We start from the raw sequence: 57,671 nt of genomic DNA, 5'->3' as shown, positions 1-57,671 counted from the left end.
CTAATCAAGAATCCGGGAATAAAAAAGAAAACACCTGCAGCTTGACCAAGGAATAGTTGGGCAATAGGAACAGCCAGAAGAGAACCGATTATTCCCGTTCCAATAATTTCGCCAACAGCAGCCATCGACTTTTTCTTTGTCCAACGATAGGCGAGACCAGCTAATAAAGCACCGGCCATCCCACCTGGAAAAGCAAGAAGAGTTCCGAGACCAAGCATATTACGTATTAAACCAATAGCGAATGCAATGACTATGGCTGGTCCGGGACCCAGTAAAACGGCAGCAATTACATTGACTGCATGTTGGATAGGATAAGCTCTAGCTACACCTGCCGGAAACCAAATAAATGCGGCCCCTACGATTCCAATAGCGATGAGCATCGCCATTAATGTTAATTTGTGTGTGCGATTCATTGTGTTATTTCCCCCTTATAAAATATAAAAATGAATAAAGACATAAAAAAAGCCAAGTCCCCTCCATTTAATGAAAGGACCTGGCCTTGGTCACGAAGTTGATAAAGATACGATCTCATTTATCACTACTTTCCTCCGCTGGTTTAAACCAGGTCAGGTTCAAAAGAGTTAAAAGGTTTGATTCACCTTTCTCTCAGCCCACCTTATGGGCACCCCTAGTAGTATGTATTAATTTCCCTTGATTGTAACAAACCTTAAGCTGATGTCAACCGTCTGTGTTAACGAATGTCATCATTTTAGACCTTCATGGAGTCCTTTAATATAACAACTAACAACAACCATTTATTTTTAAACAAACGATCATTGTTAAATTATCTGAAAGTAAAAGAGATCAAAGTTCTACCGGAAGTTAAGATTGTCTATCTTCTGGACCAGAAAAAAATATTGCATTCTTTTCCCGTATGCTATAGAATAGATTCAATGACCTAATAAAAATTAAATATTCAGATACATTCTTATTGTGAGAGATGGAGGGAAAGGCCCTTTGAAGTCTCAGCAACCAGCTGCGAGTAATTGTCCGTGGTCAGGTGCTAATTCCTGCAAGCCAAGGTGCTTGCAAAGATAAGAAGAAGACCTTACATATACATCCAAAACCTTCTTCTTATTTAAAAATAAGAAGAAGGTTTTTTTGATTGCAGTAAGTATTAGTTTAGAGGAGGTATCGGTGTCCATGGACCGTAAAGAAATTGAAACAGCGCTCGTTCAGATCGGAAACAGAAGTGAAACAACAACAGGTGCAGTTAGCGCGCCTATTTATTTCTCAACAGCATACCGCCATGAAGGCATTGGACAGTCGACAGGATATGATTATTCTAGGACTGGCAACCCAACTAGACATATTTTAGAAGAGGCAATTGCCAAATTAGAAGGTGGAGACAGGGGTTTTGCCTGTTCCTCAGGAATGTCAGCAATTCAAATTGTTCTCTCCCTATTTGAAAGTGGAGATGAAATTATAGCATCAAGTGATTTATACGGGGGAACGTACCGACTGTTTGAAGGAAGCTGGCGTCGCTGGGGGCTGAGCTTTCAATATGGTGATGCAAGACACGTCGAGGAGTTCCGTTCTAAAATAACAGATAAAACGAAAGCTTTATACATTGAAACGCCGACAAACCCGCTTATGCAAGAAGCGGACTTAGCAGCGTTTAATAAACTTGCAAAGGAATTTAACCTTCTGCTCATTGTAGATAATACATTTTATACTCCGCTCATCCAGCGCCCTATTGAAGAAGGTGCGGACATAGTTATTCACAGTGCTTCAAAATACCTATCAGGTCATAATGATGTGATTGCCGGCTTGATCGTAGGAAAAGGAGAAAAACTGTGTGAAGATCTTTTCTATTACTTTAATAGCATTGGTCCGATTCTGTCACCTTTAGATTCCTGGCTCGTAATCAGAGGCATGAAAACATTGGCTCTTCGTATGGATAAACATGAGCAAAATGCAAAAGAGATCACTGAATTTTTACACGAGCACCCACTAGTGGATGATGTTATCTACCCAGGGCGCGGGGGCATGCTGTCTTTTCGGATTCAAGATGAATCTTATGTGAACCCATTCCTGCAAAACTTATCTTTGATTACCTTTGCAGAAAGCTTGGGTGGGGTTGAAAGCTTAATGACTTATCCGGCGACACAAACACATGCGGATGTGCCGGAAGAACTTCGCACCAAGCTCGGAGTTTGCAATCGACTTTTAAGATTCTCAGTAGGTGTTGAATCAGCTCGAGATTTAATTGCTGATTTAGAGCAAGCTTTTCAAGCAGTTACAGCTAGTCAGGGGGAGAAATAATGAAAAATGATTCTTTAGAATATAGTCTGCAAACACGAATTTTACATCATAAACATAAAACAGACCCTACAAACGGTGCTGTCAGTGTGCCGATTCAGCATGCATCGACATTCCATCAAGAGGGACTGGACTCGTTCGGTAAATACGATTATGCAAGATCGGGGAATCCGACTAGAGAGGCTTTGGAGGATACCATTGCTCAATTGGAAAATGGAACAGCTGGATTTGCTTTTGCCTCAGGAATGGCGGCGATCTCCACGACGTTTATGATGCTGTCTTCGGGCGACCATCTGGTCATCACGGAAGATGTTTATGGCGGGACATTCCGGTTTACGACAGAAGTACTTACAAAACTAGGTATTGAGCATACATTTGTAGACATGACAAAGGTTGAGGAAGTAAAACAAGCAATTCAACCGAATACAAAAATGATCTACATTGAGACACCATCAAATCCAACGATGAAAATTACACCAATCAAAGCGATTGTTGATCTTGCCAAGGAAAGTGGTAGTTTAACAGTTTTAGATAATACGTTTATGACGCCGGTTTTACAGCGTCCGTTAGATCTTGGTGTGGATGTAGTTGTTCATAGCGCTACGAAATTTATTGGCGGACACAGTGACGTTATTGCAGGTTTAGCAGTAGTGAAAGATTCCGCTTTAGCAGAAAAACTAGGCTTTTTACAAAACAGCTTTGGCGCAGTTTTAGGACCTCAGGATTGCTGGTTGATTCTTCGTGGAATGAAAACGATGCACACGAGAATGGAGGCTTCGACAAAAACAGCGGCAGAGATTGCGCAATGGTTGACGACTCATCCAGCAGTGAAACATGTGTATTATCCCGGTTTGAAAGATCACCCTGGCTTTGATCTTCACCAGGCTCAATCTGATAGTCCCGGTGCCGTTCTTTCGTTTGAATTAGTGGATAGAGAAGCAGTAAAAAAGGTTGTTGATGCGATTGAGATACCTGTTTTTGCAGTAAGTCTCGGTGCAGTCGAATCTATTCTTTCTTATCCTGCTCTTATGTCCCATGCCGCGATGCCAGCGCATGAAAGAGAAAAACGAGGAATCTCAGATGGCTTGCTCCGTCTTTCTGTCGGATTGGAAAAATCAGAAGATTTAATAAAAGACTTTGATCAAGCCTTTAATCAAACGCTATGAGAGGAGATGGTGACATGGAATTCCTAGAAAAAATAAAGAATAATATTCTTGTAGGTGATGGTGCAATGGGAACGTTGCTCTATCAACATGGAGCGGACGGTTGCTTTGAAGAGTTGAACATTAGTGCACCTGAAAAGGTCAGACATGTCCACCGTCTCTACGTTGAGGCAGGATCTGATTTGATTCAAACAAATACGTATGCCGCTAATTCGTTGAAGTTACGAAGATACCAATTGGACCATCGAGTAGAAGAGATTAACGTGGCCGCGGTAACCTTAGCTCGAAAAGAAGCGAAAGAGGAAACATTTGTCTTTGCTACGATTGGTGGTATTGGGAGCGTTCATTTAACAGAGTACGAACCTGACGAAATAAATCAGAGCTTAAAGCAACAAGTTGATATTCTATTGAAAACGGATGTGGATGGCTTTATATTAGAAACATTTTATGATTTTCAAGAATTGCTGGAGATCGTGAAGTACGTGCGAAAAAATACAAATAAACCTATCATTGCTCAAGTGACGTTAGGAGATATTGGTGTCTTACAAGGTGGGACTCCGCTCGCAGATGCTCTGCTATTATTGGAAGCGGAAGGCGTAGAAGTTGTCGGCTTAAATTGTCGAATGGGGCCATACCATATGTTACGTTCATTAGAAGAAGTGCCTCTCTTAACTGATTCTGTTCTATGTGTGTATCCAAATGCAAGTTTGCCGAATGTTAGGGACGGTAAGTTTTTCTACCAATCCAATCCTTCCTATTTTGCTGACATGACAGAGCCGTTAGTAAAAGAAGGCGTCCATCTTATCGGTGGTTGTTGCGGGACAACTCCAGAGCATGTCCAGGCAATTCGAGGTGCAATAAATAATCTTCATTTACAACCTGTTAAAGACAAATCGCATCGAGTAAAAGAGCCAAAAAGAAAAGAAGTCATTAAAGTAGCTTCTAATAGAGTGTTGGAAAGAATCCCGGAAATGCCCCTGAAACGACGGTCAGTTGTTGTAGAGTTAGACCCGCCGAAAGCTCTTTCCGCAACGGCGAAATTTCTTGAAGGAGCGGCAGCGATAAAAGATGCTGGGGCAGACGCGGTAACCCTTGCCGATAACTCCTTGGCCTCGGCCAGAATTGATAATCTGGCATTAGGTTCATTGATGAAACAGCATTCAGGAGCGCGCCCGTTGTTGCATGTAGCTTGTCGTGATCGTAATATGATCGGCTTGCAATCTCACTTGCTTGGATTACACACGTTGGGAATTCAAGATGTCCTTGCGATAACGGGAGATCCAGCAAAGGTTGGCGACTTCCCTGGAGCGTCTTCGGTTTACGATATGGCTTCGATGGATCTGATGCGGATGATGAAGCAGTTGAACGAAGGGCTATCGTTTTCTGGAAAAGACTTAGGCGAAAAAACATCGTTTACTGTTGCTGCAGCCTTTAATGCAAACGCTCGTCGTTTAGACAGAGAAGTAACTCGTCTCGAGAAAAAAATCGAAGCCGGGGCAGACTACTTTATGAGTCAGCCAGTTTACAGTGAAGAGCAATTCAAGGATATTTACGAAGCGACGAAGCATCTTCCTGTACCAATTTACGTGGGAATTATGCCTTTAGTGAGCAGTCGGAATGCAGAATTTTTGCATCATGAAGTTCCAGGCATCAAGTTAACGCAAGGAGTCAGGGACAGTATGGCGAAGCATGGAGGAGATCGGGAAGCCAGTCAGCGAGAGGGACTAGCCATTGCCCAAAGCTTAGTTGATGCAGCGGTAGAATATTTTCCGAGTATTTACTTAATTACTCCTTTTTTACGCTATGAAATGACGGTCGAATTGACTAAAAATATTATGAAAGCAAATAAAAGTTTCGATATAACTGCAAAATAATACAATGAAGCATTTTGGCTTGTGAATATCCTCTAAAATAGAGGGCAGGAAAGGACGATCAACATGGGAAAGTCGACATTTGAAAATGCATTAGAAAAACGAATATTAGTCCTTGATGGAGCCATGGGAACGATGCTGCAGGATGCAAATCTGGATGCAGATGATTTTGGTGGAGAAGAGTATGAAGGGTGTAATGAGTATTTAAATATTACTGCTCCTCATGTTATCACGGATATTTATCGTGCGTATTTAGAAGCGGGTTCAGACATTATTGAAACGAATACGTTTGGTGCGACAAACATAGTGTTGGCAGATTATGATTTGCAACATATCGCCTATGAAGTAAATAAGAAGTCTGCAGAATTAGCAGTTACAGAGGCAAGAGCTATTTCCAGTGAGGAAAAGCCACGGTTTGTAGCTGGAGCAATGGGACCAACCACCAAATCTCTCTCGGTTACGGGAGGAGCAACCTTCGAGCAATTAACGGAATCATACCGTGAGCAGGTAGAAGGGTTACTTGATGGCGGTGTGGATATCCTTCTTTTAGAGACAAGCCAGGACATGAGAAATGTAAAAGCAGCCTATGTGGCGATCGAGGAAGTGAAGGCGGAAAGAGACATAGAGGTACCGCTGATTATTTCTGGAACGATCGAGCCAATGGGAACGACGCTTGCTGGCCAAAATATAGAAGCATTTTATATTTCTTTAGAACACATGAAGCCGACTGTAGTTGGCTTAAATTGTGCTACTGGACCTGAGTTTATGCAGGACCATTTACGTTCGTTATCAGACCTGTCCTCGACATATGTGCATTGTTATCCAAATGCCGGGTTACCTGATGAAGAGGGACATTACCATGAATCTCCTCAGTCATTAGCGACCAAACTGGAAGGCTTTGCTGAAAAGGGATGGTTAAATATTGTAGGTGGTTGCTGCGGCACAACGCCTGAACATATCCGAGTGATTACAGAGAGGCTGTCAGGCTATAAGCCTCGTCAACCTCGCGTAGATCAAACCCATATGGTTTCAGGAATTGAACCACTTGTTTATGATGATTCCATGCGTCCTTTGCTCGTTGGGGAAAGAACAAATGTTATCGGATCCCGAAAGTTCAAACGTTTAATAGCAGAGGAAAAATTCGAGGAAGCTTCTGAAATAGCGAGAGCACAAGTGAAGCGTGGGGCTCATGTAATAGATGTTTGTGTAGCTGACCCTGACCGCGAAGAAATGGAAGACATGGAGAAATTCTTGGAGTTTGTTGTCAATAAAGTGAAGGTTCCTCTCATGATTGATTCAACGGATGAAGTAGTCATCGAAAAAGGACTTACGTATTCACAAGGAAAAGCAATTATAAACTCGATTAATCTGGAAGACGGCGAAGAGAGATTTGAAGCGGTAGCTCCATTGATAAGAAGGTTCGGAGCGGCAGTTGTTGTCGGAACGATTGATGAAATAGGGATGGGAGTTTCGGCAGAGCGGAAGCTTGAAATTGCGAAAAGATCCTATGATTTGTTAGTAAATAAATACGGGATTCCGCCACAGGACATCATTTTTGATCCTCTTGTCTTCCCGGTTGGTACTGGAGATGCGCAATATATTGGTTCTGCAGAAGCAACGATCGATGGGATACGATTAATCAAAGAAGCTATGCCTGAGTGTTTAACCATTCTGGGCGTCAGTAACGTGTCTTTTGGTTTACCTCCATTAGGTCGTGAAGTACTAAATGCTGCCTATATGTATCACTGTACAAAAGCAGGACTTGATTATGCAATTGTAAATACTGAAAAACTAGAACGGTATGGCTCGATCTCGAAGGAAGAGAAAGAATTGGCGGATAAGCTTCTGTACGAAACAACAGATGAAACTTTAGCTACCTTCACGGCTTTCTATCGGGAGAAAAAGCCTGCGGTAAAAATTGAAGCTTCGACGATGAGTTTAGAGGAACGTCTCGCTAGCTATATCGTAGAGGGAACAAAAGAAGGTTTATTCAAAGACTTGGATGAAGCCCTCGAGAAGTATGATGCCCCTTTATCTATTATTAATGGACCTTTAATGGCTGGAATGGATGAAGTAGGCAAGCTATTTAATAATAATGAACTAATTGTGGCTGAAGTGTTGCAAAGTGCCGAAGCAATGAAGGCAGCTGTAGCCCATTTAGAACCATTTATGGAGAAAAAAGAAGATGATCGAGGAAAAGGGAAATATCTTTTAGCTACGGTTAAAGGCGATGTCCATGATATTGGTAAAAACTTAGTGGAGATTATTTTGAAAAATAATGGCTTTAAAATTGTTAATCTAGGAATCAAAGTGACTTCCAATGAGCTGATTGAAGCGGTCGAACGAGAAACCCCTGATGCAATTGGGTTATCAGGACTGTTAGTTAAGTCGACACAGCAAATGGTCTTAACAGCAAACGATTTACGTGAAAGAGGTATTTCCATTCCTATATTAGTTGGTGGAGCAGCATTAACGCGACGATTCACGGAAAATAAAATATCAAAAGGGTATGAAGGGCTTGTTTTGTATGCGAAGGATGCTATGAATGGATTAGATCTAGCAAACAAGCTTGCCAGGCCGGCAGATCGTGAACAACTAACCATCGCGCATCAGGAGAAACAGCTAGCGATTAAAACGGCTAGTGAGGCAGAGGGGAATGCGTCGAAAGACAAGTCTCCTACAGCAACACTGGAATTACCACGCTCCAAAGTGGCAAAGGAAGCACCATTGTTTATTCCGGAGGATTATAGTTACCATGTTTTGAAAAATTACCGGTTATCACATTTACATCCGTATATAAACATGCAAACTTTGTTAGGTCAGCATCTTGGTATACAAGGAAATATTAAAAAAAATCTTGCTCGAAATGACCAAAAAACAATCGATCTTCAAGACAAGGCAAATGATTTAATCACTCGTGCGGGTAAGGAAGGCTTTCTATCGGCAGACGGATTGTATCGATTTTTTCCAGCTCAATCGGATGGAAAGAACGATGTCATTGTGTATGATCCAGAAGATCACACAAAAGTATTGGAGCGATTTAGTTTTCCTCGCCAGCAAAAAGAGCCATATTTATGTCTCGCCGACTTTTTACGTACGGTAGACAGCGGTGTAATGGATCATGTTGCTTTCATGACAGTTACGGCGGGGAAAGGTGTGCGTAACCTTGCTGAGCAAGCGAAGGAAGCAGGAGATTATTTAGAGAGTCATATGATTCAGGCAGTAGCCTTAGAAGTGGCCGAAGCGTTTGCTGAGAGAATTCATCAGTTAATACGTGACAAATGGGGATTCCCTGATTCACCTGACTTTACGATGAAAGAGCGCTTTTCAGCACGTTATCAAGGCGTTCGTGTCTCATTTGGGTATCCTGCCTGCCCGAACCTTGAAGACCAGGCGAAGCTGTTCAGACTTCTTAACCCATCCAAAATCGGTGTGGAGTTAACGGACGAATTCATGATGGAACCTGAAGCAAGTGTATCTGCGATGGTATTTGCCCATCCAGAAGGACGGTACTTTAGTGTGTAATAGGAAAGTGGCATAGTTTTCTTTGCTATTTTTTCAAGAAAAACATATACGAAAAACTACCACAGTGTTTAAAAGGTGTGTTCGTTAGGCTAAATGCTTACGGACACACCTTTTATTTGTGGTAATGTACTTCTAAAGGATGTTCAAAAAGGTAAAAAACACCTTTTTGAACATCCTCTTCTAAAAAACAGATAACTTAATTTTATTCTTAGAAGGGTCGTTCGTATAAAATTCATTATCTTTTTCCTCGATGGAAAAGTCTAGTTTTTCTAATCGTTCGATTGCTTTATGTCTTGCATCACTGCTCGGGAATACGACTTCAAACCAAGTGATTCCAACACTGTTTTCAGGTGGTGCTGATGCACCCACACCTGCCCATGTGTTTAGTCCGATGTGATGATGATATCCTTCAGAAGAGATAAATAACGCTTGATCACCAAACTTCGTGACTACCTCAAAACCTAAACCTGTGCAATAAAAATCTTCTATATCACGAAAGTCCGATACATGCATATGGATATGACCTAATACTGTTCCAGCCGGGAGTTGCTTCCATATTAAACTGGCTCCTTCTGCTAATAAGCTCTCAGCATCAAGAGGATCCGTTGTCATTTTTACTTCACCATTGGACCAGGTCCATTCAGATGATGGGCGGTCAATGTATAATTCAATCCCATTCCCATCCGGATCAGCTAAATATACGGCCTCACTCACCAGATGATCTGAAGCGCCTTGAAGTGGATATTTTTGTCTAACTAGATGTTGCAACAAAGCCCCCAGAGATACCCGGTCTGGTAACAAGATTGCAAAGTGATATAAACCGGTGGTTCTTGGTTGTTTTGGAAGGATATCGTCCGGCCTTGTTAATGTTATTAGTGTTTTTTTCCCATCGACTGTTAAACGAACGAGTTCACCGGTTTGATCTAAAATTCGAAATCCTAACATGTCTTGATAAAAAGTTAACGAACGTTCAAAATCAGTTACTTTTAATTGAATCTCGTTAACAAAAGTTGAAGGTGGCTGATGAAATCCCATTACTATTTCCTCCTTTTGGTTACTTACTTTAAGTAAGTTTAAATAATATATGGTGGGGGAGTCAAGTAAACATTCTTAGGGTGTTTATAAATACTTGACATGACTAAATATGAAATGGTAAATTGTAATTAGTTAATCGCTTACAATAAATTTCTCATATATATGGATTGTTACTGTTCGGCAGGCAAAACCTAAGTTTCTGGAGGAACTCACAAGTGTGGGATCTCTTAGTGAATTTAGGTTTTTTTATGTTCCAGAAAGCCTTAATAAGAAAGGAGGAGTGCAAATGGATATAAAAAAGGTTTTAAACAATAACGTCGTGTTAACAGAAAATGATAATCAAGAATTAGTAGTCATGGGTAAAGGGTTAGCATTTCAGAAAAAAGTGGGGGACTTGGTTGACTCGTCGAAAATAGAGAAAACATTTGTTCTTGAAAGCGATGATGTCTCCGATAAGCTAGCTGAGCTACTAAGTGATGTATCGGAAAAGTACTTGCAACTCTCTGACAAAATAATATCCTATGCAAAATCACGGCTTTCGACTAAATTAGACGATTTTTTATATGTTGCTTTAACTGATCACTTAAGTTTTGCTATTACGAGACATAAGCAAGGGATGCAATTAAAAAATCCTTTATTATGGGAAATACGTAAATTTTACAAGCAAGAGTATGAAGTTGCACGACATGCCTTAGACATCATCGAAGAAGATACGGGGTATCGACTGGAAAATGATGAAGCAGGATCCATTGCACTCCACCTTCTCAACAGTCAAATATCGGGTGAGGGATTAGAATCGATGGTTCTAGCAACAGAAATGGTTAATGATATTCTTAATATTGTTAAATACCATTTCGGCATGGAATTAGATGAGGGATCGATTAATTATGAAAGATTTCTGACACATCTACGTTTTTTCTCTTTTCGGTTAATGAAAGAAGAGGGACAAGAGGCAGACAATCCAGATGACTTTTTATATGACCAGGTGAAGTGGAAGTATAAGGAAGCATTTCAGTGCAGTGAAAAAATAGCGGTGTATATAGAAAAGGCACATAATTGGCGAGTTTCAAAGGATGAAAAGGTCTATTTAACACTCCATGTTCATCGCGTGGCAAATAGACATCAATTAAATAATAAAACATCCAACTAAGGATTGTTACTGTAAATCAGGCAAAACCTAAGTTACGAACCAATGGAGCTTTTACTGCGCTCTTTCATTGGCGTGATTTAGGTTTTTTTAAAATCTCGGAGATAAGATATTTAGAGCAAACAAATAAAAATTTGGTAGGAGAAATACTTAATATAATTGACTTGAAAGGTTGGGGATAGTATGAGTATAAAAGGATTTAGAGAAAATTTTATGTGGGGTGGAGCAATCGCTGCTAACCAAGTAGAAGGTTCGTACGACAAGGATGGGAAAGGACCAAATATTAGTGACGTTGTAAAAGTCGTTCGTCCAGAGGATCGTAAAAAAATGAAGCTGCCATTTCCTACTACTGAGGAAGTAAAAGAGGCATTAGCGAATAAAAATGATAAAGATTATCCGAAAAGATACGGCATTGATTTTTATAATCGCTATAAAGAAGATATAGCTCTATTTAAAGAAATGGGTTTTAAGACACTACGTGTATCTATTTCTTGGGGAAGAATTTTTCCAAACGGAGACGATTTGGAACCGAATGAAGCAGGCCTCAAATTTTATGATGATTTATTTAATGAATTGCATAAACAAGGAATTGAACCAGTTGTCACGTTGTCCCACTATGAAACACCAGTTCATTTAGCCTTGGAGTACGGAGGATGGACAAACCGAAAACTAGTTGATTTCTTTGAACGCTATGCGCAAACGGTGTTTACTCGTTTTAAAGATAAAGTGAAATACTGGATTACCTTTAATGAAATTAATGCCATTATGATGAGTCCATATATTGGTGGGGCATTTTTACGTGATCAAGTAAAGGATGAGGATATTTTACAAGCTAAGTTTCAGTCAGCTCATCATCAGTTTGTTGCGAGTGCAAAAGCTGTTAAAGCTTTACATGAAACTATTCCGGATGGTCAAATTGGTTGTATGGTGATTGGGATGCTTAACTATGCAAACACAACACACCCAGAAGATGTTCTAGAAGCACTTAATGATCAACGGAATACGTTCTTCTTCACCGATGTAATGGCAAGAGGACACTATCCTGCTTACATGACTCGCTTTTTTGATGATAATGGAATTGTTATCGAGAAGGATGAGTCGGATGAGAAAGTTCTGCAGGAGAATCTTGTGGACTACGTGGCATTAAGTTACTACATGTCATCTGTCTCTGCTCGTCCAGAAACGGAAGGAGAACGAGTAGCCGGAAATATAATGAGTAGCTTGAAGAATCCTTACCTTGAAGCTTCTGACTGGGGTTGGCAGATCGATCCGAAAGGCTTACGTACATTATTAAATATGTTCACTGATCGTTACGAGAAACCTTTGTTTGTCGTTGAAAATGGATTGGGTGCATTTGACAAAGTGGAGGAAGATGGCAGTATTCATGACGAGTACCGAATGGCATATTTACGTGAGCATATTCGTGAAATGAGAGAAGCGGTTGCAGATGGTGTGGACCTAATGGGATACACGGCATGGGGACCGATTGATTTAATCAGTTTTTCTACATCTGAAATGTCCAAGCGTTATGGATTTATCTATGTTGATCAGGATGACTATGGCAATGGAACATTGGACAGAAGCCGCAAAGACAGTTTTTACTGGTATCAAAAAGTAATTGAAACGAACGGAAGAGATTTAGACTAAGAAAAACGGCATTGCCGTCTTTTATTGAAGTTATTATTTAAGTCAAGTAACTGCCCACCTTTTGCATTTTCAAAAGGTGGGCGTTTTATTGAGATTATATTTAAATGGCCAATATCGTTTAATTTGCTGCCGCAGTTTTAACGCCGCGAACATGATACGTATCGTGTGATGAATCGACGATATGATCAGGTTTCGGTTTCCCACGATTTTGACGGTGCATATTAATATGTGCTTCGCTTTTTTCCCACTGTTTCCATGAAGCTTCAGACTCCCATCGAATAAGAACAACCACTTTATCGTTTCCTTATAAATCCTTCTGATTGTTCAATGATGCCTTCCCCACTAAATCGATCGACTACTTTATCGGCAGTACCCTGTTTCACTTCAATCGTCTTTGTTTCAATAAACAATCCGAACACTCCATTCACAGATAAGATATCATCATCATATTTGATAATGGGAATCATTGTCAAATAGTATTTTCGGTGTTTGTTTTCCGAGTATTGTAGGACGAATTGAATCCTCCTAACAATCGTATTTAGCCAAGCAAAACTTGAGGAAGCGACATATATTGATAAATAGATGTAATGAATGATCATAAGGAAGTTGAATATACATGGTTACCTGAGGATGGGAGGCGTTAAGAATGTCCAAATATATTCAAGAAGCTATTAAGAAAAAAAGAGAGTTTTTAATAAAGAGGTTGGACCAATTAGGAATAAGTAGAGGAGCAATAGAAAAACTGACGTTAACGGAATTAGAAGAATTGTATGCCTCAAAAAAAGAAAGTCGTGTATAGATGAAGAGGGGGGCTATTTCAGCAGCAAAAACTGGAATAGTCTTTTTGTTTACAGTATTTGTGTTCAAAAACTGTTACGACGAAAGACAGAAGTCTATAAGTGACACTCACACCGATGGCATCGGATTGAATGTTACTATAAGGAAGCGGATAGTGACATTCAGAAGCGTTTGATGCCCTAAGTGTCTTTATAGAAGATTATAACGACACTCAGCCTGCCGGGGCTCGTGTAAATGGCACCAGATTCACTCTAGCTCCATTAGCCTTTTTTAATACATTCATGCAATTCAATAAAATTCGCATCACTTTTGTCGGATATAGTGACATACACACCTTTAACATGATAAAATTACCCTTAATGAATGTTAGTTAAAGAAGGAGTGTCTTGTGCATGAGTAATGAAAATGTGTTAGTTTTTGGACATCAAAATCCGGATACAGATACTATCTGCTCCGCTATTGTGTATGCAGATTTGAAATCCAAGCTTGGAATGGCTATAGAACCGGTTAGACTTGGTGAAGTAAATGGGGAAACGCAATATGCTTTGGATCATTTCAAGATAAAAGCACCTCGTTTCGTAGAGAGTGTTTCAAATGAAGTGAATCAAGTAATATTGGTTGATCATAACGAGCGTCAGCAAAGCGCAAAGGATTTGGATCAGGTTCAGGTTTTAGAAGTTATTGACCACCATCGTATTGCTAATTTTGAAACGGAAGCCCCGTTATATTATCGTGCAGAGCCCGTAGGTTGTACGGCAACGATATTAAACAAACTTTATAAAGAAAATAGTGTAAAAGTTACGAAAGAAATGGCTGGTCTCATGGTTTCGGCAATCATTTCCGATTCATTATTATTTAAGTCTCCAACATGCACAGACGAAGATGTTGAAGCGGCAAAAGAATTAGCTGTTATCGCAGAGATGAATGTAGAGGAATATGGGCTTGAAATGCTTAAGGCTGGCGCAGATATGAGTGAAAAGTCAGTAAAGCAATTACTAACGATTGATGCGAAGGAATTTACAATGGGATCTCATAAAGTGGAAGTTGCCCAAGTAAACGTTGTCGACACAGAAGATGTGTTAGGTCGTAAAGCAGAAGTCGAACAAGAGATGGCTAACACCATTGCAGAAAAAGGATTAGGTTTATTCGTTTTAGCAGTGACAGATATTTTAGAAAATGATTCTGTTATTCTTGCTGTTGGTGCTGAAAAACAAGCTGTTGAAAAGGCATTTGATGTTAAGCTAGATAATAATCAAGCTACATTGCCAGGTGTTGTATCACGTAAAAAACAAATTGTCCCACAGTTAACAAGTGCGTTGGCATAAAGTAAGCAGAATGTCTGACTTTTGGTAATTAGACAGTTTATAATAATTTTAAAAAGTGCCTTTGATCCATGCGATCTGAAGGCACTTTCTTTTTCTAACCTAAGTTTAGTAACTTCGACTAACATCAAGCTCTTCTCCATCATTGAAATCAATTTCTAGATCAAAACTTAATAAATCCTGTTCACTTACCGTTAAGTGGTTTAAAATCTCGGCAATAGCATCGTCTTCAGATGTGGGGGGAGTGATTTGTATTTCTTGAAGCATTATTTCAATTTCTTCAATGGCATCAGGGCCGGATATTTCTATCTTCTCACCATTTTCTTTTTCAATTTCTGCTTCCTTGTCCTCCTCATAATCATAATCGTAATCCCATTCATCCCCATCTTGAAATTCCAAACCTAAGTCAAAGTCATCCACACCATAATCAAATGAAGAACTTTCCTTTGATCCGTTTTGTGTATCCTGATCCTCGTTACTCGTCTGATTATTTTCAACGAGGTCTAATTCATTGTCGTTAAGATCGGCGCTTATATTCTCATTAAAATTGACATCCATACTCTCTTCATTTGGATCAAGTTCCTCATTACCGTTGCCACATGCAGTAAGAAGTAATACAAAAAACAGCATTATAAATAAAAGTCGCTCCATTATGATCTTCCTCTCAATATATCAATATTCTAATATCCCACTATTCGAAAAAAATAAACATAATAAGGGGGGGAGATAATCATTTATGTAAAAAACAAAAGGTCGGTAAAAAATGATTGTATTTATCTTTTATCGTAGTATTTAACTGTTGTTTTTATAAACTATATTTTGAGAAGAATTGAAGAGGCGAAAGCGTCCGCCTAAAGCGGATTAAAGTACCTCGAAGTACAGAAACAATCTATCGGAAAGGAGAACATGATAGTATAATTAAAATGGTGCACACAATTAATCTTATCGTTAAAAGGACGTGACAGGCGTGAATAAGGGATCATTTTTTCTAGTGCTACTTGGAGCAATGCTCTGGGGAACAACAGGTACAGCGCAATTTTTCGCACCAGAAAATGCTCATCCAATCGCAATTGGAACGATGCGGTTAGCTGTGGGAGGTTCTGTTTTATTCCTTTTGGTTATCTTTCAAAAAAGAGACAAAAGCATTCAATGGCCTGTTAAAGCTATTTTAATGGCGGCAGTAGCTATGGCAGCCTATCAACCATTATTTTTCTCAGCCGTATCCGTGACCGGCGTTGCTATAGGGACAGTCATAGCCATAGGGAGTGCACCAATACTTACTGGACTAATAGAATTACTCGTTTATAAACGAAGACCGGACAGACAATGGCGGCTGGCGACTGTTTTATCAATTATAGGGTGTATCCTTCTGTTTGCTACCGAGGGGAATATCCAGTTAGATCCTCTTGGATTTTTAATGGCAATTGGAGCGGGGGTGGCTTTCTCTTGCTATACGTTGATAAATAAACAAATTATCCTGAAACTGCCTTCAGAAATGGCAGTAGCGGTAGTATTTTCGTTATCCGCTTTGTTTCTCTCACCTTTATTATTCGTATTCGATGTAAGCTGGGTGCTGCAATTTAACGGTGCTATGGTGGTTCTTCACTTAGGTATCATAGCAACTGCACTTGCGTACCTTTTGTTCGTCAAAGGGCTGATGGGTGTCCGTGCTTCTGTTGCAGTGACGTTATCTCTGGCAGAACCTTTGACTGCCGCGATGCTTGGTGTGTTGGTCGTTGGGGAGGTTCTTACCCTAACGGCGATGATAGGCGTGTTTTTTATTTTTTTAGGCCTTACTATTTTATTTTACACACCGAAAAAAAGAAGTGTCCCTCTATCTTAATAAAAAACAAGATCCACTCCTTATTTTAAAGGGGGACCTTGTCTTTTATTAATAGATAAGAATTTATAAAATTGGCAGCTACCTTCACACCGCACGTATCAAGGGAAACCCACATCCTCTCGAGTAGCACCTACACGAAATTACGTAGGTGCTACTCGGGGCGGTGGAAGCTGACGCTGCATTTAATAAAAGACGGCTATGCCGTTTTTCTTATAATTCTCCGTATTTCTCGAATCTTTTCTCTAGGTAATCTTGCAATACAGTCATCAACGAACAAACACCCCAATAAATCAGTGCGACTAACATGTACATCGTTAAAAAGTCCATTTCCCTTCCACCAATGATTTTGGCCATGTTAAAAATTTCAGGCACGGTGATCATTGCGGCTAAAGAAGAAGCTTTTATTAAATCAAGTAACACGTTTGAAGTGGGGGGGATCGCAATCCGTGTAGCTTGGGGTAAAACAATACGACGCAGCATAAGCCAGTAGGAAAACCCAAGGGATCGAGCTGATTCCCATTGCCCTTTAGGTACAGCGGCAATAGCAGATCGATTAATTTCGGCCATATAAGCAGCACTATTTAAACTAAAACCGATAACTGCTGCGGTTACAGCATTGAATTGTAAACCGATAGACGGAAATGCGAAATACAGCATGAATAGAATGATAAGTATCGGAACCCCTCGCATGAAAGATATATAAGTGCGCGCGGGCCACCTCAGTAGGGGATTATACGACATTCGTGCAAGGGCCAGAAAAAGGCTTAACAAAAGCCCAAGCACCATACTTGTCAGAGAAATAAATAACGTATAACCTATTCCTTGCATGATATATGGGATTGACTCAATCGCTAATCGTATATCAAACATCATGGCTCTCCTTACTCTTCGACTGCGAAATCAATATCCGGTTCTTGGGATACATCCTGGCCAGCGAAGAATTGCTCGGATAACTCTGTGATTGTACCATCTTCAAGCATTTCTTGAATGACAGAGTTTATATTTTCCTGAAGCTCTGTATTTTCTTTTTTCATAATAATTGCTTGATTGTTAGGTCGGTAAAATAACTCAGGGTGAACGGTAACTGCAATTTCCGGTAAAGCTTCATCGGCCATTGTTTGCAAATAGTAATCGTTTAATATAACGTCCGTTCTGCCGTTTTCTACATCAAGTAAATAAGTGTCATTGGTGACATTGTCATAGGTGACTGCTTCGGCACCATAGCCTTCCGCAATTTGCGTATAGATAGTGGTTGCAGCACCACCCGCACGTTTACCTTCTAAATCTTCCATCGTTTCAATGCCGGAATAGTCATCTTCACGAACGATCATGCTGCCATATGAGAATTTATATGGATCGGAAAACAAAAAGTCTTCTTCGCGAGACTCACTCATATCAATGTCATTCACAGCGAAATCCACTTGATCATTATTAATAGAAGTTAGCATCCCGTCGAAACCCATCTCCGTAAACTCAATGTCTAAGTCAAGTCGGGCTGCAATTTCACGTGCAATCTCTACTTCGAATCCTGTTAACTCTTCGGTCTCATCAGAATGAAACGATGTAGGGAAGAGAGTCCCGGATGTAGCGACAGTTAATGTTCCTTCTTCTTGGATCTCATCCCATTGAGATACTTCTTCATCATTACTACCACAAGCAGTGAGTATGAGAGTCGTCGATAAAGCACCTAATAGTGATGCTTTTCGAATCATATTGGAAAAATGAAGCATAAAAAAAGAACCTCCTCAAAAATTATCTTTACTCCATTAAAAACATAGCATGTAAGTAGAGATGAAGGCAATCAGAAAGTTTTGGATTCAATAAGTAACCGTTTTCAAGGTGAAATGAACAGAAAAATACCCACGATAGTTATTTGTCGTGGGTACTAGCAGATACTTATTTAGCAGATTGAATGTTTTTTTGTGCTGCATTCACTTGCTCATCCGCATGATAGGAAGACCGAACGAGAGGACCAGATTCACAGTGTTTAAATCCTTTTGAGAATGCGATGTCCCGAAGCTCAGCGAACTCTTCCGGTGTCCAGTATTTTTTAATTTTTAAATGTTTTTTAGTAGGCTGCATGTATTGACCTAACGTTAATATATCTACATCAACTGCACGAAGATCATCCATTGTTTCGAGGATCTCTTCTTTCGTTTCTCCCAGACCTAACATCACACTCGATTTAGTAGGGATATCAGCATACATCTCTTTACAGCGACGAAGAACTTCCAAGGTTCGTTCATATGTTGCTATCGCTCTCACTTTCGGGGTTAGCCGACGAACAGTTTCTATATTGTGATTAAAAATGTTTGGACGTGCATCCATTAGAATGCGTAAGTTTTCCTCGCTTCCACCCATATCCGAAGGAAGAACCTCCACAGTTGTGAACGGACTTTTTCTGCGAATTGCCCGAACAGTTTCGGCAAAGATAGTGGCCCCTTTATCATTCAAATCATCACGGGCAACCGCAGTGATCACGACGTGTTTTAAATCCATAATACGAACAGAATCCGCAACTCTTTCCGGCTCCTGTTCGTCAAGCTCATTCGGTAACCCTGATTTAACAGCACAGAATCGGCATGCTCTTGTACAAATATCTCCGAGAATCATAAATGTAGCTGTTTTCCGTTCTGCCCAGCATTCGTGAATGTTCGGACACTTTGCTTCTTCACAGACGGTATGTAGATTTTTTTCCCGCATTAGTTTCTTTAATCCTGTGTATGATTCATTTGTATTCAGTTTAATTTTCAACCAGTCTGGTTTACGAACGTGTTCTTCTCGTTTTGTTGCCATGAATAAACACTCCTCACTTTACTCGTTTAAAGTTTGTAATTCCACCGATCCTGTTCATACTTTTCTGAGGCTAATTTTAATACTTCCTGTTCTTGCTCTTTATTTAGTTGAAAAGATTCCAAATGAATGTCTAGACCTTTTTCAAACCCTGTTTTAAAAGCCTCTTTTACATCAGCCAATGAGACTGGCACCTCAAGTAGTTCATTGATTGCCACTGCTTTTTTTGAAAAACTTTGTTGCATCCTTCGTCGTACTTTTTCAGATGGGTAATTAAATAAATCAAATAATTTCTCTTCATCGATCGATAAAATAATCGAGCCATGCTGAAGGATAACCCCTTTTGATCTTGTTTGAGCACTGCCGGCAACTTTGCGGCCTTCGACAACGAGCTCATACCAAGAAGGCGCATCGAAACAAACAGAAGATCTCGGTTGCTTCAGTGCCATTTTTTCCTCATCGGTCTTAGGGATTGAAAACTCTGCTTGGAGGTCTAAAAGTCGAAAGCCTTGTAAGAGGCCTTCAGAAATAATCCGATATGCTTCGGTGACTGATTCTGGCATTCGGGGATGATCCTCCGACACAATCACACTGTAAGTAAGTTCATCATCATGTAAAACAGACCTTCCACCAGTCGATCTTCTTACGAATCCAAGGGAATGCCGTTTTACTTCCTCCATGTTAATTTCTTTTTCAACGCGTTGAAAGTATCCTAACGATAAAGTGGCGGGTTGCCAACCATAAAAGCGAATTACCGGGGGAATAATTCCTTCCTGATGCCAATTCATTAATTTTTCATCTAAGGCCATGTTATAAGAAGGAGACTTGTTACCTGAATCGATACAATACCATGTTTCCATATTTCCCCTCCCTCTACTATCTAATCATACCTAAAAATGGCCTCAACTTCAAAGTAAGAATTATAGAAAGATTTAAAAAGTGGGGCGGAAAACTCGGAAATAGAGATTTTTAATAATTTATTTATTGCCTTCTCTCATGAAATGATTGTACATCTTGTATTTTTTGAGATAATGTAGAATATATACGAAAGAAGTAGAGATAAAGAAAAAGGAGTCCTAGTAAGGATGAGTCGTAAAAAAACAATCGATCAGGCAATGCTGTTTAAGGAAACGGAAAAACTTATCATGGAATCAGGGTATAGTGGCTTTCACTTTAAAGCATTATCTGCCCGCTTAGGAGTGGCAAGAAGTACTATCTACAATTATTATACGAAAAAAGAAGAGCTAGTTACTGATTATATGGTGCACTTATTAGAAAAAGCGGTCGCTCAAATGGATAATGTCGATAAAAAAGAAGAACCAGTTAAAGAATTAATCAGATTGTGGTCTAAGTATGCAAATATGCATCAAATGCTGCAAATAATGCCTTACATTGATAAAAAGGCCTCACCTATGGTAGAAGAAAATACGAAAAAGATGTTTGATCTATTTATAAAGATGAAAACTAAAATAGAGGAAACGTTAAAGGACGGTCAAATGAAAGGTATCATCCGCGAGGATATTCATATGAAAACCATTGTAGGCTTAGTCATGTCAACGGTTCAAATTCCTGTTCATCATGATACACTTGACGAATGGGTAAATGAAGTCTATCAACTACTCATGTCCGGATTAAAAAAATAATGAAAAAAGAGCTAAGATGCGAGCCTTTTTGAAAAGAAAGGTATATAATGAACGGAGCATATACGGAACTATTAAAACATTGCGCTACTCGTCGTGAACAGATTGGCATCTCTTTTTTTAAACGAAAGTGACACAACTGTCATTTTAAAAAGAAATAGGGGGAAGTATAGGTGTTCAATACAATCATAAAAAGGCCAAAAATCACAATGATGTTTGTACTGCTACTCATTGCGATTGGGGCATTAACGTTATTTCAACTTCCACAAAAGGAAATACCAACGATCTCTTTAAATATAGGAACTGTTTCCACGGTTTATCCCGGTGGGACACCTGAGGAAGTCGAGCAACAAGTAACGATCCCTATCGAAAATGAACTAGAAAATATTGATGGGATTGATGAAATTAATTCTGTATCTACTTCGGGATTCTCGAATATTGTTCTCCGGCTTCAAGATGGAGTCAATGGGACTGAAGTGTTTATGGAAATTCAACAGGCAATAAATGGTGCGGAAAGTAAGCTACCTGACCAGGTAAGTACGCCTAATCTTTCTCAATCTGGTGGACTTGGTTCGTTATCAAGCTACCATGTGAAAAGTAATGATAGAGAAGAATTATATGAATTAAAAGATATTATTCACGGTTGGCAAAGAGAGATTGAAACAATACCAGGGGTAGAAAACACCATTGTGAAAGGATTTCCTGATCAAAACTATCAAATTAATATAAACTCAGAGGAACTATTTGAAAATGGTCTTGAGATTCCAGATGTCATTGAAGCTGTGGAAGAAGAACTTAATACTCAACCGCTTGGCCTACAGGAGACGAGTGGGAAAAACGTCCAATTAGCATTGGCCGTACTAGAAAGTGAAGAAGAGATAGGTGGAATCTTTATTGGACGTAACCTGGATGACAATTCCGTTTATTTAGAGGATATTGCTTCTGTAGGAATAAAAAATGAAACACCAGAAGATTTAATCACATACGAGGATAAATCTGCGATATCATTTACGGTTACAACCGGAAGCAATGTACACATCCCAAACTTACATGACGATGTTAACGATAGAATGGAAGCTCTATCAGCGGAACTCCCTGAAGAAGTTGAATTCGAGCTATTTTATACTCAGAAAACGATAGTGGATGAGATATTCAGTAACTTGTCGATTTCATTTTTACTAGCGGTAGTTTCCGTCATTGTCGTGTCTTTATTAGGTTTAAGCTTTTCATCCGCTTTGGTAGTTGCCTTGGCAATACCAACTTCCGTATTAATAGGACTCATTCCTTTACCTTTCTTTAATGTGAGTTTAAACCAAATTTCTATTATCGGTTTGATCATTGCACTCGGTATATTAGTGGATGACGCGATCGTAGTTGGCGACAACATACGCAATAAATACCGGGAAGGATTGGGACCTTTAGAAGGTGCGTTGCAAGGAAGTAAAGAAGTTCGTATCTCGATTATTACCTCAACATTAGCTATTGTTTTTACCTTTTTGCCACTTGTATTTATTTCAGGAGCAAATGGAGACTTTATACGGGCACTTCCAACTGTTTTAATCATGACTATTTTAGCTTCAACGATAGTCGCTTTAACGTTTGTGCCTATTTTTCTTGTGTGGAGAGAGAAAAAACAACGACGTAAAAAAGGAAAGTCACACCGTGTCCCTAAAGAAGGACTATTAGGAAATCAATTGGACCGGTTGGCGAATTGGTATAGTGATTCTGTCTTAAAGCGGGTCGTCCGTCACCCTTGGAAAGTAGCTATCATTGGCTTTATTATCACGACATGCTTTTATGCATTGATTCCTTTAATTCCTGTAGAGTTTTTCCCGAGCACGGATAGAGCAGAGGTGACGGTTGAAGTTCGATTACCAGCAGGAACAACAATAGAGGAAACCGAAAGTACTTTACTGGAAATGAAAGATTTTATTTTAGCAGATGATGAATTTATTAATGAAACGGTCGTATACGCGGGCAGAGGTTTACCGCCATTGTTTGGTGATGGCATCACGAACGGAGGAAATGAGACAGGGAACCTGCTGCTGCGGGTGGACAAAGAAAAGCAATCAGCAGTAGAAACAATCTCGAGGTGGACAGAGCCATTGCAAGAGAAGTTTTCAGATGCTGAAATAGAATTAACGACGATCGAGTCGGGCCCTCCGGTAGGAGCGCCGATTGCGATCACATTGCAAGGCCCGGAAGTAGATACGTTGATTGAGATGAGTAACCAACTGCAGACGGAGATTCGGAATTTAGAGGAAAGTGGTACTGTTTTAGATGATATGGGACCACTGCGACCGACCATTGTTTATGAACCGGTTCGAGCAGAAATAGAAGAACAAGGGGTTACTTTAGCACAAATAAGTGAGCAAATCGGGATCCGGACAGAAGGAATTCCGTTGATGACATTCCGTACAGGAGAAGAAGTGATTGATCTTCAACTGACGTTAGATAGACTTGAAGAAAATGATGAATTGGATTTGTCTGAGATCGTTATTCCAAGTCAGGGAAATGAGGGGGGAGGGCCTCCAGAATTCATTGAATTAGAGACGTTATTAGATGCAACAGAAGTGGAGGAGATTCCACAGATCATTCGTGATGAAGGAGTTCGTACGATTACTGTAAGAGTCTTTCCGGCGGATGACAATGATGATGTACTAGAGTCCGAGATAGAAACAATTACAGAAGATTTGCAAGCATCAGTTGGATCTGATTACGCCGTAAGCTTAGGCGGCGAAACAGAAGCGCGCACGGACTTCATTCTTGAATTGGCAACGCTGTTTATTGTTGTGATGTTTTTAATTTATATTGTTATGGCGATTCAATTTTATTCCTTAAGCATTCCACTGTTAGTGATTAGTACGATTTATATCGCTGGAGCAGGGGTGATGATTGGATTATTTCTGACACAAACAGGCTTGGGATTCATGGCTTTAATGGGAATTGTGTCTCTTTCCGGTATTGTGGTAAGAAATTCGATTGTTCTTCTCGAATTTATCAAGCAACGTCGAGATGAGGGAAAGAGTATTGAGGAAGCAGTTATTGAAGCTGGGAGAGTTCGTTTACGACCAATTTTATTAACGGCGTTTACTGCAATTGGTGCTTTAACACCGGTAGCGTTTAGTGGAGATGCTTTATTTACTCCCCTGGCTATTTCAATCATATCGGGGTTGTTATTTTCTGCAGTGCTCACTGTTATTCTTGTCCCAGCAGTTTATACAGCTTTTGCAACAAAGTTTGGAAAGTAAGAAGAAAAACGAGGATAGATTTTGCATATAGGGTACTGAAAAAGTGAATTAAACTTTTTCAGTGCTTTTTTTGCAAGATAATAAGAAGGCAACTGCCTCCAGTCGTACGTAGGAAGGATGATCACCACCTCCTTTCGAGTAGCACCTACACGCATTACGTAGGTGCTACTCGAAAGGCATAACGTTGCATTTAAGAAAAGACGGCTATGCTGTTTTTCTTAAATAATTGATGCGCTTTTTGAAACCAAAGACTATAATGGAATCAATTCAATTCGGTAGAAGCGGGGTGATTCGGATGGGGAAAGTAAAAATTCTTATCGTAGAGGATGAAGAGAAAATAGCCAGAGTGGTCAAGCTGGAACTGGAGTATGAAGGCTACGAGACAACGGTGGTTAATGACGGGCTTGAGGCTTGGCAGTTATTACTGGCGACACCTGGTGCTTGGGATCTTGTCTTATTAGATATCATGTTGCCCGGACTTAGTGGAATCGAAATATTGCGGAGACTTCGAAAAGAAGAAATTGCTATTCCTGTAATCATGTTGACCGCAAGAGATGCTATCGTAGATAAAGTTACCGGCTTAGATCAAGGAGCCGATGATTACGTAACGAAACCATTTGAAATCGAAGAATTGCTGGCTAGAATACGCGTGTTAATTCGTCGGAATAATAAGGTATCCTCAACTCGAAGTGATCAGTCGATAGAGGAGAATCTTTTACAATTCTCGGATTTAAAAGTTAACCTTGGAACCAGAGAAATAACTAGGTCGGATAAACATATTGAACTCACACCGAGAGAGTTCGACTTACTAGTATATTTAATGAAAAATAACCATCAAGTTCTCTCAAGAGACCAAATACTTGAGCAAGTGTGGGGATTTGATTACTTTGGAGATACGAATGTAGTAGACGTATATATTCGTTATTTAAGAAATAAAATGGATCGAGGGTTTAGGACGGAAATTATTCAGACTGTTCGTGGAGTTGGTTATGTGATGAAGGAGAAAGAATCATGAAAATTTCACAACGCATTACACTGATTTCTACTGTAATGCTTTTTATTATATTGGTTTTAGTGAATACGAGCATTTACTTTTTATTCGGATACTATACCATGAATGCGGAACTCGCTCGTACCCAAAATCAGGCTAGATCCTTAGTGGAAGCATTGGAACCGAGTACAGATAATTGGCAACCAAGAGAATACTTAAGAGCATCTGTATCAGGAGAAGGGATGATACGGGTGATTGATGAATCATCGAGTATCATCGTTTCCGTAACTGCAAGAAATCAATTATTAAATCAATTGGATGGACAATATACTGCAGAAGAAATGGCAGTAAAGCTGGAAACAAATATGGGGTCTTTTGCGGTGGCAAGAGTTCCAATGATTTGGTCAGACGGGGATGTAGTTAGTCTTGAAATGTACGAGCCCCTTACATTATACGAAGAGACACTGGGGATTTTGCGCGTTATTTTAATCATTGCTTCACTCTTTATTATCGTCCCTAGTTTTTTTGCCGGCCGATCGTTAAGTAACTTTATATTAATTCCAATACAGGCACTGGTAAAAACAATGAATCAAATTCGGGAAGAAGGTACGTTTAAAAAGATCAATATTAACGAAAAAGCAAAAGATGAACTCACTGAGATGGGACGTACGTTTAATCACATGATTGATTTGTTAAAGGAAAACTATGAGAAACAACAACAATTTGTCTCTGACGCATCTCATGAGTTAAAAACCCCTCTTACTGTAATTGACAGTTACGCACAGCTTTTGAAAAGGTGGGGGAAAGACAAGCCAGAGGTATTAGATGAAGCGGTGGGTGCGATTTCGTCCGAATCAAAGAGAATCAAAGAAATGACAAATCAAATGCTTGTTCTGGCCTCAAGTGATGAATCAGTTGCTATGGAATTGCAGCAAGTGAATTTGGCGAAAATTATGTTTGAAACAGCTAGACAAATGGAGACCACGTATCACAGGACGATTACTGTTCAAACAGACGGTCGTTCTCAGTTTTTGATTTTTGGGAACGAGATGCAACTAAAACAACTCGCGTTTATATTGCTTGAAAATGGGTTGAAATATAGTGAAGATAAACTTGAAGTTATGATCTGTAAGCGCACAGAGAACTTAGAGTTAACTGTAAAAGACTTCGGAATAGGAATTGCAGAAGCGGATATCCCTCATGTATTTGACAGGTTTTATCGGGTAAATAAAGATCGTAATAGAAAAACTGGCGGCAGTGGACTAGGTCTTGCGATCGCGAAGAAAATTGTAACTAGTCATCAAGGCACGATCTACGTTGAAAGTGAAGAAGGAAAAGGGTCAACTTTCAGAATCGTATTTCCGGTTCTAACCGAGGAGGAGGTAAATGATGAGAAATAAAAACCTATTTTTCGTCCTCTTTGGGATTCTTCTTTTGATGGCTATCGGATACGTCACATACTCGGCCTTGGCATCAGAGGATATGATGGCAGAAGTCAATATTAAAACAATGTTAGAGGAACGTTACAATGGGAGTGTCTTGTCATTAAATATGAATGAGGAAAGTACAGGTTTATCTTATGCTGCTGAATTGCACTCTGCACAAGGAACGTATTTGATTGAAGTAGATGCACATAAAGGAGAGGTTCTATCCTTAGAGAAAATTTCAGCAGAGACAGAGTTCCAAGAAGAACAGGTGGATGTCGAATTATCCAAAGAAGAAATCACTGATATTGTAGAGGCTAGGCTTTCTGATGAAGCGGAGATTCTCGATATCCAATTGAATGAAGGTGGAAGTGGTTCCATGTTCTATAGTGTGGCGGTAAACCATTCTGGAAACAGAGGAACGTTTGAAATAGATGCAACTTCAAAGGAAGTTCTCACTTATACCGAAGATCAAGTGGAGCAATTAACTCAGCAACAGGCTAGTGAAATTGCCTTAAATGAGCACTCCGGCGTCATTGATGATATTACTTTAGAACAACAAGACGGGCGACTTGTTTATGAAATAGAAGTCGAAAGTGATGAAACAGGAGTAGATGCAGATATCATCATTGATGCATATTCAGGAGAAGTAATATCTGTAGTGTTGGATAATTGAATAAGGTGATAAACAGAGATTCGTAATTCTTCCAAACCACCAACCGCGATAATAAAGCATCTAAAATAAAAATAAAAGACTCTCTGCAGTTCCATATCACTCTCATCGAATTCTCATTTTTCTCTAAGGTTCTTATCATAATCCTTCTCTACAATAAAGATATAACCTTAAGAGGAGGAATAAATGATGAAGAAACTTACGATTATTTTAACGACGATCTTTGCTTTAGGCGGTACAACAGCATTGGGAATGGCAACCACGAATTCAAATGTTGAGCAGGCGGAGCTTCAATCGAATACAGCGGTGGTGGATACAGTAGGCGCGGAGGAAGATAAAATCACTGAAGAAGAAGCGGTGAAGATCGCGCAAAATACGATCGATGGAAAACTTGATGAGGTAGAATTAGACACAGATGATGGTGTTCAAGTATATGAAGTAGAAATCGATTTTGAAGGTGACGATTATGATATCAAAGTCGATGCCTATACAGGTGAGATACGAGAGACGGACGATGATTTATTAAACACACCAGTAGCTGATGAAGTAAGTATTTCCTTGGAAGAAGCGAAAAAAATTGTGAGTGAATTAGCTCCAGGCGGAATAATAGATGATGTTGATCTGGAAATGAAAAACTCGCGTTACGTATATGAAATAGAAGTGGAAATAAATGATGAAGACGGTGATGTGCAAATTGATGCGGAAACCGGTGAAATTTTGAAATTAGAAGATGATCTAGAGAAGTTGTTGGAGGGGAATTCATCCTCAAATGAGCAAATAAACTCTAGTGAATCAAAGGGCAATGCTTCTAAAGAGAATAAGGGTGAGCAAATTTCCAGTGAGGAAGCAAAGGAAATTGCATTAGCTCATGTTGGGAATGGCAAAGTGGATGACATTGAGCTAGACAATGAAGATGGTTTGCTGCTTTTTGAAGTGGAAGTTGAGCATAATGATGATGATGTCGAGGTCTATATTGATGCGTATACGGGAGAAGTTGTTTACGTGGATTAGTAGTTGTGATGGAAATCCGAGCTTAATGATAGGGCAGGGGGTTGAAGTCAAAGTTCTCGACTACTATTTAAAGCTTTTTTTTAAGAAAACAAAGTTTCTGACAAGCTAAAATTAAATAATAGGAGCACACAAATAGACATTGTGTGCTCCTTATTGTTATTTATCATAACGTAGCTTCCATTTGTTTCTGTAGTAAAGAATTAAATACACTCTTTTTTTCCTGTGCTAGCTGCTCGAATTCGCCGTTTTGAATCACGAACCCATCGTCTAAAACAATGACTTGGTCTGCATTGCGAATTGTCGACAGCCTGTGCGCAATTACGATGATCGTCATTTTGCCTTTTAAACGATCGAGTGCTTCTTTTATCCGTGCTTCATTTTCTGTATCGAGGGCACTTGTTGCTTCGTCTAAAACGAGAATAGAAGGTTTTCGTAAGATAGCACGGGCTAAAACAACGCGTTGTCGCTCTCCACCTGACAGTTTTATACCGCGGTCTCCGATAAGGGTATCAAGGCCTTCCGGCAGCTTGCTAACAAAGTCAGCTGCTGATGAAAATTCAAGTGCTTCCCACATTTCATCTTCTGTAGCATCTGTTTTCACAAGCTGCAAGTTCTCACGGATACTTTCGTTAAAAAGAAACGGATCTTGTGGGACGTAACTAATGGCCCTGCGTAAAGAGATAAGGTTGTCTTTTGAAAGCGGCACCCCATCTATCAGTAACTCTCCTTTTTCAGGTTTATTCAACCCCATTACGATATCGATCAATGTGCTTTTTCCTGCCCCGGAGCGGCCGACAACTGCAGTCATCTGATTGGCTGGAATGGTGACGTTGATGTTTTTTAGTGCATATTCCGATTCATTATAACGGAAAAAAATATTTTTGCACACAATGCTTTTATCCACTTGAAGCGGAGTAATCTCATGGTCAGCATTTTCAAATTCTACTGCAGATTTACATTCTTCCTGCATGGCAATTACTTCTTTAAATGCCGGAAGCATGGAGGCAATTTGCTCCAAAGATGATTGAATTCCGGCTACCCGGGGCCAAAGTCGGGAAAAGATAACCGTAATTAATAAAAGTTGCGCTCCTTGAGCTTGAAACAAATTTACGGATATAAAAATAAATGTGGCGATAAGTAAAGCGGAAGCAACCTTGTAAATCAATTGAGACTTTGTTTTCAACTTTGTATATTCTACCTGCTCATGCTCCATACGTTTTGTTATGGAGCGGTACCAGTTCATTCGAGAATCCTCTAAAGTGTTACTTTTTATGTCTTTGATTCCATTTATTTGGTCTGTGATCCCACCGAGATAATTTCTGCCTAACTCGTAATTTCTTTGCCCGAGAGCAAGGGATCTTTTAAGGAATGTTCGATTAAAAAAAATCAATATTAATCCGCATGATAAAACAAAAGCAGTGATCGAGGGAGTAAGCCAAAAGGCAATTCCTATTTGAATGATAGTGAAAATAAGAGAGGCAAAAAACTGTAAAAAAGCATGGGTTCCTACACTTGCGCGGGCTAGTTCGGCTGTTAATATATTGATAAGATCAGTCTTTCTGTTTTTAACGAAGAAACGCCAGTTGGCATGGAGTAGAGAGTCATACGTTTTCACACGCATATCTCGAAAAAAACCGTGTTGTATTTTTGCTTCACGAATCGTAATGTTTCTTTGAAGGACATTTTGCGCAATACTAATGACTACAAAAATAGCTAAAATTATTGGCAAACCTGTCGTTACAGGAATCCCTTGTAAGAACTCAAAAATGCCAGCGACAGGAGTATTTCCTGCGTCGATGTCTACGATGCCAGTCACGCTGATCATTGGTATTAACAGGAGGGTGCCAACCCCATCAAGTAAACTAATTAAAATCATTGCCAAGAGATTGAAATAGAGAATATTACCGGCATAGGCATGTATTTGTTTTACAAAATAGAAAACAGGTTTTAACATTTCACTTTCCTCCTAGGATATTGCATGTTTCCTCGTTTTCCTCCACCCCCAAAGAAATGGCCGTAACGGAAAGTAAAGAAAATGAAGTTTTTTTGGCAACGGTAGCGTTTGTGCATCTTCCGGGTAGGGATATAAAAAGCTTAAAATAAATAGAAGCTTTTGGGATAATGACATTAACGAAAATAAATGACGGCTATGATAACGTGCTGTCCTTTCTGGAACAGGAGTTGTATGAAGATTCACCATGTTTTCTAAATAAAAGACAGCATCCTGCGCTAATCTTATTGGCTGCTTCCCTTTTAATAATGGACTTAGAGTTTCATGGACGTGTGAATTCATAAGGTAGGTTGCTAAGACAATCGATTGTCCACCAACAGAAAGACTTTTCCCTTTTTTGAAAAGTTTACAGACGATTTCCCAATTTACATCTAGTTTTAATAGTTGATGAATATCTACTAACCACCGCAATCTTGACCAACCGTGACGGCTTCCGTGGGATACGAGAAATACAAATAAGTCTTCTTTCACCAGATAATATACAGGGGAACTTGTGATAGAGGTGATACTTTTTCTGTCCCATAAGTCGTTAAAACTAGGTTCTATCCCTGGTCCAGGATGTAACCGCCAGTGAACTTCCAACTTTAACCCGTTTTCAGGATGGATATAAGTGACGCGGTGGTGTCTCCATCGCCAGTCATTAAGAACGGTTTGAATATAGTCATCCTTAACATAGCCAAGTTCACTCAGAAGATTTCCGACAGTTTCAAGCGCTTCAATAGGAATGAGAAAATCTAAGTCACTGGAAGTTCTTAGTGACAGATCTCCATACAATTCATAAGCCAAATGAGGACCTTTCAGGAAAAGAACACGTATTTGATTCTCGTCTAACAATTGACTGACAGTCTCCATTTCTCGTGTTAAATGGAGCATTTGGAACGTATTTCTTTGATAATAGTGATATAAAGTTTTCGTAACGTTTGCTGGTATGACATCATTACACTGCTTTGCTTTACTGTAAAGGATAGGGTATAGACGGTGATGCAGGGATAGGTCAATAAACAACTCCCAATTAATATCTTTAAAAATTTCATGATCAATTTGATGGGATTCGTCTTGTTGATCTTTTATTAGTTCAAGAATAAGTGATAACTCCTTTGGTACCTGTTCTAAATTAAGAACAATTTGATTATCCATAGTTTTCTCCTTCAGAATGTTTCAAAGAGATTTTTTTTGCAAATATACTAACAACCGTAAATTTTTCCATACCTTCCGAGCCAGAAATATAATAAGGTCCGCTGCGTAACCAAGCATGTGCTGCGAAAGCTCCACTTTCATCTTTTCCGGTACCAAGGTATAACGTACTTTCAATTTCACGTTTTTCTAACATTTTCATCGCCGCAATAGCTTTTACAAGACATTGACTTTCCCAAATTGTGTACCGGCTCATCAAATGAATTGCCTGAGATACTCTGGAAAGTGTTTCCTTGGTGTTATTATTGGAGGAATACGTCGTTTCCTGCATATGCTCTCCTAAGGAAGGCGCAATTTTGGAAAAAGGCATTTTTTTAAGAATGCGGGCCCAGCCTAAATAAATAAAAGCTTCTATTAGTAATCGTTTCATTTCGGAGTCGAAACTCAAGAATAACTTGATTTTTTTAAGCATCCCAGCTGTCCTTTCATCGAATATTGATCTGTTATTCTTTCGTCTGAATCAGATCCTCTTTATGAAGCATTTCTAAAAATGATAGGACATGTTCTTCACATTGATTTTTATCAACGTCATAGGTGGACATCAACGTGTTTACTAGACTATCTATTGCTATTGGTTTCTCGATGAGTTCCCAAATCTCTCCGCCAATATCTCCTAAGTTATAGTATTTTCCGTTATTAATACTTAACATGACCTTTTCGCCATCCATATCACTGACGATATTTCCAGATTTTTGACTTATGAAATGACCAGTCAGAAAATTTTTATTTGTAATCATATGCGTATCTCCTTTTTAATTTTTGAAAGTAATAGAGCAGATATTTCATTAGCGGTAAAACGAGATGTTGGGCGTTGTATTTGGAAAAGCTCCAACTTATTGATCATAGCCGCACAAGTAGTGAAATGCCATTCCATTAATCCAGAAGGTTTGAGGAAGAAGTTTCGATACGTATGATAAAACAATGTATGGAATCGTTCCAGGTTTTTAATAGGTTGAATGTCTAATTCTTCGCCTTCAGTTTTAACTAATTCGAATATACCTGTAAGTGGCAACGATTCAGTTGTAAACTGAGAGAGTACAGGGACAGCAAACTTTGTTTCTCTATCAACAATTGGACGTAAGTTTTTTGAATCCATTCCAAACTCATTAATGCTTTCCTGCCAAAGTTTTTGCTGAGGATAGGCCGGTGTTACCATTGGAACATTATCCGGCGTTAAGGTAACAGGGATGACATCATCACTAATAAGTTCATAGCCCAGTTTTAACAAAGCAGAAGCAGTGGTAGATTTACCGGCGCCAGAGTCTCCAACAATAGCGTATGCCTTCCCGTCGATTGCTATGGCACTTCCGTGTAACGGAAGGACTTTTCGTTGCATTAAGATTGCGCCCATGCAGGTACCTAAGAGGTAGAGGCGGATTTGGTCGTCACTTGCTTGGTCTAGAGGGGATACGACAATGCTACGGCCATTTGTAATAGAAAAAATAGCTATACCTGGCATATGGAACATAACGAAATTTTCCTTAATGACAAAAGTTTGATTCGGTTTTGCTTGTTCAGCCCACTGTGCAGTAAGATTACCTTTTTTTATCTCTATATCCGGATCAAAATAACTGTACGTTTCTTTAAATAACTCTGGTAAATCATATTCACTAAGGATGGTTAATCTGAATGCTTTATATATAATCTTTTTAGTTGTTTCCATCATCTTTTTGGGTCCTTTCTTGTTAATTAACCCTTATACTATAATAAGTATAAGGGTGTTGGGAGCATTAACTACCTAAACAACTAGCATTAGATCGTCCTTCGTGAGTCTCATTTTTTCCATCTGAAACATCAAAACAATCAGCATTCGCATTACCTGGACCATTCATTGTCAAACTTATATCAAGAACATCTAATACTGGTGTAGACCATGTCTTTTTCATCTGTTCACCCCCTCTCAATTCATCCCGTGTCATGTTGTACTCTTAATAAACCGGTAAAGAATCAAGCAATGTGTTAAGTTTTTAAAATCATGATCGATGATTAGTTCAGGATGTGGTTGGTTAGATAGTTTCTTGATGGTATCTTTGAAGGCGTCTATATTAATAAATTTTGCTATCTTATCATCCATAAACATCTGATTAATTTCTTCAATAAAAGAAGACCAGTTGTTTGCCATTCTGTGAATGATATCTCCTCCTTGAAAACCTCTACTTATTTGATTTAGCCTTACTTTGTCTGGCAATGCATGTTTAGTAACACGACGTAAAAAGGAGCGTTCCAAACCATCTTTGACATACTGTTCATCTGGTAAAGCTAAACAAAATTTTATAACTCTTAAATCATTTGTTGGATCTCGATCCCAGACTCCATAGCGAAGACTCATTTTCGTATTAACAACCCCACTTTTGTTCCATGGATAGAGTTTCTGATAATAGTTTTTTCGATAGTCTGTAAGATTTGTCACAGAGCCGTTTATATTCATTCCATGCCCTAGAAGTTCTTCATATACATTTGTTTTTCTAGCCAATTCACCATTAATCATCGAAGTGAATGGACTATCTTGTTTTCTTTTTCCCCATAGTGAGATCTTAGGAGATGCTTTTTTTGCAATAAATGGTACAACAACTTTTTTTCCGGTATTGAAGTTCTGACAGTACGCTCCGAGTTCCCGATATAGACTGATCCACTTAAGTTTTTTCATGAGGGATGTGTAGTAGCTGTAAGTTAAATTTAAGGATCCCCAAGAGATAGAATGATTTCCTCTTGCTCCATTAAGCATAATCTTGATCCCTTTGGACTGTGCTTCTTTATTAATTCCTTTGAGCCAAAAGGTGTTCTCAAAAAATTTATAAGGCATTTCCATCAATTCTAGAAAGTCATCTACTTCTGTATACGGACTTTTACCAGGAAAACTCATGTAATGGTCATTGATATTCCCTACGTGTGCGACTGTTTCTTTGATAAAGGGTGATTCATCAGCAAGATAATAAGAAGAGGTCCAGTCTTTGAAATCTTTTTCTGGGATGTAGCTATACGTATGTAGTTGTTTATGATCTTTCTTTAATAGGTTTGCTGCAAAACTTACAACCGTTCCGGAATCTAAGCCACCGCTTAAATGAGAGCCTACTTCACCATATGTTCTAATACGGTCACTCACTGCTCTCCCGAAAATGTCCCTAAAGGCTTCTTCGTACTCTTCATCTGACTTTAACTTCAACTTCTTATCCACATTAATCATGCAATATCTTGAAAGAGTGATTCTTCCATTCAGTACAGTGATGCTATGAGAAGGAGGTATTTGTTGAATGTCTTTGTATACCGTTGCTTTCATGTCTGCTGCCTCGATCATACCCGGTATAACTATAAATTGAGCTAACCATTCTTCATTCAGTTTTTTTGTTATATATGGTAAAGAAAAAAGTGATTTTATTGTAGTAGAAAACGCAAAACGATTGTTTTCATTGTAATAATAAAGAGTTCGAGCACCTGAGAAATCTCTTGCTCCAAAAAGTTTTTGTTTTCGCTCGTCCCATATCATGAAAGCAAAATCACCGATTAAGTGTTTCGGAGTTTCACCTTGCCATTTTGCATAGGCTAATAATATTAACTGACTATCAGGCATGACTTTTCTTTGACCATGCTCGACCTGTAATGTATTAAATAATTCTTTGCGATTATCAATAATGGCATCGGCAGTTATCACTAATTGTCTTTCGGAGTCGTAGAAGGGAACAACTTCTTCAACTGATTCCGGAGTGATCCATTGCGCGTGACAACCTAGAAAAACAGTGTCTTTTTTCCATATATCAATAGCATCAGATGGGAATTGTTTAAAGGAATTCATCAAGCTACTAATATATTCACTATTTATTGGTTCTTTATTAAAGTGGATAAGACCAGTAATTGCGCTCATGATTTCCTCCAGTATTTTAATTAAATTTTTAGATAATTATATATATCGCTGAAATAAGTTCTTATAAAAGAACGGAATTTTATTTAATTAAGTTTTTTTGTACGTTATAAAGAACTTATTATGAATAATTTACCATCAACAATTATTAAAGTCAACTGATTTTAATGTTAAAATATGATGTAATTGGTACATAGGACAAACATGATTGAATTATCTATTCATACTTTAATTCCTAACAATATTTTCGTTTATAAATGATTAATGTTTTATTATTTCTACTAGAAGAATGACTTAATAGGAGGGGAAAAAGCGAGGTATTTTTACTTTCAAATGCAAGTAAGATTGCTACCGACAGAGGGTAGGTATTCACTCCCAAAACTCTTGAACTCTTTAAATAAGTAACAATTAATTATTATTCTAAAACAATTCTTTCTGGGTGGGAATAGACATTAAAAGAACTTCCACGAATAAAACCAACCGCAGTGATGTTTAAATCTTCGGCAAGTTTAATGGCTAAGTCGGTAGGGGCCGACTTAGATAAAACAATTCCCACTCCGATTTTAGCTGCTTTTGTAAGAACTTCAGAGGAAATACGGCCACTAAAAACCAGTACCTTATCTCTTACTGGAACATTGTTCAAAATGCTATATCCATATAACTTATCGAGCGCGTTATGGCGACCTATATCTGTACGGCTTACAATCAATTCCTCATTTGAGCAAAGGGCGGCATTGTGAACTCCGCCTGTCCCCTTAAAGACAAGGCTGTCCTCTTGCATTTTACGCATTAACTGGATACATTGTTCTGCTGTAATAAATGATTTTATCGTAGAAGTTTTTGTTGTTTTCGCATCGTTTTGGAAATAAAATTGTCTGCTCTTGCCACAACAGGAGCCAATAAAACGCTTTGAATAGGATTGCTGATTCATAACTTTTTTATTATAAAGATCTACGTATGCGAACCCCTTGTCTTCATCAATTTCAAGTGTCTGAATATCATCTTTAAAACGAAGGACACCTTCCGATGCCAGAAAACCAACAACCATTTCCTCAAAATTAGTCGGTGTGGACACCATTGTCGCAAATTCTTCGTTGTTTACATGAATAGTTAAAGGGAATTCTGTTACAATATCATCTTCCAGTGTTTGAAAAGCGCCATCTTTATACTTTACAATCTGCCTTTTCAGACTCACTTCGTGTTGAGACATTCGTTCCACCTCTTTTCAAGACTATACTAACAGCTATGTAAGACAGAGTATCATATATGCTATTAGAATATGATTATAAACAGTTATTTTCCAAGAGACAAGTGTCATGAATTTCACCTTTTACAAATGTGTCTAAATAGTGAATGTTATTAAAATTAACTATTGTAACTGCTTACAAAAGGAGGTATGATTTAGTTAAATTCATAGAATTGTCACATTTAAGATGCGAGACAGCGATCCTGTCGTCCGGTTTAAATGTTACAACTCTAAAAACGATTACAGTTAGCATAAAGTAGCGAACCTGCTTAAAACTAACCGTTGCGTCTTTTTGAAATGGAGCTCTCATTCATTTTAAAAAGTATTAGCAACGGTTTTTTGTTTGGAATGATAAACGAGTCTGCTTCACGCCGCACTTTAAAAGGAGGAAATCCTTAAGATAGTCGATCATTCTAGCTGTAATTAGTAGATAGCAGTTTATTTTAATTAGGAGTAGGAGTGAAGGTAATGGGGAAAACAAAGAATCGTTGGCTGATTGCTCTTGCAGCAGTTGGTATTCACATTTCAATTGGTTCCGTATATGCATGGAGTGTATTTACAAACCCTTTAGCAGAACAATTTGGCTGGAGTTTAAGTGAAATCTCCTTAACATTTAGTATTGCAATTGCATTTTTGGGTCTTTCAGCTGCATTTATGGGACATTTTGTTGAAAAGTATGGACCCCGCATTTCGGGGCTTGTTGCAGCTACCTTTTTTGGAATAGGTATTGTCGGAGCAGGATTTGCTGTTGATATCGGATCGCTTTGGCTATTATACCTTACATACGGTGCCTTAGGAGGTATTGGCTTGGGTATCGGTTATATTACACCAGTATCGACGCTTGTAAAATGGTTTCCTGACCGTCGAGGTCTTGCAACAGGATTAGCGATTATGGGATTTGGTTTTGCAGCAATGATTGCAAGTCCGATTATGGCTTCTTTAATCAATTCAGTTGGAATTTCGAACACGTTCTATATTCTTGGAATTAGCTATTTTATTATAATGATAGGATCTTCTTTATATCTTGAAAGACCACCAGAAGGTTACATGGAAGGGGCTGCTGTTGCGAATAAAAAAACGCAAGCAGACCTTTCCCAATTAACTGCTAATGAGGCAGTGAAAACGAAACGATTCTGGTTTTTATGGACCATGTTATTTATTAATGTGACGTGTGGGATAGCAATTTTAGCTGTTGCATCACCAATGGCACAGGAAATCGCTGGTCTGTCAGCTGTCGCTGCGGCAACAATGGTTGGTATTATGGGCTTCTTCAATGGTGCAGGTCGTCTGGCATGGGCTTCTATTTCCGATTACATTGGACGTCCAAATGTGTATACAACATTTTTCGTCCTCCAAATTGGCGCTTTTTTCATGCTACCATCGATCTCGCACGCTATCGCATTTCAAGTAGTTTTGTTTCTAATCATCACCTGTTATGGGGGTGGGTTCGCTTCGATACCGGCTTATATTGGAGACTTATTTGGCACAAAGCAACTAGGGGCCATTCACGGATATATCCTGACTGCTTGGGCTCTTGCTGGTTTAGTCGGACCAATTGTTGCAGCTCGGGTTCGAGAAGTGACTGAAAGCTATGCGGCCACTCTGTATATCTTTGGTGGAATGTTTATTGTAGCGCTCGTAGTATCACTGATTATTCGCATGGACATTAAACAATTAAGAGAAAAAAATGCTAAAGAAACACTAGCAGGTTGACATTTTATATTCTTACTACTAATCTTTTAGTATAAACGTATCGAGATTGGAGTATCATGGGCAAATATGAAGCAGAATTCAGCAACTTAGTTCGGGCATTCAGGAAAAAACATATGGGAAAGGGCCCAAGCAAAATCAGTACAACTTTTTGCAAAAACTGGGCGATATGTGAAATGGAAGGGAATTTGTCACCTATAGAAAAGTTTATTGCAAGTGCCGAAGATGGGAAAACAATGCTTCGTTCGGCTAGAACTGAAATGGTGAAAGAGATGTATCGTAAAAACCGCCCAATTGAAATGGAAGAGTTTTTAGGGTATAACTTTGTGGAACTATTCGTAGATATTGATATAGAACAAGATAAAGGAATGTCTATCTTTGTTTTTGATGGTAACCTGGAAGAAAAGTTTACTAAATTAAAATAGTTAGGTTTGGCACTTGGCAGCGTTCCTGTTTAAGACTCAACCACCGAGGCATTTTTTGATTAAAATGTGCGGTGGTTTTTTTAAAATTACAGAATCGATGAGTGTTGATTTTGAAAAGTCATCGCTTTCGTCCTACGGTGAAGTCCCGAGCCAAAAGGTCAAATTATATTTTTAACAATAAAAGGCGGCTATGCCGTTTTTCTTAAAATACGAAGGGGTGTAAAGATGGGGAAAACGAAACACAATGGCCCGATGAAAAAATCTAAAATGCCAGCACCAGAACATTGGGTGAGTCCAATTCCATTCGGCCTTGGAAAAATTAAACCAACGCATATTCGTGACTCATTTAAAACAGTATGGGAAAACAAAGATAATATTAATTATGCTAAAAATATTATAACGAAGGGTGTATGTGATGGATGTGCGCTGGGAGTCTCTGGTTTATATGACCAAACGCTAACAGGACCGCACATGTGTACAACGAGATTTAATGTTCTTCGGTTAAATACGATGCCTGCAATTAAAGAAGAGATCCTTCATCAAGATATTGATGAGTTGCGTAAATATTCAAGCACAGAGCTTCGAAAGTTAGGTAGAATTCCATACCCGCTGATTCGCAAACCAGGGGACAAAAACTTTTCCCGCATTACTTGGGATGAAGCGATGAATACGATTGCCGGAAAAATGAAAACACTGGATCCAAAACAGTATGCATTTTATATGACTTCCCGAGGGATTACGAATGAGTCATATTATGTGGGCGGGAAAGTTTCCCGTTTCTTAGGTACAAATAATGTCGACAATGCTTCACGCATTTGTCACTCACCTAGTAAGACGGCGATGAAACGTTCTTTAGGGGTTGGAGCATCTACATCCAATTACCAAGACTGGATCGGGACGGATGTTCTATTGTTTTGGGGGAGTGTGGCTTCTAATTCCTCACCAGTTTCTACAAAATACATGCTGGAAGCAAAGAAAAAAGGGACAAAGATTATTGTTATTAATCCTTACAGAGAACCATCGATGGATAAATATTGGGTTCCTTCTGTTCCTGAATCTGCATTATTTGGAACAAAGGTGGCGGATGATTTTTATCAAGTAAATATCGGTGGTGATATTGCTTTTATGCATGGAATTATGAAGCATTGGTTTGACATGGAAGAGAAAGAACACGGATCTGCAATTAACCATCCCTTTGTTCAAGAGCATGTGAATGACTATGATGAACTTAAAGAAAATGTCGAAAAGCAATCCTGGGATGCAATTGTGGACTCAGCAGGAGTATCGAAAGAAAGAATCATAGAATTATCGGAGCTATTGGCAAAAAGTAAAAATGCTGTTTTTGCCTGGGCATTAGGTTTAACAATGCACTCATTTGCTACCGATAACATCTCCCAGGTATCGAATCTTGCTCTGTTGCGCGGGTTTATTGGGCGTAAGTATAGTGGGTTAATGCCGTTCCGTGGCCACTCCTCTGTACAGGGTAGTGGTGAAATGGGGGCAGACCCATTTGTATTACCCGGTGGAGACTATAAAGGTGATAATATTGAGCGAATTGAAAAGCTATGGGGCTTTGAGTTACCTAAATGGCAAGGCGATATTGTAGGTGTTACGCTTGAAAACATCGTTCTTCCAGAAGAAAATGAACGGAAAATTAAACTATATTATATGTCTGGTGGTAACTTCCTAGAAACGATGCCTGAACCTGCATTCATTGAAAAAGCACTATCTGAATTAGATATCAGGGTTCATCAAGACATTATTTTAAATACATCCACGCTTTTGGATGCGAAAGAAGCAGTTATTGTACTGCCGGCAAAAACCCGTTATGAACAAGAGGGAGGGGGAACGTCGACTTCCACAGAGCGAATGGTGTACTTTTCCCCTGAAATAGAAGGGAACAAAAATAGGATTGAAGAGGCTCGTACAGAATGGAAAATATACATTGATCTGGCGAAGCGTGTAAAACCGGAAACCGCTCATTTGATAGACTTCAAGGATGCTTACGAGATTCGTGATGAAATCGCCAAAGCAAATCCAAGCTATGATGGGGTCCAACACTTGAAAAAACAAGGAGATGTTTTTCAATGGGGCGGAGCGTGGCTATGTGAAGATGGCATCTGTCCTACCCCTGATGGAAAGGGTAATTTAATTTCAGTTGAGATTCCTGATTTAAATAAAAAACCCGGAGATTTTTACGTAACTACGAGACGAGGGAAACAATTTAACTCGATGGTTTACGGGGAAACGGATCCTTTTAATCAGGCGGAAAGGTATGACGTATTAATAAATGAAGAAGATGCGAAAGAACTAAGTATTTTAGAAGGAGAAGGGATTGTCGTTTATAATCAATACGGCGTGTTTCAAGGTCAGGCCAAGTTTGTCGAGATTGCAAAATCGAATCTTGGAGTTCATTTTCCTGAAGGAAACTTTCTCCTGCCGAAAGGCCGCTATGAAAAATTTGCTGGTATGCCTGATTACAATATTGCTGTGAAGGTTGAAAAGGCTGATCGGTTCAATGCACGCAAAGACACAAAATACCTTGAAAAACCAGTGGAAGATTTAGAAGTTACTCAAAGTTAGTTAGTTAGAAAGAATGGAAGATTTTGAATGAAATATAGAGATAAGTTAAAGCTTATTGGACAATAAAAAGAAACAAGGATGACTTTTAAAAGTCATCCTTGTTTCTTTTTATTATATATGGCTTTTAAGAGTATCTCAAAGTTTTGTTAACATGATAGAGTCAGTCTCTACTATTACTCTAATCCTTCTTGCACATCTTCAACCATACCAGCGACAGAAGTTAAACCACCAGCAGCTAAGTACCAAAAGCTTGGATCTACGTAAACAACGTTATCTTCTTGATAAGCAGTTGTTTGTTTAATGAGTTCATTTTCAATTGTTTCTTGTGCAGAAAATTCATCATCACCAATTGCTGCGCCGCGATCCATTACAAAAAGATAATCAGGGTTTGTTTCAAGTACATATTCAAAAGAAACATTTTGACCGTGAGATGAGTCTTCAATGTTTTCATCTGCAGCAGGTATCCCAAATTCATCATGGATAATACCGAAACGTGAACCAAGACCATAAGCACTCAATTCACCTTCATTTGCCAATGTAAACAGACCAGTAATTTCATTTGCTGTAGCAGTTTCATGAAGCGTTGCGATTGCTTCATCAATTTCAGCTAGTTTAGTCTCGACTAGTTCTGTTTCCCCAAAAATTTCACCAAGAAGACGAGAGTTCTCTTGAAACGACTCTACGTAGTTAGCGGTATCTACTCCTACATGGATAGTTGGAGCGATCTCAGATAGTTCATCATAAGCTTCAGCTGCACGACCAGAGATGATAATTAAGTCGGGCTCTAAGCCATAAATAGTTTCGAAGTCAGGCTCAAACAAAGTCCCTGCATTCTCATATTCCTCACCTTCGAACTCACCTAAGTATTCAGGGATATTTCCTTGAGGAACGGCAATAGGATCAACGCCAATTTCACGTAATGTATCTAAAACACCGTAATCAAAGACTACAACATTCTCTGGGTTTGTTGGTACAACAGTTTCTCCTAATTCGTGCTCTACAGTGATTTCGGCAGGAGTTTCTTCCACTTCTGCGTTTCCTGCATTTTCATTGCTTTCATTTGCTGCGTTTTCCACTTCTGTATTCTCGTTCTCACTTGCATTATTCTCTTGCTCCGTGCTTTCTTCGTTTGCTGCTGCATTGTTTTCGGCAGCGTTTGACTCCTCATTCGATCCGCAAGCTACTGTAAAGACAGCCAATAGCATTGACATAGAAATAATAGATAGTGATTTTTTCATGCTGGTAACACTCCTCTTTAAAATTTGTTTGTTTACTTCTCACACACAGAAACGTCTATGAGAAGTAAACACAGATTTGCTGATTATTAATGTTTTGAATTTGAATATCCATGTCGTAAATCTCCTTTAATGTACCACTTTGAATGATATCGCATTTATGACCTTCTTTAACGATTTCTCCATTTTTAAGAGCAACAATGTAATCGGAATAACAAGATGCAAAATTAATGTCATGGATGACAAGAACAACGGTTTTGCCTAACTCATCAACCATACGACGAAGAACTTTCATTATTTGAACGGAATGCTTCATATCTAGATTGTTTAAAGGTTCATCGAGAAGAACATAGTCAGTGTCTTGAGCTACGACCATCGCGATGTAGGCACGTTGTCGCTGACCGCCACTGAGTTCGTCAAGATACTTCTCTTGCATGTCGCCAAGCTCCAGGTAGTCAATGGCCTCATCAATAAGACGCAAATCCTCTTTTTTTAAATTCCCCTGTGAATAAGGGAAGCGACCAAACGAAACGAGGTCTCTAACTGTAAGACGAAGGTTCGTGTGATTGGTTTGTTTTAGGATCGAAATCTTTTTAGCGAGATCGTTATCTTTTTGCTTACTAATATCCTTGCCCTCGATATATACTTCCCCTTCATCTTTAACAATGAGGCGACTGATCATCGATAAAAGCGTACTTTTTCCAGCCCCGTTTGGACCGATAAATGTCGTGATTTTCCCTTTTTGTATGTTTACCGAGACATCCTTAATGACGGTTTTGTTGTTGTAGCTTTTAAAAAGTTTCAATGCTTCTACCATTATTTTCGCTCCCTTAACAATAAGTATAGGAAATAGGTTCCACCGATAAAGTTAACAATAACACTTAACGTTGTACTGAATGTAAAGACTCGTTCAACGATCAGCTGACCGCCAATAAGTGCAATGATACTAATGAAGATACTCGCTGGAATAATTCTGCTGTGCTTATAAGTTTTCAGAAATTCATAAGTGACGTTAGCAACAAGTAATCCCAAGAAAGTGATTGGACCAACTAAAGCAGTCGCAATTGAAATGAGGATGGCGACGACTAATAACATTCGTTTCACAACTTTATCAAAAGGGACACCTAAATTAACAGCATGATCTTTTCCTAATGAAATGACGTCTAGATACTTCATATACCTTATACAATAAATACTCACAGCTATAAAGATAATTGTAGAAAGAAGAAGTAAATCAGAATTTACATTGTTAAAGCTAGCAAACATTCTATTCTGTATAGTCAGAAATTCATTCGGATCAATTAATACTTGCATAAAAGTTGTTAAGCTTGAGAAAAAAGTTCCTAAAATTAACCCAATCAATAACAGGAAGTAAATGTTGTTACCCTCTCCGCGAAACAAAAGCTGGTAAAAAAGAAAGGAGAACAAAATCATTCCACCAGCAGTAATAATAAAGTTGAGATTGGCATTTGTCATTGCTATGCTCATGGATCCAAAAGTAAAAATAACAAACGTTTGGATTAACATGTAAAGGGAATCTAGACCGATAATGCTCGGTGTAAGAATACGATTATTTGTAATTGTTTGGAATAGAATGGTTGAAAAAGAAATCGCAGCACCGGTAATCAGAATTGCAAATAAATTTTTGGACCTTCTTGGAATGATATATTCCCAATTGCCTCCAGAATCAATAAGCATATAAATCGCTATTAATACGAGTGATCCAGCAACTAAAATAGTAAGTTTTGTTTTATAAGCCATATTTTTTCCTCCTTAACAGTAAAAAGAGGAAAAGGCCACTGCCAATAACTCCTACAGTTAATCCAATCGGTATTTCATATGGAAAAATAATTATCCTACCAAGCATATCGCAAATTAATACGAACACAGCTCCTAATGCAGCTGTATGAGGAAGGTTTTTCCTAATGTTGTCCCCACGGAAAATCGTAACGATGTTTGGGACAACCAAACCTAGGAATGGAATCATTCCGACCGTAATCACAACGGTTGAAGTAATGATTGCTACGATAATTAATCCAAGGTTAACGACCTGTCTGTAATTAAGACCAAGGTTTTTTGAGAAGTCTTCTCCCATCCCTGCTAACGTGAATCGATTAGCAAACATATAGGAAAGAAAAACGAGGGGAACGGCTATGTATAAAGTTTCATAGTTCCCGGACATCGTAGTTGCAAAGTTTCCTTGGAGCCATGCACTCATATTCTGGATTAAATCATTTTTATAGGCGAAAAAAGTCGTAATTGAACCAATGATATTACCAAACATGAGTCCTACAAGCGGAATAAATATTGGGTCTTTAAATTTTACTTTGTCTAAAATTTTCATGAATAAGAATGTTCCTGCAATTGCAAACGCCATGGCGACTAACAACCGCGTTATTGGACCTGCCGAGGCAAAAACCATCATGGAGACGAGAATACCTAGGCGTGCTGAATCCATTGTTCCAGCAGTTGTTGGTGATACAAACTTGTTTCGGGTGAGTTGTTGCATAATTAATCCGGCAATACTTATACCGGTTCCTGCTATGATAATACTAACGAGACGAGGAATTCGACTCGTCCAAAATATATGTGATTGTTGATCCGTCATCGAAAACAGATCCATAGGTGAGAGTGGAGATACACCGATAAATAAAGACGAAAATGCTACAACAATTAAAAGAAAGATCAAATACTTGAGCTTCATAAAACTCCTCCAACGACGACTAATAAGAGAGACTGTTCCTCCAATCCTAGATTAGAATAATTATTCTAAACGATAATGAGATTCATTATCAATTAAAGGCCTAAATATTATTCTAGCAGTTTTTAAGTAGACTGCAAGGTTTTTTTGGGAAACTTATGGATTATTAAGAAAATGATTTAAAAAATCGCTATAAACTGAGAATTTGGGCGTTGTTGTTTACTTTTAAGGGAACAAGAAGCTAATAGGACCAGCCTTGCTGATTAAGAGTTATAAATCTCGATGCAATCCATGTTTAGAAGAAGATAACAAATCTCGACATAATTCTAAGCTGATGGTTTTCATATTCGTTAAATTGGATTAGAATAATAAAGAGTATTGAATAGACTAAAAGTGAAGATTAAAAATAAATTTTAAAGAGGTACTTATAATGAATAATGATGAGATATACAATCAGTTAATCCAGATTACTAAAAAGGAGAATGTGTTTAGGGATGAGCCTTTGAGAGCACATACACTAACTAAAATTGGTGGTAGTGCTGATTTTTTAGTCACACCTGAATCGTATAATGAAGTTGCAGATATTGTGAAATTGAAAAACAGTCATAACTTTTCCTTTATGCTGCTTGGAAATGGTTCAAACATGATCATTCGTGACGGAGGAATTCGCGGAGTGGTGCTACACATGAAAAAACTGTCCAAGGTGTATGTGGAGAACGACAAACTCATTGCACAGGGCGGGGCGGATATAAAAGATGCTTCTCAACTGGCTTTGCAGCAAGAGTTAGCGGGATTAGAATTTGCTTGTGGTATTCCTGGATCTATAGGCGGTGCAATGATTATGAATGCCGGTGCTTATGGAGGGGAAGTCAAAGATGTTATTGACTACGTGAAAGTGGTGAATAAAGCCGGAGAGCTTCTTACCCTTTATAAGGGTGAATTAGAACTGAGTTACAGATCAAGTATTCTCGGAAAAAATCAGTACATTGTATTGGAAGCGACGTTTCAACTTGAAAAAGGAGAGCCTCTGCTAATCAAAGAGAAAGTGGATGATTTTACTTTTCAAAGGGAGTCAAAGCAGCCACTTGAATATCCGTCTGTAGGAAGTGTTTTCAAACGCCCGCCTGGTTACTTTGCAGGAAAACTTATTCAAGATAGTGGACTGCAAGGAAAAGGAGTTGGAGGAGCGGAAGTATCTTTGAAGCATGCTGGTTTTATCGTTAATAGACGTGAAGCCACAGCATCTGATTATATTGCTACGATCAAGATGGTTCAGGACAAGGTCAGAGAAAATTTTGGAGTAGAACTTGAGTTAGAAGCAAAAATTGTCGGGATGGACAAAATAGAATAAAAAAGAGCACTGAAAAAATTAGTATTTACATTTTTTCAGTGCTCTTTTAACAGATAAGAAAGCATAAATTGACAGCTATGTCGTTTTTCCTATCTGTCTATTGGATTTTTTATTCTTTCTTTCGAATTTAAAAACCAGTGAACCATTTGATGCTCTTCGCCAGTTCGTATCATATCCACTTTCTCAAGAACGCGTATCGAAGCTCGATTATCATGTCTGCATTCAGCTTTGATAGATTGAACATTTTTCTGATGAAAAGCCCAATGCATTAATATTTTCAAAGATTCAGTCGCATATCCTTTTTCTCGTGCATGAGGTAGAATTCCATATCCGACTTCAACAGAAGAAAGGTGGTCCGGTTGACCTTTGAATCCTATGTCACCAATAACTTGTTCGTGTTCGCGATGCAAAATCAGCCAAGGACCCCAACCGTATAATGAAGGTTCTTTATCAAGTTTTATTAAATGTCCTTGTATATGAGGTAGATCAAGATGAGGATCATTTTGAAGCAATGGTGATAGTTGGGAAGAACAAGCGGCCAGTATTAATCTATCAGTATAAAGGATTAACTCCATATCGAGCTCCTTTCAAAGTTTGCCTTGTTCTATAACCATAACATGATAGGGAAGATAAAAAAACTGTATGATAGAGAACTCATTACAAGTGCTCATCTCCAAAAACGGCTTTTGAGAAGTGGAGAAATCATTGAGTTTCATGCGGAAGGATCTGAATATTAAATGCAATGATAATAGCTTTATTTTAGGGTCAAAAAGAAGGACTGAAAAAGTACAATCGACTTTTCCAGTCCTTTTGGTTTCTATTAGATAGTTACGAGCAAACCTTCTTTTATAAACGCGGGTCGTCTAGGAGACGAGCCATTTCTTCTTTGTGTCCTGTTTCATCAGCAATGAAATCTTCAATTTTCACAACTAATTCTGTTAATCCTAAAGCTTCAGCTTGTTTCTTTCTTGTTTCATATCTTTCAATCGTTTCCTTCTCAGCTTTGTGTGCTTCGACTAACATGTCCTTAACATCATTAAGTTGTTTTACAGGTGCAGGAGTAGTAGTCGGAGTACCACCTAATGTTTTAATTTTTTCTGACAAGTATAAAGCATGGCCTGCTTCGTCAGTTACTTCACTTTCGAAAAATGGCTTTAGTACTTGGCGATAAAGACCAGAGACAACCGCTGCATTGTAAGTGTACATGATAACTGCAGCATACTCATTTGCTAGATCCTCATTTAGTCCTTCTACTAGTTCTTTTGTCTTTGCGTCCATTATTAAATCATCCCTTCCTTATTTGAAGAAGTCTTGATCACTCTACTTATCTTTTTCCACATTTGAATTTAAATAAACATCTTTTCTGTGAACAGTTTGTGTCGAAGGGTTAGAAACGAAGCTTGAAGAAGCAAAAGGTTGCGACTCTAGTGGGAAAGCATTGCCCGCAGAAAGCTTTCGTCAGTAGCGGACTTAAGACCCTCTGAAACAAAGTAATTTAACAAGCTTATGTAGAGCAGGAGCATCACACAAAAAAGGACTACCCTATAAAAACAGGCATATAATTAATGAGGAAAAGGGGGCGGAGATGATGGCGTTTCTCTCAGCTTTATTGATGATACTTTTCGTAAGTTTTGATGGGCTGATTTGGGGTGTTTTAATTGGATACAAAAGGCATTACTTTCCATTTTTTCACTTTATTTTATTAACAGCAGGAACTGCTTTAATTTTATGGGCTTTTTACCATATGGGCATCATTATTGAAGACTTTATACCTTTTGAACTTTTTAATAAAATATCAGGTGCCATCCTGCTTATATTGAGTATTTATCATTTAATAGATGGAGAGGGAGTTTTTAAAAGAGCACTGCTATTAAAGGTTTTCATTATCGTTAATATTGATAACATAGGGTTTGGGTTGTCGGCTGGCTATTCTAACTTAAATGAGTATGTTCCAATTTTTGCAGGAGTACTATTTGGTGTTTTATTCTTGGTGGGGTTATATGTATCCTACCGATTACCGGTCTATAAGCTTCAGCAGTTAGGTGAACTTCTTCCGTTTCTCGTCCTCTTCAGCATGGGATTATTTAAGCTGCTAATATGAGAAAAGGGGTCAGACCCGCCATTATTGACCTGCCAATATTTACCAAAAAGAGTTAGCCCACTTTGGTGCCGGGCTAACTCTTTTTCTTTAAATACTTTTTGGTAATACGGTTCGTTTCATAAATAATGCAAGAATAAAGGAAATTATCGCAAAGATTAATCCTACTTGGAAGGAAGCTTGGACTCCGGCTGTCATTGCATTAGAAATGTTAATTGGTTCACTCGGATTATTAACCCCTTCAAGATAACTCGCTTGACCAGATGACATAATCCCAATGAATAAGGCGATTCCAATTGCTCCACTTACTTGCATCAGTGTGTTTATAACTGCTGTACCGTGCGGATAATAGGTAGGCGGTAGTTGATTCAACCCATTTGTCTGTCCAGGCATCATCACCATAGCAATTGCGATCATTAAGAACGAATGAAGCAAGATAAATACATATACTGATGTGTCTGCAGAGACCTGTGTAAACAATGCCATAACAACAACTAAAATAAATGTCCCTGGAATAACAAGGAATCTAGGTCCGAATCGGTCAAAAATTCTACCGGCTATAGGGGACATAATTCCATTTAGTACACCACCGGGAAGCAATGCTAACCCAGCTGCAAGTGCACTAAAGGCTAAAGGGCCTTGTAGGTACATTGGTAGTATAATCATTGTTGAAAACATTGTCATCATCATAATAATTAATAGAACAGTTGTTAATGAAAACATTGGTGATTTGAATACCCGGAATTCAAGAATTGGTTCTTTTAGTTTTAATTGACGAGTGATGAACAAGTAAAGAGAAATAATGCTTATGATGATGGAGAGGTAAACTTCAGGATGTGACCAGCCCGCCTCACCTTCACCAATGCTGCTAAAACCAAATACAAGACCACCAAATCCGAGTGTCGATAAGATTATTGAAAGAACATCGACTCTCGGCTTGGTTACTTTCGTTAGATTCTTTAAATAGACGAATGCAAAACCGATTGAAAAAAGAGAGAAAGGCAGAACAAAAATGAAAAGCCATCTCCAATCTAATGTTTCGATAATGATTCCTGATATAGTTGGACCTATGGCAGGAGCAAACATGATGACTAAACCTACCATTCCCATTGCGCCTCCACGTTTTTCAGGTGGGTATAAAAATAAGATCGTATTCATTAATATAGGAATTAATAGTCCAGTTCCAGCCGCCTGAATTAATCGGCCAATGAGTAAGAGCGAAAAAGTTGGGGCGAATGCACAAATAATTGTTCCGATCGTAAACATAATCATTGCTCCGAGGAACATTTGCCTTGTTGTAAACCATCTCACTAATAGTGCCGAGATCGGAACAAGCACCCCTACAATTAACATAAAGCTTGTTGTTAACCATTGAACGGTAGACGCAGTAACTCCGAATGTAGCCATAAGATCTAAATAGGCTACATTTAATAACGTTTCATTTAAGATAGCAAAAAATACACCCATGAGTAATGAAATCATGATTGGGAGTTTTTTTATATCGGTATGCTTAATTTCCGGTTCTATGTTTGATTCTTCCATGTTGTTGGATTGCATGATAATACCTCCGAATTTCTAAATAGTTTCATAAAAATGATATAGTTAAAATAACTTAAGGTTTAATAATTAGCGGGATCTGTTCTTTTAGAATACGCAGGGGCTCACTATTATCTTGAGTCACAGAGACAGTAAGTGCTCCTTCCAGTGTACATTGCAGAAGAATGCCTAATTCTCTTGCTCGATCTTGTTTGAACCCATTTTCAATTAATTTATCAGCAAAAAGTCTTTGCCAACTTGTAAAAGCATCAGAGCAAGCCTTTCTTAATTTTTCACTCATGGAGCAGGTTTCCAATGCAATTAAACCAATGGGAACACCCTCCACATCTTCAGGATGGCCTAAATGATCAACTAGATGTTGAACTACCGACTGAAGGGCTTCTATAGGATCAGCAGAAGCAGTGAGTGTTTTATTTAATTGTTTTCGAACAATTTTGCCTGTATATTCAACCGCCTCTAAAGCAATTTGCTCTTTTCCTTCCGGGAAATGATAATAAATAGAGCCTTTCGGTGATCCACTCTCCTTTATAATCTGATTTAAGCCAGTAGCATGATATCCTTGCACTTGGAATAGCTTAGAAGCTGTTTCAAGAATGTTTAACCGTGAGCTGGAACTACCCATATAAGAAACTCCTTCACAATAAATTATGACAACCGGTCTATATAATTGTGGCGACTTCTCCTTGAATAGTCAAGACTTATTATTGTAAACATTTTTGTAGCGTTACCATTAATTTTCAAATGATTTAAGATTGATTTATGCTTTCTAACGGAGAACCTTGAATCCCCTCTATTAAAACAGTTATTGACTCTAACGTTACGTTATACTTTATCGTAAGAATAGAGGGGTTAGGATGCTTAAAATTAAGGAGGTTGCAGATATAGTAGGTGTAAGTGTTCGCACATTACATCATTATGATCAGATTGGATTATTAAAACCGAAAAAATTAGAAGAGAATGGGTATCGTCTATATAACGAGAAGGATTTAGATCGTTTACAGCAAATACTCTTTTTTAAAGAGATGGAAGTTCCTTTGCGTATGATAAAACGTATTTTAGACGATCCTTTTTTCGATCAAATGCAGGCATTGAAAGTTCATAAAGAATTGCTGTTAAAAAAGAGAGATCGCCTCGATCGAATTATAGATTCAATTAATTCGTCCATGGATAAGTTAAAAGGAGGAAGGGAAATGAAAGATCAAGAACGTAACAAATTCGGTGAAGGATTTGCTGTTTTTCTTCATGATGCAATAAAATTTTATTGTAGAAAATAATGGTCAATGGGAGGGGATAAAGCTATACTCTTTTTAACAATAAGTCAGTTTGTTACCAGCTATGAGTAACATTACTCATAGCTAGCTATCGAATGATAGAACATTAACTACTATTTCCTACATGAAAGAATAAATTAAGAATACTAGACTCGCTAGAAAAATTAATAGTTCGTTCAAACCACCGGTCCTATACAAAGGTATCCCAGTCCGTTTTGTTGTGAAGGGATAAAGTAAAGGAATTCCGCCTTTGGAAAAAGAATCTTCTATAATATGCAAGATCACTCCTAAAGATAGTCCAGCAAGAAACTGATTCTCTGTATTCACAAGTAAAAATCCCATTAATGCGAGTACTAGTCCTGAGTGAGTAAGTCCACGATGACCAAAAAGAAACTTTATAATGCCTGATAAAACAGGTACTCTTCTTCCGAGCCATGATCTCGTTTCATCAATATCAGGAAGAACAGCTCCAAGCAGAAGGCCAGTAACTGTAATGGTAGATCCAATGGGAATGGTAATCGGAGAATAGGTCGTTAGCAAAACTGCTGCTGATAAAGAAGTTGCGATGTGTGTGTAATACCTCATGGTGTTGATCTCCTTCATTAATATAGTAAGAACAAGATCATATCAATAATTGGTGGAATTGAATAGAGTGGGAGGACAATTTTACCAAAACGATAACCAATTACATAGTGCGTTTTACAAAAAAAGAAAAAAACCAACGATTTCCGTTGGCCTTTCAATCAAAAGATTAGTTGTTCTCATCTTGCTCAGAATGCTTTTTAGACATTTCGCAATCAGGTATAAACCCATTTTCTTCGAGTTCACTAAACTTTTCATCCATATGAGCTTGCATTTTTTGTGCCTTTTCTTCTGTGAAAACACCGTATTCAACGTATTTATTAATTATCTCTTTCTTTCTCTCGATGGCGTCCTTTTGCAGCAAGGACATCTCCATTCGCTGATCCTCCGTAAGTTCAACTTCTTTAATATCCTCTGCAGCACTCACTGGAGCAGACAATGTCGCTACAGAAAGCATGCAAACAGCTAGAAATCCTAATAAATATTTAACCATTCGATCTCTCCTTTAGTAATATTTCCCTTATCATGCTCCAACATCACAGATCCTATTCGTGAATTTAGTGAAAAGAGTAGAATAGGAACGAAAATTAGAAAAAGGGGTCTGTCCCCCCATAATATGGGAAATCAATTTTATAGTGGAAACGACAACTATATGGAATAAATTGATGGTAAGATAAAAGGTATTAAATGAGTGTTGGCGAGGGATAGTTATGATTGGTAATTTTGTTTTTGCACTTGCGATTGTGATAATAGGTTTATTAGCAGGCAAAGGACTAAGGGTTCTGTTAGATAAAGGTACAATATCGTCACCGGAAAAAATGCATCGGATATTAAAAGGCTCAACAATGTCCGCATTGTTAGTTGTTAATCCACTGATTATTTTCGGTGCGTTTTGGTATGTTCAGTTAGATGACTTGAGATTAATAGTTATACCAATATTAGGAGCGATAGCTATTGCATTAGGTGGCGGTCTATCCTTGTATGCGGCAAAGTGGTTGAAGTTAGGGAGGAAACAGCAAGGATCCATGTTTGCTTCTGGTACGTTTACAAACTTAGGGAGTTTTGGGAACTTATTTTGTTTTGTTTTTTTAGGAGAGGCTAGTCTTGTTTTCGTAGCGTTATTTAGATTGTTCGAAGATCTAATATACTATGCAGTAGGTTTTCCGGTTGCCCAGTCTTATGGGGAAAATCAAGGATTAAAAGAGAAGTCCCTCTTAAAAAAGTTAGCAACAAATCCCTTTATCATTATTACACTTATTGCAATCGTTATAGGTGGAAGTTTGAACCTGTCTCCGTGGGAACGTCCAGCGTTTTACGCGGATTTAAACAGTGTCCTGGTTCCTATTTTTACGATCTTGCTCGTTGTCCCTACAGGATTTAACTTACAAGTAGGAAAGGTTAAAGGGTACTTAAAAGAAAGCTTCGTTGTTGCGGCGATCAAGTATGGAATTGTTCCTGTTGCTGTAACAATTCTCGCACTTATGTTTGGACTTAGAGAGATTTATGACGGCATTGCATTCAAAACAATCATTATCCTATCGGCGATGCCCCCTGGATTTACTTCTTTAGTGCCACCTCAACTGTTCAATTTGGATAAGGATCTAGCAAATTCCAGTTGGTTTATAACAACAGTTTTATTGATCTTTGTTTTGCCTGTCTTGTATCTGATGACGCTCTATCTATAGGATATAGACACTTCTATTTTGATAGTACGTGATCGATAAGGGGTTAATGAAGTGAAAGGATAACAATCCGCAGAAGACTTTCACCTTATTTAACATTGTCCTTTCAACACCAATTTCTAAAAAGGGGTCTAAAAAAGGGGTCAGATCCCCCAGAAAATGGGAAACCACAGTAATACCGAAATAATACATTTCCTTAATGTTTCACAATTCTTCACAGGATGTTCATCCTCTGTTCATAAACTATTGATATGATATAACTATAGATTAAATATAGGTTATTCATAAGGTTGGAAATCAATGGAGGTTTATGAAGATGAGCGAAAAATCAAAGATTTGGAAAGCCTTTTTACTTCCGTATAAATTTGCCCTGGATGAAATGAAAACAAAAATTAATATTATGGTAGAAGAAGCTAAATATATGCGGGATGAAAATATGATCGAGCATGTTAAAACTCGCCTGAAAACACCGGAAAGTATCGTGTCTAAGTTAAACAGAAAAAAACTTAAAGTCTCAGTTAGTTCTGCTAGAGAAAACTTGTATGATATCGCTGGAGTGAGGGTAGTTTGTCCTTTTTCCTCAGATGTATATGATATGTACGAACTGTTAATGAAAAGAAAGGACCTCTGTGTTGTAGATGTGAAGGATTATATTCGATTTCCAAAACCGAATGGCTACCAAAGTTTACATATGATTATAGAGGTTCCGATAACACTCTCGGATCGTGTGGAATATGTAAATGTCGAAGTTCAATTACGAACACTAGCAATGGATTTTTGGGCAAGCCTAGAACATAAAATTTACTATAAATATGACAAGACAATTCCTAAACATTTGGAAAAAGGTCTATTAGAAGCAGCTAAAACAGCAAGTGCAATGGATGAAAAGATGAAAGACATTCACGATGAAGTTAAACGTATGGACCATACTGGAGGAGCGTCATCGAAAATAGTATCTATCACAGGACCACATGTTAAGGAGGAGATGAATCGTGATGGTTAAATACAAAAAGAAAACATCCTCAGAATTAGTCCTAGAATTACGTAACAAAGGTATTCAAGCCGCACTTTGTATACGTCCCGAAAAAATCCAGCATAAAGGCTGTTAACAATAAATTAATTAAAGATTAAACGAAAGCTTGTGAGTCCCCCCTCATGAGCTTTCGTGCTGTGTGAAATTGATGGAACGATTACGCCACTTTCAGATGTTTTATAGTATGACGTTAAAATGCGAAGAATTGGAGGTGTTTCCATGAAAAATAGTATGAAAATACTTTTAGTAGAAGACGATCCTTATATAAGTGAACTGCTGGACCTCTATCTTTCGAAAGAAGGATACAAAGTCATATTTGCAGCGGATGGGGAAGCAGGTTTGGAGCAATATTACGATAAAAATCCGGAATTCGTTATTTTAGATATTATGCTTCCAAAGCAAGATGGATGGGAAGTTTGTAAAGAAATTAATCGCGATGAACGCTCCGTTCCTATTCTCATGTTAACGGGAAAAGGAGAGAGCTACGATAAGGTGAGAGGATTAGAATTAGGTGCAGATGATTATGTTGTGAAGCCTTTTGATCCAAAAGAGATCATTGCTAGAATTAAGGCGATTCTTAGAAGGACAAGTCCCAATGCTCAAAAAAATCCAAGCTTAATGTTCTTAAACATGACACTTGATATTAGTCAGTACCGTCTTGTTCGAAATGATGATTTTATCATGTTACCTCCAAAGGAGTTGGAGTTGCTGTATTATCTCGCCTCCAATGAGAATCACGTTTTCACTCGTCAGCAGCTTGTACAACAAATCTGGGGGTTTGATTATGAAGGCGATAACCGAACTGTCGATGTGCATATTAAACGAATTCGAGAAAAGATTAACGATGAGTTACCTCATTGGCAGTTAAAAACGATACATGGGATCGGCTATAAATTTGAGGTGAACGAGTGATGGTTAAACGAAGCAGTGTCTTTAAGAAATTGTTCACGTCACATCTTCTAATATTATTTCTTTCTTTTCTTATCTTTGCAATAGTCTTAAACACACTTATCCATCACGAAATGCTGTCGAGATATAATCGAACATTCGAACATCAGATTAATCAAATTCAAGATTTCTTTGAGCGTGCAAATGAAGTCGGAATGTCAGACGATGAACTTCATCATTCCTTAGAATTCAACATGGATCAAGAGAATCGACAAATACTTCTTTTTGATTCAGAAGGAAGGGCGTTGTTTCATCCAGGTTTTTTGCAAGAGCAAGGACTTTCTTCAAATATTGTCGATCAAGCTTTGTCTGGAGAAGAAACGGTATCTGAACGACTGTTGGGAAAACGAGAAGAAATATCGTATGTGATGGCTTCAAAAATTAACATTCCATCCCTTTCGCAAGAACCACAAGCTATTGTCATGGTGTTTCATGAGTTTGATCGTGAGTCCCGTCAAATTATTTGGATAAACTTTTTAACAGCACTAATTGCTTTGGTAATAACCGCAATGATTATATATTATACATCGAGAAAAATAACGGATCCCTTAACGAATATGAACCATAGCGCACTTCAATTTGCCAAGGGCGATTTCTCTCATCGTGTAAATGTGAAAACGACAGATGAGATTGGTCAATTGGGCAACACTCTCAATCATATGGCGAAAGAACTTGGAAGTTTGGATCAGTTGAGAAAAGATTTTGTAGCCAATGTTTCTCATGATCTACGAACTCCATTAACATCGATTCGGGGATTTCTAGGTGCAATGCTGGATGGAACGATCCCAAGAGCAAAAGAAAAGCACTATTTAACCATCATGCATCATGAAACAGATCGTTTAATGAAACTGGTCAATGATCTGTTGAGCACGGCTAGTCTCGAAGCAGGAAATTGGGAATTGGATTGTAAGGCGTATAATGTCACAGAGCAACTCAGAATAATATTGGCTAAATTAGAACCGGAAACATCAAAGCGAGAGATGGAGATTCAATTCGATACAGGAAAAAAAGATGTATACATTTATGCTGATTCCGAACGGATGGAACAAGTATTTATAAATCTGGTACAAAATGCTATACAATACTCATCTTATGGAAGTAAAATTGGCATTCTTGTTAAAGAACAAAAAAATGTGGTTCAAATAAATATATCAGATCAAGGTCTAGGGATGTCAGAAGATGAACTAGCGAACATTTGGGAGCGATTTTATAAATCTGATAAAGCACGTACACAAAAAGTAGGCACGGGAATTGGTCTTTCCATTGTGAAACAAATTCTGGATCTCCACAACGCTACAATAATAGTGGAAAGTAATGTAGGACAAGGAACAACGTTCACACTAACGATCGCAAAAGAAAAACAGTAAGATGATTAATAGGAAGCGGCATGAGTGATGATAGCTCATGCTTTTTTTTCATAAAAAATTGCATCTAATGAACATTTTAAAAACGAAATACAGTATGATCGCGAGAAAGTAAGAACCAATTATAAATAGATATCGGAGTGCTGAAAATGAAACTCCTAGTAAGGATTTCAATAGTAATGATAGTTTTTATAATAGGTTTAACAGTCTACACAATCTGGGACAATAATAGAATTATTGTTGTGGAAGAGACTATTTATATAGATGACTTACCTGCAGACTTAGAAGGATTTCGAATTGTACAGATTGCTGATTTACATGAAGAGGTATTTGGAGAGGGTCAAGAAAAGTTAATTCAATCTATTAATCAATTAGAATATGATGTTGCGGTATTTACAGGAGATATGCTAAGTGATGAGTATAGTACT

At 38.4% G+C, this 57,671-nt stretch carries 51 protein-coding genes, 1 pseudogene and 2 riboswitches (2 of these 54 cut by a window edge); of the genes and pseudogenes, 26 read left to right on the top strand and 26 right to left on the bottom strand.

The window, feature by feature from the left end:
- Positions 1–413: the 5' portion of an energy coupling factor transporter S component ThiW gene (thiW, locus tag ACHABW_RS07890; RefSeq protein ID WP_435754814.1), read on the bottom strand. It extends 61 nt beyond the left edge of the window; 413 of the gene's 474 nt are visible here — the first part of the coding sequence; its start codon is at positions 411–413; its stop codon lies beyond the left edge, outside the window.
- 113 nt (positions 414–526) lie between these two features.
- A riboswitch (TPP riboswitch) is annotated at positions 527–640 on the bottom strand.
- 285 nt (positions 641–925) lie between these two features.
- Positions 926–1,041: riboswitch (SAM riboswitch) on the top strand.
- Positions 1,042–1,143: 102 nt separating this feature from the next.
- Here thiW and ACHABW_RS07885 point away from each other — a divergent pair.
- From ACHABW_RS07885 to metH, 4 genes are all read left to right on the top strand, one after another.
- A complete protein-coding gene (locus ACHABW_RS07885) occupies positions 1,144–2,265 on the top strand; it encodes a methionine biosynthesis PLP-dependent protein (protein ID WP_435754813.1) in 1,122 nt (373 codons plus the stop codon).
- The gene (gene metC / locus ACHABW_RS07880; protein ID WP_435754812.1) at positions 2,265–3,428 is read left to right on the top strand and encodes a cystathionine beta-lyase; all 1,164 of its coding nucleotides are present in this window, start codon (positions 2,265–2,267) and stop codon (positions 3,426–3,428) included. The genes ACHABW_RS07885 and metC overlap by 1 nt, the downstream gene beginning before the upstream one ends.
- 14 nt (positions 3,429–3,442) lie before the next feature.
- The gene (locus ACHABW_RS07875) at positions 3,443–5,299 is read left to right on the top strand and encodes a bifunctional homocysteine S-methyltransferase/methylenetetrahydrofolate reductase (protein WP_435754811.1); all 1,857 of its coding nucleotides are present in this window, start codon (positions 3,443–3,445) and stop codon (positions 5,297–5,299) included.
- 63 nt (positions 5,300–5,362) lie between these two features.
- Positions 5,363–8,821 (top strand): methionine synthase, encoded by a 3,459-nt coding sequence (gene metH, locus ACHABW_RS07870; RefSeq protein WP_435754810.1) that lies wholly within the window; start codon positions 5,363–5,365, stop codon positions 8,819–8,821.
- Positions 8,822–9,001: 180 nt separating this feature from the next.
- Here metH and ACHABW_RS07865 read toward each other — a convergent pair whose 3' ends face one another.
- Complete coding sequence (locus ACHABW_RS07865; protein WP_435754809.1) at positions 9,002–9,856, bottom strand: VOC family protein; 855 nt, start codon at positions 9,854–9,856, stop codon at positions 9,002–9,004.
- 286 nt (positions 9,857–10,142) lie between these two features.
- Between ACHABW_RS07865 and licT the strand changes: the two genes are divergently transcribed.
- Together licT and ACHABW_RS07855 are read left to right on the top strand one after the other, a co-directional pair.
- Positions 10,143–11,006: a BglG family transcription antiterminator LicT gene (gene licT, locus ACHABW_RS07860; protein WP_435754808.1), complete on the top strand. Its 864-nt coding sequence runs from the start codon at positions 10,143–10,145 to the stop codon at positions 11,004–11,006.
- A 180-nt stretch (positions 11,007–11,186) separates the two neighbouring features.
- Complete coding sequence (locus ACHABW_RS07855; protein WP_435754807.1) at positions 11,187–12,650, top strand: glycoside hydrolase family 1 protein; 1,464 nt, start codon at positions 11,187–11,189, stop codon at positions 12,648–12,650.
- A 118-nt stretch (positions 12,651–12,768) separates the two neighbouring features.
- Here the strand turns inward: ACHABW_RS07855 and ACHABW_RS07850 are convergent.
- A pseudogene (locus ACHABW_RS07850) lies at positions 12,769–13,060 on the bottom strand (antibiotic biosynthesis monooxygenase family protein).
- A 236-nt stretch (positions 13,061–13,296) separates the two neighbouring features.
- Here ACHABW_RS07850 and ACHABW_RS07845 point away from each other — a divergent pair.
- A complete protein-coding gene (locus tag ACHABW_RS07845; RefSeq protein WP_435754806.1) occupies positions 13,297–13,449 on the top strand; it encodes a hypothetical protein in 153 nt (50 codons plus the stop codon).
- A gap of 391 nt (positions 13,450–13,840) precedes the next feature.
- Positions 13,841–14,773: a manganese-dependent inorganic pyrophosphatase gene (locus tag ACHABW_RS07840; RefSeq protein WP_435754805.1), complete on the top strand. Its 933-nt coding sequence runs from the start codon at positions 13,841–13,843 to the stop codon at positions 14,771–14,773.
- 105 nt (positions 14,774–14,878) lie between these two features.
- Here the strand turns inward: ACHABW_RS07840 and ACHABW_RS07835 are convergent, their stop codons facing one another.
- Positions 14,879–15,421 (bottom strand): YusW family protein, encoded by a 543-nt coding sequence (locus tag ACHABW_RS07835; RefSeq protein ID WP_435754804.1) that lies wholly within the window; start codon positions 15,419–15,421, stop codon positions 14,879–14,881.
- A gap of 316 nt (positions 15,422–15,737) precedes the next feature.
- Between ACHABW_RS07835 and ACHABW_RS07830 the strand changes: the two genes are divergently transcribed.
- A complete protein-coding gene (locus ACHABW_RS07830) occupies positions 15,738–16,613 on the top strand; it encodes an EamA family transporter (protein ID WP_435754803.1) in 876 nt (291 codons plus the stop codon).
- A gap of 210 nt (positions 16,614–16,823) precedes the next feature.
- Here ACHABW_RS07830 and ACHABW_RS07825 read toward each other — a convergent pair whose 3' ends face one another.
- The 4 genes from ACHABW_RS07825 to ACHABW_RS07810 form a co-directional block, all read right to left on the bottom strand.
- A complete protein-coding gene (locus tag ACHABW_RS07825) occupies positions 16,824–17,486 on the bottom strand; it encodes an amino acid ABC transporter permease (RefSeq protein WP_435754802.1) in 663 nt (220 codons plus the stop codon).
- Positions 17,487–17,494: 8 nt separating this feature from the next.
- The gene (locus tag ACHABW_RS07820; protein WP_435754801.1) at positions 17,495–18,343 is read right to left on the bottom strand and encodes a transporter substrate-binding domain-containing protein; all 849 of its coding nucleotides are present in this window, start codon (positions 18,341–18,343) and stop codon (positions 17,495–17,497) included.
- 166 nt (positions 18,344–18,509) lie between these two features.
- Positions 18,510–19,409 carry a lipoyl synthase gene (gene lipA, locus ACHABW_RS07815; RefSeq protein ID WP_435754800.1) on the bottom strand — a complete coding sequence of 300 codons (900 nt, stop codon included), beginning with the start codon at positions 19,407–19,409 and terminating at the stop codon, positions 18,510–18,512.
- Positions 19,410–19,435: 26 nt separating this feature from the next.
- A complete protein-coding gene (locus ACHABW_RS07810; protein WP_435754799.1) occupies positions 19,436–20,266 on the bottom strand; it encodes a lipoate--protein ligase family protein in 831 nt (276 codons plus the stop codon).
- 225 nt (positions 20,267–20,491) lie between these two features.
- Between ACHABW_RS07810 and ACHABW_RS07805 the strand changes: the two genes are divergently transcribed.
- The 6 genes from ACHABW_RS07805 to ACHABW_RS07780 all read left to right on the top strand — a co-directional run bounded on the left by ACHABW_RS07805 (position 20,492) and on the right by ACHABW_RS07780 (position 28,396).
- The gene (locus ACHABW_RS07805) at positions 20,492–21,049 is read left to right on the top strand and encodes a TetR/AcrR family transcriptional regulator (RefSeq protein WP_435754798.1); all 558 of its coding nucleotides are present in this window, start codon (positions 20,492–20,494) and stop codon (positions 21,047–21,049) included.
- A 170-nt stretch (positions 21,050–21,219) separates the two neighbouring features.
- A complete protein-coding gene (locus tag ACHABW_RS07800; protein ID WP_435754797.1) occupies positions 21,220–24,297 on the top strand; it encodes an efflux RND transporter permease subunit in 3,078 nt (1,025 codons plus the stop codon).
- A 295-nt stretch (positions 24,298–24,592) separates the two neighbouring features.
- Positions 24,593–25,312: a response regulator transcription factor gene (locus ACHABW_RS07795; protein WP_435754796.1), complete on the top strand. Its 720-nt coding sequence runs from the start codon at positions 24,593–24,595 to the stop codon at positions 25,310–25,312.
- Positions 25,309–26,688, top strand: coding sequence for a HAMP domain-containing sensor histidine kinase (locus ACHABW_RS07790; RefSeq protein ID WP_435754795.1), 1,380 nt, complete (start codon positions 25,309–25,311; stop codon positions 26,686–26,688). The genes ACHABW_RS07795 and ACHABW_RS07790 overlap by 4 nt, the downstream gene beginning before the upstream one ends.
- Positions 26,675–27,388, top strand: a complete 714-nt coding sequence (locus tag ACHABW_RS07785; RefSeq protein ID WP_435754794.1) for a PepSY domain-containing protein — start codon at positions 26,675–26,677, stop codon at positions 27,386–27,388. Before ACHABW_RS07790 ends, ACHABW_RS07785 begins: the two co-directional genes overlap by 14 nt.
- A 183-nt stretch (positions 27,389–27,571) precedes the next feature.
- Positions 27,572–28,396, top strand: coding sequence for a PepSY domain-containing protein (locus ACHABW_RS07780; RefSeq protein WP_435754793.1), 825 nt, complete (start codon positions 27,572–27,574; stop codon positions 28,394–28,396).
- A gap of 163 nt (positions 28,397–28,559) precedes the next feature.
- Here the strand turns inward: ACHABW_RS07780 and ACHABW_RS07775 are convergent, their stop codons facing one another.
- The 8 genes from ACHABW_RS07775 to fdhD all read right to left on the bottom strand — a co-directional run bounded on the left by ACHABW_RS07775 (position 28,560) and on the right by fdhD (position 36,667).
- Positions 28,560–30,350 carry an ABC transporter ATP-binding protein gene (locus ACHABW_RS07775; protein WP_435754792.1) on the bottom strand — a complete coding sequence of 597 codons (1,791 nt, stop codon included), beginning with the start codon at positions 30,348–30,350 and terminating at the stop codon, positions 28,560–28,562.
- A gap of 12 nt (positions 30,351–30,362) precedes the next feature.
- The gene (locus ACHABW_RS07770; RefSeq protein WP_435754791.1) at positions 30,363–31,544 is read right to left on the bottom strand and encodes a nucleotidyltransferase domain-containing protein; all 1,182 of its coding nucleotides are present in this window, start codon (positions 31,542–31,544) and stop codon (positions 30,363–30,365) included.
- Entirely contained in the window at positions 31,537–32,013 is a 477-nt protein-coding gene (locus ACHABW_RS07765; RefSeq protein ID WP_435754790.1) for a lasso peptide biosynthesis B2 protein, read from the bottom strand. Before ACHABW_RS07765 ends, ACHABW_RS07770 begins: the two co-directional genes overlap by 8 nt.
- A 31-nt stretch (positions 32,014–32,044) precedes the next feature.
- Complete coding sequence (locus ACHABW_RS07760; protein WP_435754789.1) at positions 32,045–32,338, bottom strand: lasso peptide biosynthesis PqqD family chaperone; 294 nt, start codon at positions 32,336–32,338, stop codon at positions 32,045–32,047.
- The gene (locus tag ACHABW_RS07755) at positions 32,335–33,267 is read right to left on the bottom strand and encodes an HPr kinase/phosphorylase (RefSeq protein ID WP_435754788.1); all 933 of its coding nucleotides are present in this window, start codon (positions 33,265–33,267) and stop codon (positions 32,335–32,337) included. The genes ACHABW_RS07760 and ACHABW_RS07755 overlap by 4 nt, the downstream gene beginning before the upstream one ends.
- Positions 33,268–33,331: 64 nt before the next feature.
- Positions 33,332–33,487: a paeninodin family lasso peptide gene (locus tag ACHABW_RS07750; protein ID WP_435754787.1), complete on the bottom strand. Its 156-nt coding sequence runs from the start codon at positions 33,485–33,487 to the stop codon at positions 33,332–33,334.
- 29 nt (positions 33,488–33,516) lie between these two features.
- Positions 33,517–35,460 (bottom strand): asparagine synthase-related protein, encoded by a 1,944-nt coding sequence (locus ACHABW_RS07745; protein ID WP_435754786.1) that lies wholly within the window; start codon positions 35,458–35,460, stop codon positions 33,517–33,519.
- A gap of 412 nt (positions 35,461–35,872) precedes the next feature.
- Positions 35,873–36,667 carry a formate dehydrogenase accessory sulfurtransferase FdhD gene (gene fdhD, locus ACHABW_RS07740; protein WP_435754785.1) on the bottom strand — a complete coding sequence of 265 codons (795 nt, stop codon included), beginning with the start codon at positions 36,665–36,667 and terminating at the stop codon, positions 35,873–35,875.
- 504 nt (positions 36,668–37,171) lie between these two features.
- Here fdhD and ACHABW_RS07735 point away from each other — a divergent pair.
- From ACHABW_RS07735 to ACHABW_RS07725, 3 genes are all read left to right on the top strand, one after another.
- Positions 37,172–38,416 carry an L-lactate MFS transporter gene (locus tag ACHABW_RS07735; RefSeq protein WP_435754784.1) on the top strand — a complete coding sequence of 415 codons (1,245 nt, stop codon included), beginning with the start codon at positions 37,172–37,174 and terminating at the stop codon, positions 38,414–38,416.
- A gap of 56 nt (positions 38,417–38,472) precedes the next feature.
- Entirely contained in the window at positions 38,473–38,838 is a 366-nt protein-coding gene (locus tag ACHABW_RS07730; protein WP_110939180.1) for a DUF2294 domain-containing protein, read from the top strand.
- Positions 38,839–39,063: 225 nt separating this feature from the next.
- Positions 39,064–41,421 carry an FdhF/YdeP family oxidoreductase gene (locus tag ACHABW_RS07725; protein WP_435754783.1) on the top strand — a complete coding sequence of 786 codons (2,358 nt, stop codon included), beginning with the start codon at positions 39,064–39,066 and terminating at the stop codon, positions 41,419–41,421.
- A 173-nt stretch (positions 41,422–41,594) separates the two neighbouring features.
- Here ACHABW_RS07725 and ACHABW_RS07720 read toward each other — a convergent pair whose 3' ends face one another.
- Genes ACHABW_RS07720 through ACHABW_RS07705 form a run of 4 tightly spaced genes read right to left on the bottom strand, consistent with a single transcriptional unit; the run spans position 41,595 to position 45,360 of the window.
- Positions 41,595–42,659: a siderophore ABC transporter substrate-binding protein gene (locus ACHABW_RS07720; RefSeq protein WP_435754782.1), complete on the bottom strand. Its 1,065-nt coding sequence runs from the start codon at positions 42,657–42,659 to the stop codon at positions 41,595–41,597.
- Between the two features lie 55 nt (positions 42,660–42,714).
- Positions 42,715–43,473, bottom strand: coding sequence for an iron ABC transporter ATP-binding protein (locus ACHABW_RS07715; protein ID WP_110939183.1), 759 nt, complete (start codon positions 43,471–43,473; stop codon positions 42,715–42,717).
- Positions 43,473–44,417: an iron chelate uptake ABC transporter family permease subunit gene (locus tag ACHABW_RS07710; RefSeq protein ID WP_435754781.1), complete on the bottom strand. Its 945-nt coding sequence runs from the start codon at positions 44,415–44,417 to the stop codon at positions 43,473–43,475. The genes ACHABW_RS07715 and ACHABW_RS07710 overlap by 1 nt, the downstream gene beginning before the upstream one ends.
- Positions 44,407–45,360 (bottom strand): ABC transporter permease, encoded by a 954-nt coding sequence (locus tag ACHABW_RS07705; protein ID WP_435754780.1) that lies wholly within the window; start codon positions 45,358–45,360, stop codon positions 44,407–44,409. Before ACHABW_RS07705 ends, ACHABW_RS07710 begins: the two co-directional genes overlap by 11 nt.
- Before the next feature lie 424 nt (positions 45,361–45,784).
- On the opposite strand from ACHABW_RS07705, the gene murB reads away from it, so the two are divergent.
- Positions 45,785–46,708 (top strand): UDP-N-acetylmuramate dehydrogenase, encoded by a 924-nt coding sequence (gene murB / locus ACHABW_RS07700; RefSeq protein ID WP_435754833.1) that lies wholly within the window; start codon positions 45,785–45,787, stop codon positions 46,706–46,708.
- 89 nt (positions 46,709–46,797) lie between these two features.
- Here murB and ACHABW_RS07695 read toward each other — a convergent pair whose 3' ends face one another.
- The gene (locus tag ACHABW_RS07695) at positions 46,798–47,283 is read right to left on the bottom strand and encodes a GNAT family N-acetyltransferase (protein ID WP_435754779.1); all 486 of its coding nucleotides are present in this window, start codon (positions 47,281–47,283) and stop codon (positions 46,798–46,800) included.
- 271 nt (positions 47,284–47,554) lie between these two features.
- Entirely contained in the window at positions 47,555–47,986 is a 432-nt protein-coding gene (locus ACHABW_RS07690; RefSeq protein WP_435754778.1) for a ferritin-like domain-containing protein, read from the bottom strand.
- A gap of 307 nt (positions 47,987–48,293) precedes the next feature.
- Between ACHABW_RS07690 and ACHABW_RS07685 the strand changes: the two genes are divergently transcribed.
- Positions 48,294–48,809 (top strand): hypothetical protein, encoded by a 516-nt coding sequence (locus ACHABW_RS07685; RefSeq protein ID WP_435754777.1) that lies wholly within the window; start codon positions 48,294–48,296, stop codon positions 48,807–48,809.
- 87 nt (positions 48,810–48,896) lie between these two features.
- On the opposite strand, the gene ACHABW_RS07680 is transcribed toward ACHABW_RS07685, so the two are convergent.
- Both ACHABW_RS07680 and ACHABW_RS07675 read right to left on the bottom strand, forming a co-directional pair.
- Positions 48,897–50,348 carry an MDR family MFS transporter gene (locus ACHABW_RS07680; RefSeq protein WP_435754832.1) on the bottom strand — a complete coding sequence of 484 codons (1,452 nt, stop codon included), beginning with the start codon at positions 50,346–50,348 and terminating at the stop codon, positions 48,897–48,899.
- 70 nt (positions 50,349–50,418) lie between these two features.
- Positions 50,419–50,985 (bottom strand): TetR/AcrR family transcriptional regulator, encoded by a 567-nt coding sequence (locus tag ACHABW_RS07675; RefSeq protein WP_435754776.1) that lies wholly within the window; start codon positions 50,983–50,985, stop codon positions 50,419–50,421.
- Between the two features lie 232 nt (positions 50,986–51,217).
- Between ACHABW_RS07675 and ACHABW_RS07670 the strand changes: the two genes are divergently transcribed.
- Positions 51,218–51,637 (top strand): MerR family transcriptional regulator, encoded by a 420-nt coding sequence (locus ACHABW_RS07670; RefSeq protein ID WP_435754775.1) that lies wholly within the window; start codon positions 51,218–51,220, stop codon positions 51,635–51,637.
- A gap of 117 nt (positions 51,638–51,754) precedes the next feature.
- Here the strand turns inward: ACHABW_RS07670 and ACHABW_RS07665 are convergent, their stop codons facing one another.
- Both ACHABW_RS07665 and ACHABW_RS07660 read right to left on the bottom strand, forming a co-directional pair.
- A complete protein-coding gene (locus ACHABW_RS07665; RefSeq protein ID WP_435754774.1) occupies positions 51,755–52,219 on the bottom strand; it encodes a metal-dependent hydrolase in 465 nt (154 codons plus the stop codon).
- Positions 52,220–52,385: 166 nt separating this feature from the next.
- Positions 52,386–52,709, bottom strand: coding sequence for a YckD family protein (locus tag ACHABW_RS07660; protein ID WP_435754773.1), 324 nt, complete (start codon positions 52,707–52,709; stop codon positions 52,386–52,388).
- A gap of 217 nt (positions 52,710–52,926) precedes the next feature.
- On the opposite strand from ACHABW_RS07660, the gene ACHABW_RS07655 reads away from it, so the two are divergent.
- The 5 genes from ACHABW_RS07655 to ACHABW_RS07635 form a co-directional block, all read left to right on the top strand.
- A complete protein-coding gene (locus ACHABW_RS07655; RefSeq protein ID WP_435754772.1) occupies positions 52,927–53,901 on the top strand; it encodes an AEC family transporter in 975 nt (324 codons plus the stop codon).
- Positions 53,902–54,214: 313 nt separating this feature from the next.
- The gene (locus tag ACHABW_RS07650) at positions 54,215–54,901 is read left to right on the top strand and encodes a GTP pyrophosphokinase (RefSeq protein ID WP_110939197.1); all 687 of its coding nucleotides are present in this window, start codon (positions 54,215–54,217) and stop codon (positions 54,899–54,901) included.
- A 249-nt stretch (positions 54,902–55,150) separates the two neighbouring features.
- A complete protein-coding gene (locus ACHABW_RS07645; protein WP_435754771.1) occupies positions 55,151–55,843 on the top strand; it encodes a response regulator transcription factor in 693 nt (230 codons plus the stop codon).
- A complete protein-coding gene (locus tag ACHABW_RS07640; RefSeq protein ID WP_435754770.1) occupies positions 55,843–57,246 on the top strand; it encodes a sensor histidine kinase in 1,404 nt (467 codons plus the stop codon). Before ACHABW_RS07645 ends, ACHABW_RS07640 begins: the two co-directional genes overlap by 1 nt.
- A 176-nt stretch (positions 57,247–57,422) precedes the next feature.
- A protein-coding gene (locus ACHABW_RS07635) for a metallophosphoesterase (RefSeq protein WP_435754769.1) crosses the window boundary here: on the top strand, positions 57,423–57,671 show its start. 696 nt of this gene lie beyond the right edge of the window; 249 of the gene's 945 nt are visible here — the first part of the coding sequence; it begins with the start codon at positions 57,423–57,425; its stop codon lies beyond the right edge, outside the window.

It is taken from the genome of Salipaludibacillus sp. CF4.18, from assembly GCF_051262595.1.
Classification (GTDB): Bacteria; Bacillota; Bacilli; order Bacillales; family Salisediminibacteriaceae; genus Salipaludibacillus; species Salipaludibacillus neizhouensis.
The sequence above is the reverse complement of the archived record's forward strand: the minus strand, read 5'-3'. Positions and strand labels throughout refer to the sequence as shown.

Bases quoted from the DNA above. Each gene is read 5' to 3' on its own strand.
- lipA (WP_435754800.1), bottom strand. From the start codon at position 19,409: ATGGCAACAAAACGAGAAGAACACGTTCGTAAACCAGACTGGTTGAAA.
- ACHABW_RS07675 (WP_435754776.1), bottom strand. From the start codon at position 50,985: ATGGGTAGTTCCAGCTCACGGTTAAACATTCTTGAAACAGCTTCTAAG.
- ACHABW_RS07790 (WP_435754795.1), top strand. From the start codon at position 25,309: ATGAAAATTTCACAACGCATTACACTGATTTCTACTGTAATGCTTTTT.
- ACHABW_RS07640 (WP_435754770.1), top strand. From the start codon at position 55,843: ATGGTTAAACGAAGCAGTGTCTTTAAGAAATTGTTCACGTCACATCTT.
- ACHABW_RS07750 (WP_435754787.1), bottom strand. From the start codon at position 33,487: ATGAAAAAGACATGGTCTACACCAGTATTAGATGTTCTTGATATAAGT.
- ACHABW_RS07665 (WP_435754774.1), bottom strand. From the start codon at position 52,219: ATGAGGTATTACACACACATCGCAACTTCTTTATCAGCAGCAGTTTTG.
- ACHABW_RS07820 (WP_435754801.1), bottom strand. From the start codon at position 18,343: ATGCTTCATTTTTCCAATATGATTCGAAAAGCATCACTATTAGGTGCT.
- ACHABW_RS07720 (WP_435754782.1), bottom strand. From the start codon at position 42,659: ATGAAAAAATCACTATCTATTATTTCTATGTCAATGCTATTGGCTGTC.
- ACHABW_RS07655 (WP_435754772.1), top strand. From the start codon at position 52,927: ATGATTGGTAATTTTGTTTTTGCACTTGCGATTGTGATAATAGGTTTA.
- ACHABW_RS07755 (WP_435754788.1), bottom strand. From the start codon at position 33,267: ATGATGGAAACAACTAAAAAGATTATATATAAAGCATTCAGATTAACC.
- ACHABW_RS07770 (WP_435754791.1), bottom strand. From the start codon at position 31,544: ATGGATAATCAAATTGTTCTTAATTTAGAACAGGTACCAAAGGAGTTA.
- ACHABW_RS07660 (WP_435754773.1), bottom strand. From the start codon at position 52,709: ATGGTTAAATATTTATTAGGATTTCTAGCTGTTTGCATGCTTTCTGTA.
- ACHABW_RS07835 (WP_435754804.1), bottom strand. From the start codon at position 15,421: ATGGAGCGACTTTTATTTATAATGCTGTTTTTTGTATTACTTCTTACT.
- ACHABW_RS07645 (WP_435754771.1), top strand. From the start codon at position 55,151: ATGAAAAATAGTATGAAAATACTTTTAGTAGAAGACGATCCTTATATA.
- ACHABW_RS07780 (WP_435754793.1), top strand. From the start codon at position 27,572: ATGATGAAGAAACTTACGATTATTTTAACGACGATCTTTGCTTTAGGC.
- ACHABW_RS07810 (WP_435754799.1), bottom strand. From the start codon at position 20,266: ATGGAAACATGGTATTGTATCGATTCAGGTAACAAGTCTCCTTCTTAT.
- ACHABW_RS07685 (WP_435754777.1), top strand. From the start codon at position 48,294: ATGATGGCGTTTCTCTCAGCTTTATTGATGATACTTTTCGTAAGTTTT.
- ACHABW_RS07785 (WP_435754794.1), top strand. From the start codon at position 26,675: ATGATGAGAAATAAAAACCTATTTTTCGTCCTCTTTGGGATTCTTCTT.
- ACHABW_RS07695 (WP_435754779.1), bottom strand. From the start codon at position 47,283: ATGGAGTTAATCCTTTATACTGATAGATTAATACTGGCCGCTTGTTCT.
- ACHABW_RS07650 (WP_110939197.1), top strand. From the start codon at position 54,215: ATGAGCGAAAAATCAAAGATTTGGAAAGCCTTTTTACTTCCGTATAAA.
- ACHABW_RS07865 (WP_435754809.1), bottom strand. From the start codon at position 9,856: ATGGGATTTCATCAGCCACCTTCAACTTTTGTTAACGAGATTCAATTA.
- ACHABW_RS07795 (WP_435754796.1), top strand. From the start codon at position 24,593: ATGGGGAAAGTAAAAATTCTTATCGTAGAGGATGAAGAGAAAATAGCC.
- ACHABW_RS07715 (WP_110939183.1), bottom strand. From the start codon at position 43,473: ATGGTAGAAGCATTGAAACTTTTTAAAAGCTACAACAACAAAACCGTC.
- ACHABW_RS07825 (WP_435754802.1), bottom strand. From the start codon at position 17,486: ATGATGTTTGATATACGATTAGCGATTGAGTCAATCCCATATATCATG.
- ACHABW_RS07845 (WP_435754806.1), top strand. From the start codon at position 13,297: ATGTCCAAATATATTCAAGAAGCTATTAAGAAAAAAAGAGAGTTTTTA.
- ACHABW_RS07760 (WP_435754789.1), bottom strand. From the start codon at position 32,338: ATGATTACAAATAAAAATTTTCTGACTGGTCATTTCATAAGTCAAAAA.
- metC (WP_435754812.1), top strand. From the start codon at position 2,265: ATGAAAAATGATTCTTTAGAATATAGTCTGCAAACACGAATTTTACAT.
- ACHABW_RS07690 (WP_435754778.1), bottom strand. From the start codon at position 47,986: ATGGACGCAAAGACAAAAGAACTAGTAGAAGGACTAAATGAGGATCTA.
- ACHABW_RS07725 (WP_435754783.1), top strand. From the start codon at position 39,064: ATGGGGAAAACGAAACACAATGGCCCGATGAAAAAATCTAAAATGCCA.
- ACHABW_RS07840 (WP_435754805.1), top strand. From the start codon at position 13,841: ATGAGTAATGAAAATGTGTTAGTTTTTGGACATCAAAATCCGGATACA.
- ACHABW_RS07735 (WP_435754784.1), top strand. From the start codon at position 37,172: ATGGGGAAAACAAAGAATCGTTGGCTGATTGCTCTTGCAGCAGTTGGT.
- ACHABW_RS07765 (WP_435754790.1), bottom strand. From the start codon at position 32,013: ATGCTTAAAAAAATCAAGTTATTCTTGAGTTTCGACTCCGAAATGAAA.
- ACHABW_RS07745 (WP_435754786.1), bottom strand. From the start codon at position 35,460: ATGAGCGCAATTACTGGTCTTATCCACTTTAATAAAGAACCAATAAAT.
- ACHABW_RS07875 (WP_435754811.1), top strand. From the start codon at position 3,443: ATGGAATTCCTAGAAAAAATAAAGAATAATATTCTTGTAGGTGATGGT.
- licT (WP_435754808.1), top strand. From the start codon at position 10,143: ATGGATATAAAAAAGGTTTTAAACAATAACGTCGTGTTAACAGAAAAT.
- ACHABW_RS07670 (WP_435754775.1), top strand. From the start codon at position 51,218: ATGCTTAAAATTAAGGAGGTTGCAGATATAGTAGGTGTAAGTGTTCGC.
- fdhD (WP_435754785.1), bottom strand. From the start codon at position 36,667: ATGTCTCAACACGAAGTGAGTCTGAAAAGGCAGATTGTAAAGTATAAA.
- ACHABW_RS07705 (WP_435754780.1), bottom strand. From the start codon at position 45,360: ATGAAGCTCAAGTATTTGATCTTTCTTTTAATTGTTGTAGCATTTTCG.
- ACHABW_RS07775 (WP_435754792.1), bottom strand. From the start codon at position 30,350: ATGTTAAAACCTGTTTTCTATTTTGTAAAACAAATACATGCCTATGCC.
- ACHABW_RS07730 (WP_110939180.1), top strand. From the start codon at position 38,473: ATGGGCAAATATGAAGCAGAATTCAGCAACTTAGTTCGGGCATTCAGG.
- metH (WP_435754810.1), top strand. From the start codon at position 5,363: ATGGGAAAGTCGACATTTGAAAATGCATTAGAAAAACGAATATTAGTC.
- ACHABW_RS07680 (WP_435754832.1), bottom strand. From the start codon at position 50,348: ATGGAAGAATCAAACATAGAACCGGAAATTAAGCATACCGATATAAAA.
- ACHABW_RS07805 (WP_435754798.1), top strand. From the start codon at position 20,492: ATGAGTCGTAAAAAAACAATCGATCAGGCAATGCTGTTTAAGGAAACG.
- ACHABW_RS07855 (WP_435754807.1), top strand. From the start codon at position 11,187: ATGAGTATAAAAGGATTTAGAGAAAATTTTATGTGGGGTGGAGCAATC.
- ACHABW_RS07710 (WP_435754781.1), bottom strand. From the start codon at position 44,417: ATGGCTTATAAAACAAAACTTACTATTTTAGTTGCTGGATCACTCGTA.
- ACHABW_RS07885 (WP_435754813.1), top strand. From the start codon at position 1,144: ATGGACCGTAAAGAAATTGAAACAGCGCTCGTTCAGATCGGAAACAGA.